The organism is Streptomyces sp. AV19, from assembly GCF_015999245.1.
Lineage (GTDB): Bacteria > Actinomycetota > Actinomycetes > Streptomycetales > Streptomycetaceae > Streptomyces.
In genome coordinates, this window is record NZ_JAEAMR010000005.1 from 66,448 (window position 1) to 115,061 (window position 48,614).

The window sequence follows — 48,614 nt, forward strand, 5'->3', positions numbered from 1 at the left end:
CCGACGCCTACGACGGCCTGGAGCAGCGCATCGCCGACCTCCAGGAGAAGGAGGAACTGGACGCGATCCGCCCGGACCTCGACGGCAACGAGATCATGCAGATCCTGGAGATCGGCCCCGGCCCCCAGGTCGGCCAGGCCTACCGGCACATGCTCGAACTCCGCCTGGAGAACGGCCCGATGGAGCAGGACGAGGCCGTCACCGAACTGAAGCACTGGTGGGCAGCCCAGCAGGGCGATGAGGACAGTACGGGTCAAGGGTGAATCTACGAACAGGCCGAGAGGCCGGTTCGTGCCCCAAGGACGGCTACAGCACCGCCGTGCCGGTGCCCGCGCTATACAGGAGTTGGGATCGCGCCACGATGACCGATAGTTTTGATTTCCCCCGCTCCCTCCGTCAGGCGCAGCTCGAACTGCACCAGGTACGCGCCGACCTCGCCGCGCTCGCCCTCACGCTGCCGTGGTCAGCCGAGCCAATGCCCGCCTGGAGCACCCCGTCCGGGCACTGGCGCCCCAGCAGCCGGCCCGAGAGTCCGGGCTGGACCGAGGAAGAACAGCAACAGGTCAATGCCCTTCGAGACCGAGCACGGGAGTTGTCGATCACCATCAGCACGCACCCGTTCTGGGGAACGGTGGAGCCAGGGCGTGTCATCGAGGCCCGGATGGCCCTCAAGCACGAGCACGCCGACAACGATCCGACTGAGCGTCTTTCATCCTGAATAGCCGCAGATCAGGAGGGTGTGGACGGCTTGGGCGATACGGCTGATGCGGTTGGTCGAGCACCGAGCCCGGCGGAGGATACGCCAGGACTTCAGTTGGGCGAAGGCGCGTTCGCCGGGAGCTCGCAGCCTGGCGTGGACACGGTTGAACCGCTGGTAGTGCTCGGGAAGTTCACGGTGTCTGTAGTAAGGGGTGAGGACGGTTGCGCCGGCGCCCTGGTAGGCCCGGTCGGTGAGGACGAGGATCTGCCGGGTGAGGCAGGCCTGGACGATGCCGTGTGCACGGGCCGCGGTCAGGTCGTGGGTCCGGCCCGGCAACGCGCGGGAGAACCACAGCGGTGTCCCGTCCGGACGTGCGATGACCTGCACGTTCATCCCGTGCTGCTTGTGCTTCTGCGAGTAGTACGGCTCGTCCACGGCGATCCGGTCAGTCGGGATCAGCGTCCCGTCAACGATGACGAAGTCGCCCTCGCCCAGGCCCACGAGAGCCTCACGCAGACCAGGTGCCCAGGATGCGAGGATCTCGAGCGTCTCGTCGACGTACCTCCAGGCCGTGGACTCCGAGACTCCGAATCCGGCACCCACCTGCGCGAATGTCTCGTTCTTCCGCAGGTGGGACAGCGCCAGGAGGGCCTGCTTGAAACAACCAAGCCTCCGCCAGGGCGACTTCAGTTCACGTCTGCGGGCGTGGATCAGCCACGAGACATGCTCAACGAGCTCATAGGGGACGTCGAGCATGGAAGGATACGGAACCAAGCGAGGCTCCTCGGACGAAGCGCGGTGCGTGAGAACACCAGCGCAACGACCAGGAGCCTCGCCTCGTTACCCCCTCTGACCAGCCCATTTCACCCTCCTGGAACGGGATGAAAGAGGTTCACTAAGATCCTCGGCGGCACGAGACCGTAGGAGTGCCGCTGCTACTGGCCGAGTCCTCGGGCTGCCAGGCGATGGCGAACGCCGTCTCCCTGAACGTGGCCAGGGCCTGACGCCAAGGCGGAATGTCGTTACGGTGGGCCAAACGCCCCCGCCGGTCTTGCCGCCTCGGATAACGTGCCATATCCGAGGCGACATAAGACATACGATGTGGCGTCACTCCGGGCGCCAGTGACGGAGGGGACCACCATGACGCAGGACGCCGGCACCGTGCCCGACAATGCGCTCACCTACTCGAACGATCTGACCGAAGCCGACGTGATCGCGCTCCGGGACTTCTTGATCGGCCGGCTGGAGGACGTCGCAGGCCGCCACCCGGAGGGCAGCGACGAACACGCGGCCGCGGTCGGCTTCTCCCGGCTGGTCGAGATGGACAGCCTCCATCTGCGGGACTACGTGAACGCCTGGCGGGACGTCGAGCACCGGCACGAGTACCCGGTGCCGGCCCGTCTGCTCCAGCAGGAGATCCACTTCGGCTGGAAGCACCTCTGCGAGGCCGCCGCCGACTGGCGCGGCCATGAGGAGTTCGACACCGGACGCTGGAACGAGCTGCGCTACCAGCACGCGCAGCCCCAGGAGTTCGTCGACGCGACCGAGACCGACGACGACGGTCGCGAGTGGCGTTCCAAGGCCCACCCGTGACTACCGCACCGACCTGCCGGGACACGGCTGTGAATCGGAAGACCCGGTGAGCACCACTATCGAACCCGCTGACGTCGTCGTGGCCAAGCATGGCCCCTCCGTCATACCGCCGCCCACGGGCCGCGGGGCGACGGGGGTGCCCGACCGGCAGCGACGGTACTCGCCGCCCTCGACCAGGGCGCCGAGGAACACCTGCAGCAGTGGCGACGCCTGAAAATGGTGGGCCCCCGGGGAACACGCCTGCGAGCTGCCGGCTCTGGAGCTTGTTCCGCGGCGGGTAGCCCCAGACGTACGGACGGGCCGACACCTGCTCGTCGGGGAAGAGCAGCTCGACGACGCCGCAGCCGGTCTCGGCCGTCGGGGGCCGTCGCCGACGCCGGGTTCGACACCGAAGACGAGGTTCAGCGGGCCGAGTCCGATCCGCTACGGTGCGGAAGGGATCTCCTTCAAGTCGGCGGGCAGGCCCGGCCCGTCCGGTGTGAGCACGACATCGACGCGGATACCGGTCACGGTCCCGGCGTCGTCGTCCACGAGGAACACGACGTCGGCGGACGCCGCCTGATGCAGGAGCGTGACCGTGCCGCTGTCGCCACCTGGCGCGCTCGCTGCCCCGGGACCGGGGGCCGAAATGGCCCTCCACGGCTCCTTCACAGCCGCCGCCCACGCAAAACGCTCGACTGGGAACCCCTCCGGGCGCCTGCATAACCTGCTCGCGGCCGCGATCAACACAGTCACATGTTGCAATCACCCCTTACAATCCGCCCCGACGTGGCCGGCCCCGCCGGAGGCCGCGCGGACGGCTGTCGCCCGGAGCAACCAGTCCCGGTCGAGACAGCGGCACCATCGAAAATGCGGACCACCGGAAAACCGTCGACAGTGGAACCATGACCTCGGTGGATGACAACGTTCTGTTGATGACCGTCACCGGCCCGGAAGCCGGCCAGAGTGCGCTGGACGCCCTGCGCCAGGCGCATGCCGACGGCTCGGTACGGCTGCACGAAGCCGCAGTGATCACGCGGGGCGAGGACGGTGTACTCGACTTCCCCGACGCGGTCGACAACACCGGCAACGCACGGGCTTTCACCATCGGTGGCCTGATCGGCGGGCTCCTGGGCATCCTCGGCGGCCCCTTGGGCATCCTGATCGGCTTCGGCGCGGGCGGCCTGGTCGGCGGCGCCCACGACGCGAAGCGGGCCACGGCCTCCACGGCCGCGCTGGAGATGCTCGCCGAGGAGATCCCGCCGGGCAGCACAGTCCTCATGGCCGAGATCGGCGAGTACGGCACCGACACGGTGGACCGCACGCTGGCGTCGTACGGGACACCTACACGCTATCCGGCGGAGCAGGTGCGCAAGGACGTGGAAGAGGCCATCGAGCAAGGCGCGAAAAGGGCCTGATCCGCACAGCAGCCGTCGCCGGTACACCGCCCGCAGGGCCTCGGGCGGCCGGCTTGCCGCGACCGGGGGGAGGCCCTGTACGGACGCCCCCGGTCCAAGGCCACCGGCCCGCTCCACGCAGGTGCCGTCGCCGACTGCCGGGCGCGGGCCCGAGCCCTTGCCTAGTTCCCGGCCGTCCAGCCGCGCGCCGTCCGCGTCAGTTCCCGGAAACCCGCCGCACCGAGGCGGGCCAGGTCGTCCGTCTCGTCCGGCGCCGCGTACGTCAGCAGCCGGTCCACCCCGGCCAGGCGCAGCCACTCCGCGACCGTGCCGAGGAGCAGACCGGTCAGCGTGGCGTCGTCGCTGTGCAGGTCGGAGAGGTCGGCCCAGCCGCCGAGGCGGGTGAGGCGTTCGGGTCCGGCGAGGTTGGTGTCGACTTCCGCAGAGTGGAGCCAGGCATGGCGGCGGACCTCCGTGGTCGCGTCGTCAAGGGTCGCGTGGTCAGGAACGGAAGCCGCTACCGATGCGGTACGTCCGGAAGGGTAAGCCATGGCCGCCGTCGGAGCATCCGACGCGGGCGCTCCCCGACAGCCGGCAGATCGCCTGCGCGTGCTCCCGGACGTTCCCGGACAACCGACTTCAAGCAGCACCACCAGGACCACTGGCCGCGCCTGGCTGGATCGCACACCCCACCCGTGGACACGGGAGGCGTTCATGACGTTACGTTCGGCTTGCGGAGGGGCATGGGTCGAGTCGTGAGGATGGTGGCAGACATGCCCGGCATGTTTCAGCGGAAGCGTGGCCGTCTCGCGGGGCGCATAGCCGAGCGGGTGAGGGCCGACGGTGCCGTTGAGGATGCCTGCGCGAGCCGGGTCGCCGAGTCGGCGCTCTTCGCGGAACTTCTGCGAGTACAGGGGGCGTTGCCGGGTGTACGGGACGAAGTGCTCGCGTACCTGCACGAGGCGCGGCCCGGCGACGAAGGCAGCCGGATCCTGCGCGAGGCCGCGCTCGGGCGTCCGGACAGGACCCGGGCGGCGGGCTTCTCCGCGGCCTTCGAGCATGGCACGGGGAGGCGCAAACAGCGGCTGCTGCGCACGGTGTTCGCGCTGTTCGGCCTGATTCCCTTCGACGACGGTCCCGGCGTCGCCTATCAGGAGCAGGCGGTCTGGACCGAAGTGGCCCTGTGCGCGAGCAATATCCTGCACGATCACGCGCACGGCCGGTCCGACCCGGCGGATCAGGCCTTCCTGGTGAGCCGGCTGGCCACCGCGCCGCCCGGCCGGGTCTGGCAGAGCAATGTCTTCGCCCATCTGCTCGCGTTGCACGCGCTGCATACCTTCCAGGTCCACAGCCCGCTCATGGCCGGCGGGTTGACGGGGGTGGCCGCCGCGCGCCGCGCCGATGGCGGAGTCCCCTTCATCACTTCGCAGAGCGTGTTCATCACCGCGATGGCGGGCACCGCGCTCGCGGCGGCCGGGTACGCGCCGGAGGCCGTCGGCCGCATGGCCGACTGGATCGCCAACCGGCAGCATCCCGACGGTGGTTGGGGGTACTGCACCGCGACTTCCCAGACCGACGTGGACGACGCTTCCCGTTGCCTGACGTTCCTGCGTGCCGTGGACGCCGGGCGCTACGCGGGAGCGATCCGGCGCGGGGAGGACTACCTGGCCGGGATGGCCGGGCCGGACGGCGGTTTCCCCACCTACGTAGCAGGCCATCCGCCGGACGTCGACATGACGGCGGGGGCCGTCATCGCCCTGAGCCCGTACTGGGACCGGCACGCCGAGCCGCTCGGCGCCTCGGTGGATTTCCTGCTCGGCAGTGGCCGGGACGACGGGACGTACGAACGGAGCTGGACGCTCAGCGAGTCCAGTGTGATCAACCGGGTCGTGGAGGCCCTCTCCTGTGTGCCCGAGCCCGGGCCCCGGGTCGAGGAGGCGATCCGCGCGAGCGTGTGGCGCCTGTGCACCACCCAGAACGGGGACGGCGGTTGGGGGCAGGAGCCCGGCGCGGACAGCGATGTGCTGTCCACCGCGCAGGCCATCCCGGTCGTCGTCCGCCACGGCCCCCGGCCGGTCGCCGAGCGCGCGGCCCGCTGGCTCCTGGGCCGGCAGCACGACGACGGCGGGTTCACCTCGGTCCCCGACCAGGTCGGTCCACGGCCGCTGCCGTACGACTTCCCGGTCCTGGCCGATGTGCACGCGCTGCTCGCCTTCAATGCCCTCAAGACGCTCGGCCCGAGCGGGCCGAACGGCGCGGGTGGGCGCGGTATCGGGACTGCGGTGCGCCAACTTCCGGCGTTCTACTGCCCGTTCCCGCCCGCCGCCCATCCCTTGGGGGACCGGGCCGACGCCCAGTCCCTCGCATGGATGCACCGGCACCGGCTCTGCGCGGACGACGGCGAGCGCGCCCGTATGGCACACGCCGGGTGCGGGCAGCTCGCGGGCCGGATGACTCCGGCCGCCCGCCCGGACCTGCTGCAGATCTTCTCCGACTTCACCCTGTGGGCCTTCGCCTTCGACGACGAGTACTGCGACGAGGGCCCCCTCGGCGAGCGGCCGGGCGAACTGGCCGACACCGCCGTGCGGTTCCTGCGCTGCGCGGAGGTCCCTGAGCGGCCGGTGTATGGCGACGACCGGTACGGCATCGCCCTGCGGGACATCCGCAGGCGCCTCGATGCCGCGTCGTCCCCGGCGCACGGACGACGGTTCGTCGAGAACATGCGGGGCTACGCCCTGACCGAGGTCCGCAAGGCCGGGTTCGTGGCCCGCGGGCAGCGCCCCGGCCTGGACGACTACACGCTGGTGCGGCTCTACAGCGGCGGTTCGATGGTCTTCGCCGAGCTGGTCGCGGTGGTCAACGGCTGCCCGCCGCCGCCCGGACCGGACGAGGACCGGCGGGTCCGCGCGATCACCGAGGCCGCCGCGCTGCTCGTCGACTGGGCGACCGACATCATGTCGTACGCCAAGGAGAGAGAACGGACCGGGGACGGCTTCAACCTCATCGACGCGGTGCGGCTGGAGTACGGCTGTGACGAGGACGAGGCGTTCGAACGGGCGATGGCCCTGTGGGACCGGGTCATGACGCTGTTCCTGCGGCTGCGGTCCCGGCTCGCCGTCGAGCTGCCCGAGCTCACCGCCTATGTGGCCGGGCTGGCACAGTACATCCGAGGAGTGATCGACTGGTCGCTGGAGACCGACCGTTACGGCTTCTACGACGGCCGCGGCGGCCGCCGTGCGTTCCGGCCGGGCGGCTGGCGCGACACCCCTCGCGACGACTCCCACGAGGCGCTGCCCATCCCCTCGGTCGCCTGGTGGTGGGATCACGACCTCGCCGCCCCTGCCCCCGCCGCTCTCCACCTCACCATCCCCACCGGCCCGTCGGGGCTCGGCACGGCGGCCGCCCGCACCTTCCGGACGACCACGGCGGGGCCGGGGCACGGGGTTTGACCTCGCGCAGGGCGGGGGCGCGTTCGCCGGGCGAAGGCGGGCCGCCCCAGGCTCCTTGTGCCGGTCCGAGCCAACGGCAGCGGTATGCGTCGAACTCGCCGCAGACCTCGCGCCGGTCCACCGCTGCCGCGAGGTCTGCGGGCCAACGGAGTGCGGCACATCTGCGGGTTACTGATGCCGGGTGCCGCGGGCGACCGCCGGTCCGTCGCAGAGACAGCCGGCCCGGACCGGGCCGTGATCAGTTGGCGTGGCTGAACTGCTCACAGAGGTCGCCGACCCGAGCGCCGAAACGGTGGCGAGGCACCAAGGCCGGGCGACTGCGCCCTCCGGCGGCGGGCTTCAGACCACCCCCCTTCCCCCCATCCCATCCGCTTTGACATTGACGCCGCGTCAACTTCTACCGTCACCGGGCATGAAGATCATCGTTCACGACACCGCCTCCGCCATGCTCGACCTCCTCCGCCGCCCCCTCCACCAGCGCCCCGACGCCCTGCGGGACATGCTCGCCCCGATCCAGGACGTCATGTCCCGGGTGGGCATCCCGGACCAGGTCGAGATGCACCGCCAGGGTGCCGGGTTCCGGTTCGATCGGGACGATCCTCGGTACGCGGCGGCCGTGCTGCGGATGCGGGACGCCGGCGTGTGGAGCAGGGTCGAGGAGTCGCTCGGCGCCGCTTGGGAGCGGATCAGCGGGGCCGTACCCGGGGTCGGGCACGCCGAGACCGTTCATGTTGTGCTGGTTCTCGGCGACCCGGATGACCATCACCTGACCGTCCGCAGCAGCGGTTACCTCGGGATGGGCGGGATTCCCGGGGCGATCCATCTGCTGATGTGGCCTACCGAGACGAGCCTGGAGAAGATCGGGCACGCCGCCGCCCACGAGCTGCACCACAACATCCGCTACGCGAACGTCGCCTGGGACCCCATGACCGTCACCGTCGGCGAACAGGTCGTCGCCGAGGGGCTCGCCGAGGCTTTCGTGCGGGAGCTGGGCGGGGACGCGGCCATGGGGCCCTGGGCGACCCGGCTGAGCGGTACCGAACTGGACAGCCCGTACGAGAGGATCGCCGCCGCCGTCGACGTGGCCGGGATGCGGAACCTGCCCCCGTACGTCTACGGCGACGCCACCGCTCGGCTCATGGGGTTCGAACCCGTGGGGCTTCCCGACTTCGCCGGATACGCGGCCGGGCTGCGGATCGCCGACGCCCACCTCGCCGCCTCCGGGCTGACCGCCGCCGCCAGCGTCGCCCTGCCGGCGCGGGAGGTTCTCGCCAACGCGGGGGTGCCCACGAACGCGTGACCGTCCTGTCACCCGTGTGCCGTCGATCACTCGTCATGGACTTACTAGGACGTCCAACTATATCGTCGTGACCAAGGCCCGCGGTGCAGGGAAGCCGGTGCGAATCCGGCGCGGTCCCGCCACTGTGACCGGGGAGCGTACCGCCGTCAACACGCCACTGACGCAAGGCCGTCGGGAAGGCGGGCGGGGCGCGGGGATCCGGGAGTCAGGATACCGGCCGCGGGGTGATCCGTGTTGTCCACGAGGATGGAGCAGACACGCATGGCACCGGTCCGCACCCACGACCGACCCGGGTGATCCGACGGAGCGCACGCGCCCCCGCGCGTCCTCGCAATCACGCTCCCGCGTCCCACGGCCCGCCCCGCCACCGGGAAACCGGTGCGCGGCGGCCCGCCGTGCCATCCCCGCTTCTCATCCGACGAGTCCGACGAGAGCAGGCTCCCCTTGGTCCGCGAACTGACACACTTCATCGGCGGCGAGCGCACCCCCGGAACATCGGGGCTCCACGCCGAGGTGTACGACCCCAACACCGGCTCCGTACAGGCCCACGTCCCCCTCGCCTCCCACGAGGAGACCACCGCGGCCATCGCGGACGCGGCCGCCGCGCAGCCCGGGTGGGCCGACTGGAACCCCCAGCGCCGCGCCCGTGTCCTGCTGCGTTTCCTCCAGCTCGTGGAGGACGAGCGCGACTCCCTGGCCCGGCTGCTGTCCGCCGAGCACGGCAAGACCCTCGCCGACGCCCACGGCGACCTCCAGCGCGGCCTGGAGGTCGTCGAGTTCGCGGCCGGTATCCCGCACCTGCTCAAGGGCGAGTTCACCGACAACGCGGGCAGCGGCATCGACGTCCACTCGCTGCGCGCCCCGCTGGGCGTCGTGGCCGGGATCACGCCGTTCAACTTCCCCGCCATGATCCCGCTGTGGAAGGCCGCGCCGGCCCTCGCCTGCGGCAACGCCTTCGTCCTCAAGCCGTCCGAGCGCGCCCCCTCCGTCCCGCTGCGCCTCGCCGAGCTGTTCCTGGAGGCCGGGCTGCCCGCGGGCGTGTTCAACGTGGTCAACGGCGACAAGACCGCCGTGAACGTCCTGCTGGAGGACCCGCGGGTCCAGGCCGTGGGCTTCGTCGGCTCGACCCCGATCGCGGCGCACGTCTACGCCACCGCCGCCGCCCGGGGCAAGCGCGCCCAGTGCTTCGGCGGCGCCAAGAACCACATGATCGTGATGCCGGACGCCGACCTCGACCAGGTGGTCGACGCCCTCGTCGGCGCCGGCTACGGGGCGGCGGGCGAGCGCTGCATGGCCGTCTCCGTCGCCGTGCCCGTCGGCGAGGAGACCGCCGACCGGCTCGTCGCCCGGCTCAAGGAGCGCATCGGCGCGCTGCGCGTCGGCCGCTCCGACGACCCCGAGGCCGACTTCGGGCCGCTGGTCAGCCGGGACGCCCTGGACCGGGTGCGCCGCTACGTCGACATCGGCGCCACCGAGGGCGCCGAACTCGTCGTGGACGGGCGCGGGTTCACCCTGCCCGGCCATGAGAACGGCTTCTTCGCCGGCCCCACCCTCTTCGACCACGTCTCGACGAACATGCGCGTCTACCGCGAGGAGATCTTCGGCCCCGTGCTGTGCGTGGTGCGCGCCGCCGACTACGCCGAGGCCCTGCGCCTGCCCAGCGAGCACCCCTACGGCAACGGCGTGGCGATCTTCACCCGTGACGGGGACACCGCGCGGGACTTCGCCCGCCGCGTCAACACCGGCATGGTCGGGATCAACGTACCGATCCCGGTGCCCGTCGCCTACCACACCTTCGGCGGCTGGAAGCGCTCCGGCTTCGGCGATCTCAACCAGCACGGCCCCGACGCCATCCGCTTCTACACCCGCACCAAGACCGTCACCTCGCGCTGGCCCTCCGGGGTCAAGGAGGGCGCGAGCTTCTCCATCCCGACGATGGAGTGACGGCCCCATGACAGCCACCTTGTCCAATCTGCTCTCCGACGAGCAAGCCGCCATCGCGGAGACCGCGCGGGACTTCGCCGCCGAGCACCTCGCCCCGCACGCCGTCGCCTGGGACCGCGACAAGCACTTCCCCGCCGACGTCCTGCGCAAGGGCGCCGCCCTCGGGCTCGGCGGCGTCTACGTCCGCGAGGAGCACGGCGGTTCCGGCCTCACCCGCTCCGACGGGGTGCTCGTCTTCGAGGAACTGGCCACCGGCTGCCCGTCGATCGCGGGCTACTTCTCGATCCACAACATGGTCGCCTGGATGATCGACCGCTACGGCGACGACGCCCAGCGCGCCCGCTGGCTGCCCGGCCTGTGCGCGATGGACGACTTCGGCAGCTACTGCCTGACCGAACCCGGGGCCGGCTCGGACGCCTCCGCGCTGAGCACCCGCGCCGTGCGCGACGGCGACCACTACATCCTCACCGGAGTCAAGCAGTTCATCTCCGGCGCCGGCACCTCCCGGATCTACGTCGTCATGGCCCGTACCGGCGAGCCCGGCCCGCGCGGGGTGAGCGCCTTCGTCGTCGAACGGGACGACGCCGGGCTGTCGTTCGGCCCGAACGAGCGGAAGATGGGCTGGAACGCCCAGCCCACCCGGCAGGTGATCCTCGACGGGGTCCGCGTCCCCGCGGGCCGGCGGCTCGGCGCCGAGGGGGACGGCTTCCGCATCGCCATGCACGGCCTCAACGGCGGCCGTCTCGGCATCGCCGCCTGTTCCCTCGGCGGCGCCCGCAGCGCCCTGGCCCGCAGCCTGGCGTACCTCGCCGACCGCGAGGCGTTCGGCGCCCCGCTGCTCGACGCGCAGGCGCTGCGGTTCCGGCTGGCCGACATGGAGACCGAGCTCACCGCCGCCCGCGCCCTGGTCCACCAGGCGGCGCGGGCGCTGGACCAGGGGCTGGACCAGGCCGCGCAGCTGTGCGCGATGGCCAAGCGGTTCGCCACCGACACCGGCTACGCGGTCGCCGACCAGGCCCTGCAACTGCACGGCGGCTACGGCTACCTCAACGAGTACGGAATCGAGAAGATCGTCCGAGATCTTCGCGTGCACCGGATCCTGGAAGGAACGAACGAGATCATGCGCCTCATCGTGGCCCGCGGGCTGACGGGAGCCGGCCGATGACGACGGCCGCCGACGACCGCGTACTCGACGACCATGTACTCCTGCGCACCGAGGGACGCGCGGGCTACCTCACCCTCAACCGCCCCAAGGCCCTCAACGCCCTCACCCATGACATGGTCCGTGCCGTCGACGAGGCCCTGGCCCGGTGGGAGAAGGACCCGGCCGTCGAGACCGTGGTGATCTCCGGGGCGGGCGACCGCGGCCTGTGCGCCGGGGGCGACATCCGCGCCATCCACGACGACGCCCGCACCGGCGGCACCGCGTCGGCGGACTTCTGGCGGGACGAGTACCGGCTCAACGCCCTGATCGCCCACTACCCCAAGCCGTACGTCGCTCTCATGGACGGCATCGTCATGGGCGGCGGCGTCGGCGTCTCCGCCCACGGCAGCGTACGGATCGTCACCGAGCGGTCCAAGGTGGCCATGCCGGAGACCGGTATCGGCTTCGTCCCCGACGTCGGCGGCACCTACCTCCTCGCGCTCGCCCCCGGCGAACTGGGCACCCACCTCGCGCTCACCGGCGCCCCGGTGGGCGCGGCGGACGCTCTGCTGTGCGGGCTCGCCGACCACTTCGTCCCCTCCGGCGAGCTGCCCGCCCTGGCCGCGGAGCTGGCCCACGCCCCCGTCCACGACGTCCTCGCCCGGCACGTCCGCCCGGCCCCGCCCGGCGGACTCGCCGGGCAGCGGGCGTGGATCGACCACTGCTACGCGGCCGGCACCGTCGAGGAGATCGTGGCCCGGCTGCGGGCCCGCGACGAGCCGGCCGCGCGCGAGGCCGCCGCGACGCTGCTGACGAAGTCCCCCACCTCCCTCAAGGTCACCCTGACCGCGTTGCGCCGCGCCCGGGAACTCGGGCCGCTGGAGCGGGTCCTGGAGCAGGAGTACCGCGTCTCGTGCGCGGCCCTGTCCTCCCCCGACCTCGTCGAGGGCATCCGCGCCCAGGTGATCGACAAGGACCGCGACCCCAAGTGGTCCCCCGCGCGGCTCGCCGACGTCGAGGCGGAGGACGTGGCCCGGTTCTTCACCCCGGTCCCGGGACGCGAGCTGCGCCTGGCGTCCTCCGGGTCGCCGCAGGAGGTGCCCTGGTGAGCGAGGTCGTCGCCTTCATAGGGCTGGGCCGGATGGGCGGTCCGATGGCCGCGCGCCTGGTCGCGGCCGGGCACCGGGTGCTCGGGCACGACCTGGTGCCGGAGCTGCTCGCCGCCGCCGTCGGGCGGGGCGTCGAGGCCGCCGCGTCGGCCGCCGGGGCGGCGGCGGAGGCCGACGTGGTCGTCACCATGCTGCCGACCGGCCGCCACGTCCTGGCCCTCTACCGGGACGAGGGCCTGCTCGCCGCGGCCCGGCCCGGCACGCTCTTCCTCGACTGCTCGACCATCGCCGTCGCCGACGCCCGGGCCGCCCACGAGGCCGCCCGGGCCGCCGGCCACCGGGCGCTCGACGCCCCGGTGTCCGGCGGGGTGGTGGGCGCCGAGGCGGGCACGCTGACCTTCATGGCCGGCGGCGGCGCGGAGGAGTTCGCCCGCGCCGAGCCGCTCCTGTCCGCCATGGGGGCGCGGGCCGTGCACTGCGGGGACGCCGGTGCCGGACAGGCCGCCAAGATCTGCAACAACATGATCCTGGGCATCTCGATGATCGCCGTCAGCGAGGCGTTCGTCCTGGGCGAGAGCCTGGGGCTGAGCCACCAGGCGCTCTACGACGTGGCCTCCGCGTCCTCCGGCCAGTGCTGGGCGCTCACCACGAACTGCCCCGTCCCCGGCCCGGTCCCGGCCAGCCCGGCCAACCGCGACTACCGGCCCGGCTTCTCCGCCCCGCTGATGGCCAAGGACCTGCGGCTGGCGGCGGACGCGGCCCGGGCGGGCGGGGTCGCCGCCGAACTCGGTCTGCGCGCCGCACAGTTGTACGCCGAGTTCGCCGAGGGCGAGGGCGCGGAGCAGGACTTCTCCGGCATCGTCCGCGCCCTGCGGCAGCGCCCGGCCCCGCCGGCCGAGACCCCGACCGCCACCGACCAGAACGGAACTCCCACGTGACCGACGCGTACAAAACGATCCTCGTCGAGCGCAAGGGCCGCACCGCGCTGCTGACCCTCAACCGGCCCAAGGCCCTCAACGCGCTCAACCTCCAGGTGATGAACGAGGTCGTCGCGGCGGCCGAGGCGCTCGACCGCGACCCGGACGTGGGCTGCGTCGTCATCACCGGCTCGGCGAAGGCGTTCGCCGCCGGGGCCGACATCAAGGAGATGCAGCCGCGCGGCTACATGGACATGTACCTGGAGGACTGGTTCACCGCCTGGGACCGGCTCGGCCGCGTCCGCACCCCCACGGTCGCCGCGGTCGCCGGCTACGCGCTGGGCGGCGGCTGCGAACTGGCCATGCTCTGCGACATCCTGCTCGCCGCCGACACGGCCGTCTTCGGCCAGCCCGAGATCAAGCTCGGCGTGATCCCCGGCATCGGCGGCTCCCAGCGCCTGACCCGCGCGGTCGGCAAGGCCAAGGCCATGGAGCTCTGTCTCACCGGCCGCACCATGGACGCCACCGAGGCCGAGCGCGCCGGCCTCGTCTCCCGGATCGTCCCGGCCGACGACCTCCTGTCCGAGGCACTGGCCGTCGCCGGGACCGTGGCCGGCATGTCGGCGCCCGTCGCGATGATGGCCAAGGAGGCCGTCAACCGCGCCTTCGAGACCACCCTCGCCGAGGGCGTCCACTTCGAACGGCGCCTGTTCCACGCGGTGTTCGCGACGGCGGACCAGAAGGAGGGCATGTCCGCCTTCGTGGACAAGCGCCCGCCGGAGTTCCGGCACCGCTGACGAATCCGGAGCGGCCCGCCCCGGGCCGGCCGCTCCGGCCGAACCAACCCCCTTCCCTTCACTCTGGGTTACGCTCCGGCGCGCACGCCGGGGGACGCACATGACGCGGGCAAGCGCCCGCCGCACATGACGCGCCGTCGAGCGCACCACGCGCCCCCGTGAAACGGAACTCCCTACGCTGTAGGCGACCTTGACCCCTCACGGACCGCACACCTAGCCTTACAAAGGTGCGCCGAAATCCAATTCGGCCAACACCTGTGCGCGGAGCCGCGGTGAGCCGGGGTCCGAGAGCTCGGCAGAGATACGTGTGACGCTCCGCAACTGATGGCTGTCCCAGGTCGCGGCCCCGTCGGGCCGCCGGACAGCGCCGTCCCCCACCGCCGAAGGAGAAGTGGTATGGCCGCTGAGCCCATCGCGTTAGTAGGGATCGGATGCACACTCCCCGGTAAGGTGCACGGGCTGGACGACATACACACCGTTCTGCGGGAAGGCCGGGACTGCGTCGAGGAGATCCCGCCCAGCAGGTGGGACGTGGACGCGTTCTACGATCCCGATCCCCTGGCCCCCGGCAAGACCTATATCCGCCACGGCGGCTTCGTCGAGGACGTCGACCGCTTCGACGCGGCCTTCTTCGGGATCTCGGACGCCGAGGCGGTCCGCATGGACCCGCAGCACCGCCTCCTCCTGCAGACCGTGTGGCACGCCCTGGAGCACGCCGGGCAGAACCCCGAGGAGCTCAGGGGCAGCAACACCGGCGTTTTCGTCGCCCTGATGAACAGCAACACCTACGGCTTCCTCAAGCACGACACCGAGGGACTCAAGGGTGTCACCGCCTACGACGCGATGAGCGACGCGAACAGCATCAGCGCCGGGCGCATCGCGCACTTCCTGGATCTGAGGGGGCCGTGCTTCGCGGTCGACACCGCCTGCTCCGGGTCGCTGGTCGCCCTGCACCTGGCCCGGCAGTCCATCCTCACGGGTGAGTGCGACTCGGCGATCGTCGCCGGGGTCAACCTGATCCTCGACCCCCATATCCACGTCGCCTTCTGCAAGTTGGGGCTGTTCTCCCCCAGCGGGCAGTGCCGCGCCTTCGACGCCAAGGCGGACGGGTACGTCCGCAGCGAGGGCTGCGTGGCCGCACTGGTACGCCGCCAGTCGCTCGCCGAGGAGCGCGGCGACCCCATCCTGGCGAGCGTGATCGGCACCGCGATCAACCACGACGGGCACACCCCCGCGCTGACCGCCCCCAACGGCCGGACCCAGGAGGAGGTGATCCGCACCGTCCTCTCCCGCACCGGCGTCGACCCCTCCCAGGTCGACTACGTCGAGGCCCACGGCACCGGGACGCCGGTCGGCGATCCCATCGAGATGAGCGCCATCGCCAACGCCTACGGCCGGTTCCACACCGCGGACCGGCCGCTGCACGTCGGCTCGGTGAAGACCAACTTCGGGCACACCGAATCCGCCGCCGGCCTCCTCGGCATCGCCAAGGCCGCCCTCTCCCTGCACCACGGGACCATCTACCCCAGCGTCCACCTGGACCGGCTGAACCCCAAGATCGACCTCGACGGCGCCTCGGTGGAGGTCCCCACCGAGCCCGTGCCCTGGCCGCGCGGCGACACCCCGCGCCTGGCCGCCGTCAACTCCTTCGGCTACAGCGGCACCAACGCCCACGCGATCCTGCGGGAGGCACCGCTGCCGCGGCCCGTCACCGGCGGGGCGAAGCCGCGTCCGGCCGAACTGCTGGTGCTGTCCGCCAAGTCCCCCGAGGCCCTGGACGATCTGGCCGACCGCTGGGCGGAGCACCTCTCCCGGACCGACCGGGAGACCCTGCCGCCGGCCGTCTTCACCGCCGCCGGGCGCGCCGCACTCCGCCACCGCCTCGCGGTGACCGGGCGCAGCGGCATCGAGATGGCCAACGACCTCCGGCTGTGGCGGACCCGGCGCACCCCTCCGTCGGTCGTCGCCGGCCGTCCGGCCAGGCCCGCGAAGACGGCCTTCGTCTTCACCGGCCAGGGCGTGCAGTACCCGGGCATGGCCCGTGAACTGTACGAGAACGAACCGGCGTTCGCCGAGGCCCTCGACCGGTGCGCCGCCGTCCTGGACGCCGAACTTCCCGTTCCGCTGAAGCGGCTGCTCTTCGAGGAGCAGCCCCCGGAGACCCTCGACGACACGCGGCTGGCCCAGCCGGCGCTGTTCGCCGTCGAGTACGCCCTCGCCGAACTGCTGCGTTCCTGGGGGGCGGTACCGGACGCGGTGGTCGGGCACAGCATCGGCGAGATCGTCGCGGCCTGTGTCGCCGGCATGCTCCCCCTGGAGGACGCGGCGCGCTTCAGCGCGGTGCGCGGCCGCCTCATGGGCGAACTGCCGCGCGAAGGCGTGATGCTGGCGATCGGCGCGGACCCGGAGACCGTCCGGGGATGGCTGTCCGGGCGGGAGGCCGACGTCTCCGTGGCCGCTGTCAACGGACCGCGCGCCGTGGTCGTCTCGGGCCGGGCGGAGGCCGTGGACGAGGTGGCGCGCCTCGCCGGGGAGCAGGGCTGCCGGACGACCCGGCTGCGCACGTCCCACGCCTTCCACTCGCCGCTGATGGACCCGATCCTGCCCGAACTGGCCAAGGCGGCCGCCGCGCTCCGCCCGTCCGCCCCGGCGGTCCCGGTGTTCTCCGACGTCACCGGCGAGGCCCTGACCGGCGCGGAGGGGCCCGAGTACTGGAGCCGGCACGCCCGCCGGCCCGTCCGGTTCCACGACGGCCTGCGCGCGGTGTCCGGCCTGGGCTGCACGGTGGTCGTCGAGATCGGCCCGCATCCCGCTCTGCGGACGTACGTCCCCGAGGCGTTCGGCGACGGCGTGACGGTAATCCCCACGCTGCGGCGCGACGGGCGGGACGTGCGCAACCTGCTGGCCGCCGCGGGCGCCCTGTTCACGGCGGGCGCCACCGTCGACCTGCCCGCCCTCTACCGGGGCCCGCGCCACCGCCGTACCTCGTCCGCCCCGCGGTACCCGTTCCGCAAGGACCGGTACTGGGTGACGCCCGAGCCGGACGCCGGCCGCGACGGCACGGCCCAGCCGGCTCCGCGGCGGACCCCGGCGCCCCCCGCGGCCGAGCCGCGGCCGGAGCCCGTCCGGACCGTCCACCGGCACGAACTGCAGCCGGGCACCCCGTGGGCGGACCACCGCGTCCTCGGGTCGACGGTCTTCCCGGCCACCGGCTATCTGGAGCTGGCCGTGGAGGCGTACGCCTCGGCGAACGGCAACGGATCCGCGCCCGTCGAACTGACCGACGTCGACTTCGTCCGGCCGCTCGTCCTGACCCCGGCCAGGCCCACCGGCGTCCGGGTGGACCTGGAGGAGAACGGCGGTCCCACGCGCTTCCGGTTCACCGTGGCCGGGGGCGACGGCGACGGCCCGCCGCGGTACTGCCAGGGGAAGGTCGGCCCGGCCACCGCGCAGAACGGCTCCGGAACGCGCCCGGAGGAACTGCGGGCCGCGATGTCCACCGTGCTGGCACCCGGCAAGCTCTACGGGCTGCTGCGGGAGGACGGCATGGAGTACGGCGCGAGCTTCTCCACCGTCCGCGAGCTGTGGCTCGACGAGGCCGGGGACCAGGCGCTCGGCCGGATCACCGCCGCTCCCGACGGCGCGGCACGGGTCGGTCACCGGCACCAGTTCGCGACCATGCTCGACGGCTGTCTGCACCTGACCGCCGCCGCGGCGCGCGAAGGCGCGGCCAAGGGCGCCTACATCCCGGTCGGGGTGGGCCGGATGGCGCTGCGCGGCCCGCTGCCCGACCAGGTCTGGGGCCATGTCCGCCTGCGGCCGAACGCCGAAGGGACCGCGTTCACGGCACGGTTGCGCGTCCTCGACGAGACCGGCCGGATCCTCGCGGACCTCGACGACGTCGAGTTCCGGCGGATCGCCTCGCTGACCGACCCCTCGGCGGTCCCGGCCGCGCCGGCCGACGGCGACTCCCGGGAGAGCGTTGCCTCGCGGCAGGAACTGCGGGACCGCATCGAGCCACTCGCGGCCGGGGAACGCCGCCAGGCGGTCATCGGCTGGCTCACCGACGAGATCACCGACACCCTCGGGCGGATGTCGGCCGAGCTGGAGATCGACCTCGACCACCTCGATCCCTCCCTGGCCCTGCTGGAGATCGGCCTGGACTCCCTGTCCATCACCGAACTCCAGCGCCGCATCCAGGAGAAGCTCGACTTCCGCTTCAAGGCGATGGAAGCGCTGGAGTACCAGAGCATCGAGGAACTGGCGGAGTACCTCCTCCACCAGGTGATCCTGGCGGACCCGGCCGGCGCCTGAGCCCCGCCCCCACCCCCACACCCGGCAGATCCCACCCAGAGGGGAAGTGCCCGCGACGTGTTGAGCACCGACTTCGTCAACAGCTACCTCGACCACCACCTCGGCGAACGCCAGGTCAACAAGATCCAGCACGGCTTCCCGTCCCCGCGGTACTGGAACGAACTGTCCGTGCCCCTGGACGAGATCGGCGAGGACCGCCGCAGTCTGCGCGAGACCAACGGCAAATCCCCGGTGTTCCTGTACATCGGCGTCCCGTACTGCATCCAGACCGACCCCGGCAAATGCGGCTACTGCCTGTTCCCCGTCGAGGAGTTCCAGGGCAACGCCGCTCTGGAGAACTACTACGGCTACGTGGAACGCGAAGCCGAGATGTACCGGGAGCAGATGGAGGACACCGTCCTCGTCGGGGCGTACTTCGGCGGGGGCACCTCCAACCTCTACAAGGCCCCCGTCTACCACCGGATCATGGACATGACGCGGAGCCTGTTCCCGGAGATCGCGGAGTCGGCGGACCTCACCCTGGAGGGCATCCCCCAGCTCTTCTCCCGGGCGAAGATGGAGGCCATACGCGACTCCGGGATGAACCGGATCAGCATGGGCGTCCAGCAGGTCAACGAACGACTCAACAGCTTCAGCGGGCGCAAGCAGACCACCAAGCACGTCATACAGAGCCTGGAGTGGGCCCGCGAACTCGGCCTGGCCGCCAACGTCGACATCATTTTCGGCTGGCCCCAGCAGACCGTCGACACCATGCTGGAGGACCTGGAGACGCTCGTCTCGTGGGACGTGTACGACATCACCCACTACGAGCTGAACGTCGGCGGCCCGACCGACTTCGCGCTCAACCGCTTCCACGAGCTGCCCAGCACGCTGGCCAACCTGGAGATGTACCGGGCGGGGCGGGACTTCCTGCTCGACAAGGGCTACGAGCAGCTGTCGACGTACAACTTCCGGCGTCCCGGCGACCCCGCGGCCCGGGACTTCCGCGAGGGCTACTCCCGCTTCGGCCACGTGGACACCCTCGGGCTCGGCTACGCGGCGATCACCTTCTTCGGCAGTCCCGCACTGCCGCCCGGCCGTTCCTGGTCGTTCATCAACCACCGCAGCCTGCCGCAGTACAAGGCAGCCGTCGACGCGGGACGGTTCCCCGTCGAGCGGGGTTACCGGCACACGCCCGAGGACTTCCTGCTGATGGGACTGTTCCGCAGCCTCATCAGCAGAGAGGTCGACCGCGTCCAGTACCGTGCCGCCTTCGGCCTCGACATCTACGAGAAGTTCGCCACCATCTGGGACGTGCTGGCCGGGCGGGGCTACGCGGAGATCACCCCGGAGCGGATCGAGCTGGTCGGCGACGGCGCGTTCTACGCCCCGATGTTCTCCGCCCTGTTCGCCGAGGAGCGCTACCGCGAGCTGCGCGAGGAGGCCGCGCGGCGCAAGAAGGAGTCCCGGCCGCCCGCGCCGGCGTCCCGGAGCGGCCAGTGACGGACAACCTTCCCCTGGAGGGCCGCGGCGTCGTCGTCACCGGCGGATCGCGGGGCATCGGCGCCGCGGTCGTGCGGCTGGCCGTGGAACAGGGCGCCGACGTCGTCTTCGGCTACCGCCACGGCGAGGAGCGGGCCCGCGCCCTCGCCAAGGAGCTCAACGACGCCCACCCCGGCCGGCGTTGCGTCCCGCTGTACGCCGACGTGGCCGACGCCGGGGAGGCCGGGCGCTTCGCCACCGAGGCCCTGGCGGCCCTGGACCGGCTGGACGTCCTGGTCAACAACGCCGGGGTCACCCGCGACACCCTGTTCGCGCGGATGACCGCGCAGCAGTGGAACGAGGTCATCGACACCAACCTGGGCAGCATGTACAACGTCACCCGGCCGCTGGTGCTGCCGATGGCGAAACAGGGCCGGGGCGCCATCGTCAACCTCACCTCCTACTCGGGTGTGCACGGCATCCCCGGGCAGACCGCCTACTCCGCCTCCAAGGCCGGCATCGCCGGCTTCACCAAGGCGCTGGCCAAGGAGATCGGCGGCCGGGGCGTCACCGTCAACGCGGTCGCCCCTGGGCTCATCGAGACCGACATGACCGACGCCGTGCCCGGGGACAAGGCCGAGTACCTCAAGTCCCTGATCCCCAGCCGCTCGTTCGGTTCCCCGGAGGACGTGGCGCACCTGGTGTGCTACCTCGCCTCCGACCGGGCCCGCTACATCACCGGCCAGGTGATCGAGATCGCCGGCGGTCTGGTGCTGTAGCAGCCGGTTGAGAGCTCCCGTGCTCCGGGCGCGGGGGCTCTCAACCGGGCTCTCCGAAGCTGTCGTTCAGGCGGATCAGGCCCTCCTGTGCGAGCGTGGCGACCAAAGTGCCGTCCTGGGTGAAGACCCGGCCAAGGACCAGCCCGCGCCCCCGGGAGGCCGCCGGCGTCTCGTGGGCGCACAGCAGCCACTCGTCCGCACGGAAGGGGCGGTGGATCCACACCATGTGGTCGATGCTGCTGCCAGTGACCCGGAGCCAGGAGATGCCGTTCCGGACCAGTACGGTTTCCATCATGGTGACATCGGTGAGATACGCTAGGAGGCAGGCGTGGAGCAGGTGCGCGTCGTCCGCCGTCGCCTCCGCGGGCAGCTCATCCTTGACGCGCACCCAGATCCGCGTCCAAGGGGAGGACAGCGATGGATCCTTCTCCGCGTCGAAGCTCAACGGCCCGACGAAGCGCAGCTCGTAGGGCTTTCCGAGGGACTGGAAGGGCTCGCCGAACGACGCGGTCAGCCGCTCCTCGTAGGTCGGCAGATCCTCCGGTTTCGGGACCTCCGGCATTTCGTCCTGGTGATCGAGCCCCGGCCGACCGCGGTGGAAGGAGGCGGTGAGGGCGAACACCTCCAGGCCACACTGTGCCGCGTAGACGCGCCGTGTGGCGAAGGCGGCGCCGCTGCGCACCCGTTCGACCCGGTAGTCGAAGGGGATGCCCGGCGCAGCGGGCCGGATGAAGGAGCAGTGCACGGAGTGTGCGCGCAGCCCGCCCGCAACCGTGCGGCCGGCGGCGGCCAGCGCCTGGGCGGCCAAGTGCCCTCCGTAGACCGGGGAGGACTGCTCCAGGGCGGGCCGCCCGAGGAAGTGCTCCCCGCAGCCGGGGTCGGGCACCGCGTCGAGGTCAAGCAGCTCCAGCAGCGCATGTTGCTGTTCCATCAGCCCCACTTCGTCTCAAGTCACCGCGTGGGAGCCAGTATCACCGCCCAGCGCCCGGCCCATCAATCGAACAGGCTTGAAACACCGGAGAGTTGCGGTGATGACAGGAAGCGGGTCCGTGCGGTACCCCGGAACGCGACACCCCGAACCATCCGGACCAGGGAGGCCCTTTATGTTCGACCGCGTCATCGCGTCGCTGCACCGGCGGCGCGTGGCCGTGCTGTGGGTGAGCGCGGTCCTCCTCGTCCTGGCCGGGATCGGCGGCCTGGGCGTGGAGCACCGGCTGGCCCACGGGGGGCTCTCCGACCCCGGCGCGCAGTCCTCCCGCGCCGGGCGCCTGGTGTCCGAGCACTTCCCCTCGGCCGACGACGACCTGGTGCTCCTGCTGCGCGGCGCCGGACCGGTCGACTCGGCGACGATGACCTCCCTCGGCACCGAACTGACCCGGCGCGCCGAGCGGGCCCCGGGCGTGCGGGCCGCCACCTCGTACTGGACCGCGGGGCGCGCCACCTCGATGCGTTCCCGCGACGCCTCCATCGGCCTTGTGTCCATCTCCCTGCGCGGCGACGAGGACACACAGGCGAAGACCGCCGAGCGGCTGGTGCCGGACATCCGGCGGCACGCGGAGGGGCTGACGGTCATGGCGGCCGGCCCCGCGCAGGTGCTGGCAGAGGTCGGCAAGCGCACCGCCCACGACCTGCTGCTCGCCGAGGCGATCAGCGCACCGGTCACCCTCGTCCTCCTGCTGCTGTTCTTCGGCAGCGCCGTGGCCGCCGCCCTGCCCCTGGTCATCGCACTGCTGTCGATCCTGGTGGGCCGAGCCGTGGTGAACGCCCTGGCGGGCACCGTGTCGATCTCGGTGTACTCGATAAACTCGACGACCGCGCTCGGACTCGGACTCGCCATCGACTACAGCCTGTTCATCCTCGCACGCTTCCGGGAGGAGCTGAGCACCGGTGCCACGGTGCAGGAGGCCCTGGGCCCGACCATGCGCAGGGCCGGGCGGACGGTCGCGTTCTCCGCGCTCACGGTGGCCCTGTCCCTCGTCGGCCTGCTGGTTTTCCCCCAGTTCTTCCTGCGGTCCTTCGCCTACGGCGGCATCGTGGTGATCTTGTCCGCAGCGGCGGGGGCGGTCCTCGTCCTGCCCGCGCTACTGGCCGTCCTGGGCCATCGGGTCAACCGTTACGACGTCTTCGCCCGGCTGCGCGGCCCGGCGCCGCACACAGCCTCCGAGAGCGGGCGCTGGTACCGGTTCGCCACGGCGGTGATGCGCCGTCCAGTGCTCTACGGCGGTGGTGTGGTGGTGCTGCTGGCCGCCCTCGCGTCCCCGTTCACGGGGATCTCCCCCGGCCTCGTCGACGACCGTACACTGCCCGCCGATGCCCAGGTGCACCGCGCCGCACAGCTGCTGCGCGAGCGGTTCGACGCGGATGCGCTGCACACCGTCCCGGTCGTAGTGGAAGGAGTGGGCCACGACCGGGACCGGCTCCTGGAGTCCTACGCCCGCTCGCTCTCCGCGGTGCGCGATGTCCGGCGAGTGACCACGACGACCGGCACTTATCTGGCCGGGCGCCGGGTCCAGGACCCGGTCCCCGCCGCCGCAACGCTGATGAGCGGTGGGCACACCCTGCTCTTCGTGGTCTCCTCGGTGGAGCAGGACTCGTCCGCCGGAACCCAACTTGTCGGCCAGCTGCGGAAGGTAGCACCGCCCGGCGAGGCGGCACGGGCGTGGGTGGGCGGACGGGCCGCCGAGCTCAAGGACGGCACGGCGGCCGTCTCCCGGGCCGCTCCACTGGCGATCGGCATCGTGGTGGGCTCCTCCCTGGTACTGCTCTTCCTGTTCACCGGGAGCGTGCTGATGCCGGTGAAGGCACTGGCGCTCAACACCCTCAGCCTCACCGCCACGTTCGGGGCGATGGTGTTCGTCTTCCAGGAGGGTCACCTCTCGTTCCTAGTGGGCAGCCCGTTGCACACCGGCATGTTGGACACGACCATCCCGATCCTGACCTTCTGCATGGCGTTCGGGCTTTCCATGGACTACGAGGTGTTCCTGCTCTCCCGGATCCGCGAGCGCTACTTCGCCACCGGCGACAACGCGGAGTCGGTGGCATTCGGTCTCCAGCACACGGGCCGGATCATCACGGCCGCGGCCGTCCTGGTCGCGGCGCTCCTGCTCATCTTCGCCTCCTCGGGCGTGACACTGCTCAAACTGCTGGGCGTCAGCCTCGCGCTGGCGGTGCTCCTGGACGCGACGCTGGTCCGCGCCGTGCTGGTGCCCTCGTTCATGCGCCTGGCCGGCCGGGCCAACTGGTGGGCGCCCGGCCCGCTGCGCCGCCTCCACGACCGGTTCGGGCTGCGCGAGGACGAGCCGGAGCGGGACGCTAGCGGGCCGGCGGAAGGGACCGCCGGGTGACCGGGAAGTTAAAGTACGTGTCCGGGAACGTCTCCGGCTTGTACGTGTAGTGCCACCATTCTTCCGGAAGGTTCTTGAATCCGGCCTTCTCCAGGCCGTCCTTGAGCAGCAGCCGGTTGCTCCGCTGTTCGCCGACGACGCGGGGGTCGAGGGTGTGCGAGAGGGTGTCGAAGCAGTCGAAGCCGGTGCCCATGTCGAGGGAGTTGTCCGGGAACCGGTCGCGCTTGGGCCCGTAGCAGGACTTCAGCGGCTCGCCCGGGATGTACGGGCGGGTGGGCCACGCTGGCAGCCGGACGAGGGTGAGGTCCACCGTACTGCCCCTGCTGTGCCCGGACTTGGCGGCGATGTACCCGTCGTCGAAGAGCCTCGTCTTGTCGACGCGCGGATAGAACTCGGGCTTCATCCGCTGGTCGTCGAGGTCCTTCGCCCACCGGACGAAGTGGTCGACGGCGCGCTGCGGGCGGTAGCAGTCGTAGACCTTGAGGGCGTAGCCCTTCCTGAGGAAGGCCCGTTGGGCCCGGCGCAGGGCGTCGGCCGCGTCCCGGGTCAGGATGCACAGCGGCTGCCGGTAGCCGTCGATCCGCTCGCCGGTGAAGTTGTGCCGGGTGAGGTAGCGCATCTCCTGGAGGACGGTGGGGTCCGTGTCCCGCAGGGCGACGAACTCCGGTGGCGCCTCGGTCTCCGGGCGTGCCTGCGCGGTGGTGGCGGGCACGGCGAGCAGGACGGCGGCCGCGCCGGCGACCAGGCCGCGGAGGATTCTTCGCATCGGCTCCGACTCCTTGGCTCCGAGGGCGTGGTGCAGCCCTCGCAGGCGGCATGGTGGCGGAGCCTCCCCCGTGGCGTCCAGCGCCGTTTCAGGAGCGCCGGGCGTGGAAGATGCCCCACCGGAGCCGCCCGGCGCGGGCCGCGTCGACCCACAGGGGCAGGTTCGCGAGCAGTTGCTCCAGGTAGTCGGCGCTGATGACCTTGCCCAGCTCGGCCTTCCGGGCCCCGGTCTCCTCGGTCAGCCGGACGTAGTGGTGCAGCAGTTGTTCGCTGTGGTCGTCGAATCCGATGGCGTCCGTCCCGAGCCCGGCGAGACCGTCCCGGTAGAAGGAGGGTGTGGCCAGCTCGTCCACCCCGAGCCGGGCGACGACCGGCCGCAGTGTGCCGGCGGGTGTGGCTTCGGCGGCCATGATGTCGGTGAACGCCAGCCGCCCGCCCGGTGCGAGGACCCGCACGGCCTCGCTCAGCGCCCGCCCCCGGTCCGTGCTGTGGCACAGCGCCTCCAGCGAGCAGACCGCGTCGAACTCCCCGTCGCCGTACGGCACATCGTGGAACGACCCGGTGATGACCTCGACGAGTCCGTCCAGTCCCCGCTCCGCGTTGACCCGGCGGTGCCGCTCGTTCTGCGCCTCGCTCAGGTTGAGCGCGACGACGCGGCACCCGAAGCGCCCGGCCAGGTACCGGGCCGTGCCCCCGTAGCCGGACCCCAGGTCCAGCACCCGCGCCCCGGGGCCGATCCCCAGCCGCCCGGCCAGCCGCTCCACGGTCCGCCGCGACGCCTCGGCGACCGGCTCCCCTTCTCTTTCATAAATCCCCGTGTGGATGTCCTCCCCGCCCCAGACGGCGTCGTAGAAGGCGTCCACGTCACTGGACTCGTAGTAGCTCCGCGTCGCGTCGTCCGGCATGCCCACGCTCCTCGTCCATCCCCTTGGTCCCGGTGACCTCACCGAGACCAACGTGTCCGTTGCGGACCGGCGGGAAAAGGGGCGAATCGGCCAGATTTCGGCGGCGCGTCAGCTTTCGTCCTCCATGGCGCTGTCGCAGCTCTCGCAGAGCCGGTCGGCGTACTCCGGCGGATACCAGGGCGCGTCCGGATGCTCCGCGGGCCGCCAGGGAGCCTTCCCCATGGCGAAGGTGTCCTTGCCGCAGAAGGTCCGCGGGCCCGGGGACGACGGTGTCCCCGGGGCGCCGGGCGCCGCGTGCACCCGGCGCACCGGGGCCTCGGCGGCACCGGGCCGGTCGAGCTCGTACACGACGATGATCTCCATGCGCCCCACGGTAGTCCCGCTGCCGGGCGTGCGCGCAGGGACAGAAGGCCCCGGACAGGTCAGGGCCTGACCTGTCCGGGGCTGAGGGTGCTCGCTCAGCCGACCGCAGCGGCCTTCCGCGTGACCAGGTCGTACGTCGCCCGCAACGACGTCGCCTCGGCCAGGTCCGTCTCCGTCAGCTGGACGCCGTACCGCTCCTCCAGGACGATCTGCATCTCCAGGGCCAGCAGGGAGTCGACGCCGAGGTCCTGGACGAAGCGGGCGTCGTCCGTGACCTCCTCCGGGTCGAGTTCGAGGAGCTCGGCGATGGTGCCGCGCAGGTCCTCGAGTTCGATGACGGTGCTGTTGGTGTTCACGCTGACTCCTTTGTGTCGTCGGGCGGTTGGCGGGGATGGACCAGTGTCAGGGCGCAGGATCCGGGAGAGCTGATGGCGGCCAGGAGGCGCGGGGGGCCGGGGCGGGAGAGGGCGCGGGAGAGGTGGAGCATGGGGAGGAGGGTCCCCGCAGGGGCCGGGACGGTGTCGGCGGCGACGCCCACGCGGTGGCGCAGGTGCTCGGCCAGGGCCGAGGCCAGGGGGAACGTGTCGGTGATCAGGAGGGCGGCCTCGGGGGCCGGGGCGTTCTTCAGGAAGCGGGTCAGCAACTCCTCCAGCCGCTGCTCGGCGGCCGGGAGGGAGAAGGTGACCGTGCGGCACGTGCCGTAGTGGGCAGCGGCCCTCGGCCGGGGTTCCAGGACGAACACCACCGCGCCCGCCTCGGAGCCGCTGCGGGCCGGGCGGTGGGCGGGCCTGGCCGCCTCGGTGGAGCCCGCCAGGAGGAGCATGGAGCGGCCGGCCGCGACCGCGCGGGCTCCGGCGAGCAGAGTCTCCAGGCCCGCCGTGCGCGGTGAGGTGAGGGTGAGGTTCCAGCCCTTGACGCCGTGGGCCATGGCGACGCGGCCCGCGAGCGTGTTGATGGAGAAATACGGTGCCGTGGCCGGGCTGAGCCGCTCCGCGCCCGGGCCGGTCACGGTCGCGTCCATGGCGTCGGTGAGGGCGGCGATCCCGCTGTTGGTGCCGAGGGCCATGCCGCGCTCCGCCTCCGGCACCCCGGCCAGCGGGTCGCCCGCGTCGACGACGGCCCGGCGGGTGGCGGCGAGCAGGTAACGACACGACGGCGGAACGTACTTGTAGCCCCGGGGGCCCAGTTCGGCCGCGACATCGAACCACGCGTCGTCGGCCGGGGCGGCGCCCTCCAGGTCGAGAGCGGCCGGGTCGCCGCCCCGGGGCGAGACGACGCCGATGCCGGTCACCACCAGACCGTTCCCGTTCACGACGTCCGCCCTTCCAGGACCAGGGACACGTTGTTCCCTCCGAACGCGAAGGCGTTGACCATGACATGACGCCCCATCAGTGGTGTCGGGCCGTCCTGCGGCAGGTGGACCGGGCACTTGGGGTCCTGGTCCGCGCCGAGCGGCACGTTGGGCGGCATAGTGCGGCGGTCCAGTACCAGAGCTGCCGCGACGGCGCCGAGCGCGCCGGCGGCCCCGGCGGTGTGGCCGATCAGGGCCTTGAGGCTGTACAGCGGCAGCCGGGCCAGCCGCTCGCCGAAGACAGCACCGAGGGCCTCACTCTCGACGACGTCGTTCAGCCGCGTGCCCGTGCCGTGCGGCACGACGCACCCCACCGAGTCCGCCGGCGCCCCCGCTTCCGCGAGCGCGTCCGTCATAGCCCGGCGGATCTGGACGCCGTCCGGGTCGGGGGCGGTCAGATGGTGGGCGTCGCAGCTCCAGCCGGAGCCGGCCAGCGTCGCGTAATGACGGCGCGCACCGCGCCGCCCGGCGTGCTCGGCCGATTCCAGGACGAGGACTGCGGCACCCTCGCCGAAGATGGTGCCCGCGCGGTCGCGGTGGAACGGGCGGCAGGCGTACGGATCGACGGCCCGCATGCGGTTGAAGCAGCCGAGCGCGACCCGGCTGTACGCCTCGGCTCCCCCGGCCACGACGACGTCCGCCTCCCCGGAGCGGATCATATCCACCGCCATCCCGAGGCCGAACCCGCCCGCCGAGCAGGCGTTGCTGACGCACGTCGCTCCGCCGCCCGCACCCAGCGCCGCGGCGACCACCGAGGCGACCGTGAACACCGGGAGGTCCGGCAGGCCGGGGTCCAGTGGCCGTTCCCAGAGGTCGGCGTTCCCGCCGCCGGTTCCCATGACCACCGCGCAGCGCGCCCGGTGGGTGTCCTCGAGCCCGGCGTCGGCGGCCGCCTCCCGCGCCGCCATCAGCGCCAGCCGCGAGGCCCGGCCTTCAGGGCCCTCCTCGGCGGGCGCCAGGTGGATCAGCGGCAGTGGCATCCGGGCGCCGGGGTCGGCGGCCCGCCGCGGCGGGCTCCCGGACGCCGCGCACAGGGCCCGCCACATGGCCTCCACGCCGACGCCGAGGCCGGACACGGCACCCGCACCGGTGATCAGGACCTGCGTCATACCTCTCCCTTCGATACGCCGTCGTACAGTGCCGCGGCGACGAGCAGGACGGCCGACGCCGCGTCGTCCGCGCTCCCGCCGCCGGCCACGGCGAGCGCGGTGAGGGGCACGCCGTCCGGCGGCCCGGCGGCGAACCAGGCGGTGGCGGCCACGCATTGGAACACCCCGAAGGCCCCGGAGGCCGACGGCAGAGTGCGGCCGAGGTCGTGGACGACGGCGGCTGGAGGCGTCGCCCGGGGGCACGGATCCCTGCCCGGCAGGCCGGCAACGTCCGCCTCCCGACGGGGAGTCCGCCCGGCCCCCACCCGGGGCACGGCGGCTCCCGCACGACGGGGGACCCGGCCCGCGCCCGGCCACTCCGATCCGTTCTCCGACGGCGCGGGGCGGAACTGCCTGGTCACGGCGGATCGTCCGGATTCCGCAAGGGTACTTCCGGTCCCGTCCACGGCGGACTCAGGTGGCAGCCACAGCCCAAACCGGGTGCCGGGCGCGGCCACGGCCTTGATCGCCGTCGCCGCGTCCCGTCGCCGCGCGTACCCCTTCAGCACCGCCCGGGCGCGACGGCCGCGCTCCCGGGCGGTCGCCGGGAGCTCCAGGACGAGCGCTGCCGCCCCGTCCAGCATCCGGACACCGCCCATCAGTTGGCACACCACGCCATCGGCGGGCTCCACGCCGACGACGACCATGTACCGGGCCCGCCCCGCAGCCAGCGCCGGCTCCGCCCATCCGACCGCGTCCAGCCCGGATGTGACACCGTTGCAGAGCATCAGGTTGATACCGTGCAGGCCGTAGCGGATGGCCACGTTGGAGGCGGCCGCGTTGCTGCCCGCGTTGGGGAGGTCCACGGTGCGCAGGGCGGTGGGGCCGACCCGGTCGAGGGCACCGGCGACCCGGCAGACCGTGTCCAGCGAGCCCAGGTTGGAGCTCACGACGACACCGACGTCCGCCCCCGGTACCGTGAGGGCGCCGTCGTCGAGCAGTCCCGCGTCCGTCAGCGCGGCCCCGGCCGCGGCGACGGCGAGCCGGGTCGCGCGGTCCTTGAAGCGCAACGCGCGGTCGTGCACGAGCTGTTGGCCGTGGACCGTCGCGGTACCCGTGACGACCGTCACGCCGCCCTCCCCAGGATCGCGACGGCGTTGACTCCCCCGAAGCCGAACGAGTTGACCTGGACGTGCACGGGCTCCGCCCGCTCCCCCCTGCTGAAGCGCAGCCCTTCGGCCGCCGGGATGGGCTTGTCGAGACCGACGACTGGAGGCACCCGGCCGGTGCGCAGGCACTCGACCGCCAGCACCGTGTTGAGCAGCCCCGAGCAACCGGATGTGTGCCCGGTCATCCCTTCCACCGCCGCGATCAGCGGACCCCTGCCCCCCGGCCCGAAGACACGGCTCAATGCCTCCGCCTCGGCGTGGTCGTTGCGCGGCGTGCCCGTGCCCTGGGCGTGGACGAGGTCCACGTCCCCGGCCACGATGCCGGCGCGTTCGTGGGCCCGGCGCTGGGCGGTGACGAGCCCGTCCGCGGACGGCGCGGTGACGTGGCCCGCGTCGCAGTGCAGCCCGACGGAGCGCAGCACCGCGCGCGCCGGGCCCACGCCCGGGCGGCGCAGGACGACGGCGGCGGCTCCATCGCCGATCAGCTGCCCACTGCTGTCGCGGTCGAAGGGGCGGACCTCGCGCGGGGCACCGGGCTGGGCACGGTCCAGCAGGGCGTACATGCCGGCGGTGATGGTGTCGGCCCCGGCGACCACGACCGTGTCCGCGCGCCCGGTGGCGAGCAGGTCGGCGCCGAGGGCGAGCGCGTAGAGGGAGGCGGAGCAGGCGCCGCCGAAGGTGTGGGTGTCGCAGGCCCCGAAGCGCTCGCGCAGGACGCGGCCGAAGTGCGGGTCGGGCGGCGGCCCGGCCGACCAGGCACGTTCGGCCACGCGCAGGTGGCGCAGGCCGCTGCCGACGAGGACGGGCACGTCCGGCAGGTCGTCCGGCAGACCGGCCTGCGCGAGGGCTTCGGCGATCGCCCGGCAGAGCCAGGCCGCCGGCTGCTGCGGCCGGTCGGTGATCTCGTAGGCATGCCGAGTGCGCAGTCGGCTCGTGTCGAAGGCCCGTACCGGGCGCGGTGCGCCGCGGCCGGCGCACAGGGCGGCGAAGACCTCGGCTGTCCCGGAGCCGACAGCGGCAACGGCGCCGGTGCCGGTGATCGGCCAACCGTTCACGGCTTCGTTCATCCCTTCCGCCAGGAGGCGGCCACCTGGTCGGCGAGGCCGCGGAGGGTGGGCGGGTCGTCGAACGAGGAGGTGAGGTCGCGGCCCAGGGCGGTGCCAAGGATCGCGACGATGTCGATGAGGACGAGGGAGTCGGCCCCGAAGCGGCCGAGGTCGTCGTCCACGCCGGGCAGCCGACCATCCTCCGGTTCGAGGAGGCGGGCGGCCTGGTGGCGCAGGAACTCCTGGAGGATTCCGCTGCGTTCGGCCGGGCCGGCCTCCTCGACGCGGCGGCGCAGGTCGTCGGGGGCGTCCGTGGACGTGCGGCGGGACGGCGGCTCGATCCAGTGGCGCCTCGGCTCGTAGGGGTAGGTGGGCAGCGGGACCCGGCGCCGGCGGCCGGGGCCGTACCAGCGTTCCCAGCGGACGTCGGCGCCGTGGGTCCAGGCCCGGGCGAGGGCGGTCAGCAGGACCTCGGCGGCGCTGCCGTCGGAGAGGTCGAGGACGAGGGGGACCAGGCCCTCCTCCTTCAGCAGGGCTTCCGCCCGCGACCGGTCGGCTTCCCGGGTGCCGGGCCGGGTCCAGGTGGCGGGGTCCGCCGCCTCGTCGGGCCGCAGCCAGCGCGCGCCGAGGCTCACGGGGATCCGTGGCGCGGCGCACGCGGGGACGACGGGGCGCCCGGCGCACAGGGCATGCGCGTCGTAGGAGCCGAGCACCCCGGCGAGGCGGCCGGCGACGGTACGCCCGGTTCCCCAGCCGACGACCGCGGCCGGCGCCACGCCCCAGGCGCGGCACACCCGGGCCAGCGCGTAGGGCACGACGAAGGCGGCCGTCGCCCGGTCGGCGAGGAGGGCGGCCGGGCCGGTCCCGGCCGGCTCGGCGCAGGCGTCGACGGCTTCCTTGAAGTCGGCCTGTTCCGCGTAGAGTTCGGCGGCCCCGGGCGTGCCGGCGGTGTCGGGCAGGACGAGGGCGAAGCCGTCCGGGCGCTGGTCGGCGCGGCCGGTCCACACCCGGCCGGGGTCGAGGATGGCGAGGGAGAGCGCCGCGTCGCGGGTGTCGGCGCAGACGACGGCCCGCCGGTGGACGTGGTGGCGGCGGCCGGCGGCCAGGGTGTGGGTCACCGCGTCGAGCTCCAGTCCGGGGCGGCGCCGCAGGTGGCGGGCCAGGTCGCCGGTGGCGCGGGCGAGGGCCTCGGGGGTGCGGGCGGAGACCAGCAGCGGCTCGGCCGGACGCGGGCCGGGGGCGGGCGCGGCGGCGGGCGGTTCCTCCAGGACGACGTGGGCGTTGGTGCCGCCGACGCCGAACGAGCTGACGCCGGCCCGGCGGGGTCCGTCCCCGTCCGGCCAGGGGACGGTCTCGGTGCCGACCCGGAAGGGGCCCGCGGCGAAGTCGATGTCCGGGTTGGGGGTGCGGAAGTGGAGGCTGGGCACGAGGGTGCGGTGCCGGAGCATCAGCGCCGTCTTGATCAGTCCGGCCATGCCGGCGGCGGCGTCGAGGTGCCCGATGTTGGTCTTGACGGAGCCCAGGACCGTGCGGCCCTCGCCGGTGGGGCCGAACGCCCGGTTGAGGGCGGCGACTTCGACGGGGTCGCCGAGCGGGGTCCCGGTGCCGTGCGCCTCGACGTAGCCGATGGTCCCGGGCGGGCAGCCGGCGACGCGCTGGGCCTCGCGGACGGTGGCGGCCTGCCGTTCGACGCCGGGTGCGGTGAACCCGGTCTTGGCGGAGCCGTCGTTGGTCACCGCCGTCCCCTTGACGACGGCGTGCACGGTGTCGCCGTCGGCCAGGGCCTCGTCGAGCCGCTTGAGGAGGACGACGCCGACGCCGCTGCCGAGCACGGTGCCGCGCGCGGCGGCGTCGAAGGCCCGGCAGTGCCCGTCCGGCGAGAAGATCATCCCTTCCTGGTACAGGTGGCCCTCGTCCTGCGGCATCCGCAGGTGGACGGCGCCGGCGAGCGCCATGCCGCACTCCCCCGCGAGCAGGCTCAGGCAGGCCAGGTGGACGGCGACCAGCGAGGTGGAGCAGGCGGTGCCGACGGTGACGCCCGGTCCGCGCAGGTCGAGCTTGTAGCAGACGCGGGTGGCCAGGTAGTCCTTGTCGTTGGCGAGCATGAGGCGGTAGCGGCCGAGGGTGGAGCCGGTGGCGTACCGGTCGGCGAGGTTGCCGGGCAGGTAGGTGTTCATGCCGGCGCCGGCGAAGACGCCGATCTCGCCGGGGTGGGTGCCGGGGTCGTATCCGGCGTCCTCCAGGGCGGCGAGCGCGCACTGGAGGAAGTGCCGGTGCTGGGGGTCGAGGATCTCCGCCTCGTCCTCGGGGATCCCGAAGTGGGCGGCGTCGAACAGCTCGACGCCCTCGATCGTCTGCGCGGCCCGGACGAACCCGGGGCGCGTCTGCCCGGCCGGGTCGGCGCCGGCGGCCGGCAGTTCCCCGTCGGTGAGGAAGCGCACGGTCTCCCGGCCCTCGCGCAGGAGGTCCCAGAAGGCCCCCACGGAGGGGGCGCCGGGGAACCGGCAGGCCATTCCGATGATCGCCACGTCGCAGTCCGTCATGTCTCCGCCCCAGTGCTCCGCAGGGTGATGCCGAGGTCCGCGGCGGTCTTCCGCATGGCGAGGAAGCCGTGCGCGACGAAGCGCGCGGCGTCCTCGGAGGCGTCCAACCGCCGGAAGAGGTCGATGAGTTCGCGTTCCTGCGCGACGGGGTCGCCGCGGTTGCCCGCGATGTCGAGGACGACCCTCCTGAGCCGCTCCTCGATCAGGGGGAGGTCGGCCGCGCGCGGGAAGGTGATGCTGAAGGTGGACCGGGAGTGGTTCTCGTCGCGCCGCACGGACCGCCGGTGGCTGGCCGCGTTGAGCTTGTAGAACATGCAGTCCCAGTTGGCGAAGGAGTAGTAGTTGAGCAGCGGGAAGAGCGTGCAGTGGGTCTCCATCGGCGACGAGGTGTACAGCCCCTTGGCCTTGAGCTCGGCCACCATGCGGTCCGGGTCGTAGGCGTAGCGCATGGCGATGAACGGGAAGACGATCCGGGGCAGTCCGTCCTCGTCGGCGAAGAGCAGCTCCTCGAGCTCGCCGCGGAACAGCTCGTCCGTCAGCCCCCGTCCGAAGGTCCGGTAGAAGCCCCGGACCACCTCGCGCACGTCCGACTCCATGGTGAGGATCTGCTGCGGGTCGGCGCACAGCACGATGTAGGGGATGCGGTGGCGGAAGGCGTACAGGATGGCCCGGATGACGAAGAAGGAGCGGCACGAGACGCAGGGCAGCTTCTCGTCGAGGTACTTGCCGGGTGTGGCGGGGGTCCGGTTGAAGACCTCGCGCATCATGGCCTTGATGTTGTCGTCGTCGGAGTCGACGACGAAGGTGGCCGGGATCTTCTCCCTGGCGAGCCGGATGTTCTCGGCGGCGTGCGCGCTCTCGAAGGGGACGTCGAAGGTGTAGGAGAGGACGCGCTTGCCGTACTCGTGGACGAACTTGTCCAGCATGTAGGTGCTGTCCTTGCCGCCGCTGTACATGAAGAGGCAGTCGTGGTCGCCGTGCGGGTTGGGGCCGCTGCGGGTGAACTCCTCGAAGACCCGGCTGGTGTAGGCGAAGTTCTCCATCAGCTCGCCGGCGAAGTCCAGGGTGCACAGGCTGCAGACGCCGTCGTCCCCGATGGTGACTCCGGGATGGTTCTCCTTGAGGGCGCAGACGGTGCACACGCGCATGGCCGTTCTCCCTTCCCCGTCCTGGTGGCGGTGGTCGTGGGTCAGTCGTGGCGGCGCCGGCGCAGCTCGCCCAGCGCGGAGCGGCCGCCGGTGCGGCGGGCGGGCTCCGGCGGGCCCGGGCGGGGTGCGCCGGGCGGTGCGAGGCGGCGGGCCAGCGCCCGGATGGTGGGGTACATGAACATCTCCACGCGGGTCAGGGGCTCCGGGGTGCGGTCCCTCAGCCGGGCCATGACACGCATCAGCAGCAGGGAGTCCCCGCCGACCTCGAAGAAGTTGTCCTCGACGCCGACCCGGTCCAGACGCAGCACCTCGCGCCAGACGTCGGCGACGAGGCGTTCGGAGCGGTCGGGCGGCCCGGCCGCGGCGGGAGGCCGGGGCGGTACGGGGGCGGGCAGGGCGGCCCGGTCGGTCTTGCCGTTGGCGGTCAGCGGAATGGCCTCCAGCGTCACGAAGACCGAGGGGATCATGTAGCCGGGCAGTCCGGCGGCCAGGTGGGCGCGCAGTTCGCCGGCCGCGGGCGGGGTGCCGCGCGGGACGACGTAGCCGACGAGCCGTTCGTCGCGCACGGCGACCACGGCGCCGTCCACGGCGGGGTGGTCGCGCAGGGCCGCCTCGACCTCGCCGGTCTCGACGCGGTAGCCGCGGATCTTGACCTGGCCGTCGGCCCGTCCGAGGAACTCCAGGTATCCGTCGGGGAGTTGACGGACGAGGTCGCCGGTGCGGTAGACGGTCCCCGGGTCCTGGGGGACGGTCACGAACCGTTCGGCCGTCAGCTCCGGCCGATTCAGGTAGCCGGAGGCCACGCCCGTCCCGCCGATGTACAGCTCGCCGGGCACGCCGGGCGGCAGCGGGCGCCGCTCCGGGTCCAGCACGTGGAAGCGGGTGTTGGCGACCGGCGGCCCGACCAGGGGCTGTTGGCCGGGGAGCACTTCGGTGACGGCGGACCAGATCGTGGTCTCGGTGGGCCCGTAGAGGTTCCACAACCGGCCGCCCCGGGCGAGCAGTTCGCGCGCGAGGTCCCCGGGCAGCGCCTCGCCGCCGCACAGCATCCGCAGCGGCGCGTCCGGCGGCGGTCCCTGCCAGCCCGCGTCGAGCAGCATGCGCCAGGTGGCGGGGGTGGCCTGCAGGACGGTGGGGCGGGAGCGCTCCAGGAGGGCGCGCAGCGCGAAGCCGTCGGCCGCCGTCCCGTCCGGGGCGATCTCGACGTGTCCGCCGGTGGCCGGGGGGACGTGGAGTTCGAGTCCGGCGATGTCGAAGCAGAGGGTGGTGACGGCGAGCAGCCGGTCACCGGTGGTGAAGCCGGGCGCGTCGGCCATCGCGCACACGAAGTTGGCCAGGGCCCGGTGGCCGACGCGCACGCCCTTGGGGCGGCCGGTGGAGCCGGAGGTGAAGATGACGTACGCGTCGCTGCCGGGGTCGACGTCCGCGCCGTCCACGGGCTCGGCGGCGGCCCGTCGCCGGTCCAGTACGACGATGCCGGCGCCGGTCGCGGGCAGCGTGCCGGCCAGGCGTTCCTCGGTGACCAGCAGGGCCGGGGCGGCGTCGTCGAGCATGGCGGCGATGCGGGCGGGCGGGTAGACGGGGTCGAGGGGGACGTAGGCGGCGCCGGACTTCATGATGCCGAGGAGGGCCACCGGCAGGTCGGCGGACCGGTCGAGGTAGACGCCGACCCGTCGCCCGGGGCCCGCGCCGCGGGCGCGCAGGTGACCCGCCAACTCCGAGGAGCGGAAGTCCAGTTCGCCATAGCCGAGGGTCCGTCCGGCACAGGTGACGGCGGGGGCCTCGGGGCGCAGCCGGGCCTGGCGGGCGACCATGCGGTGCACGGTGGTGCCGGGCGGGAGGGCGGCGGCGGTGTCGTTCCACGCCGCCATGGCGCGCCGGGCCCCGTCGGTGCCGAGCGGGACGCGGGCGGGGTCCTCGCGCGTCCGGGCGAGGTCGCCCAGGAAGGCGGCGGCGTACGCGGCGAGCGGGCCGCCGGGGCCGGTCCACCGGCAGGGCTCCCCGGTCCGGCGCGGGATGCGGATCGACAGGGCGGTGCCGGGCGGGGGTCCGACCGGTTGGCCGTCGAGCGCGAAGCAGACGGGGAGCGCCCGGGAGGCCGTGCGCAGCCGGGGGTGGCGGGCCCACAGGTCGTGCGCGAACGGCCCCCGCCCGGTCGCGTCCCGGGCCACCCGGTCGCGCAGCGCCGCCATGCCGTCCCCGTCCAACGGCGGTACGCGCAGCGGGATCCAGTCCGCGTACAGGCCGTCGACGGCCCGGTGGCCGGTGTCCGGGGCGGGCCGGAGCAGTCGTACGTCGGTGCCCGGGGCGACGCCGACGCGTACGAGGAAGGCGAGGAGGGCGGCCAGCAGCCAGTGCGGGTCGTGTACGCCGTCGGGCACGGGCACCTCGGCCTCGACGGTCGCGTCGTCGCTCCGGTGGGGCAGGTCGGCGGGTTCCAGCCGGCTCAGCCGCCGTACCCAGTACGCCTCGTCGGGCAGGGCCGCGGCCTCGGCGCGGCCGGCCGCGTCCAGCAGGCGGGCGTCGGGCACGGGGAGCCGGTCGCCCGGCCGCAGGCCGCCGGCTTCCCCGGCCAGGGTCAGCCGGACGTCGCGCCCGGCGGTGGCGACGACGAGACTGCCGTCGGCGGCGGTCACCGTGCCCGGGGCGCGCCCCGAGCGTCCGGGCAGGACGGTCAACTCGCGGACGACGACAGCCCGTTCACCGATCAGCACCTTCGCCGTGCCGAAGGTGTTGGCGTGCGGCCCGAAGTCGCGGGCGCGCACGGCCGCGTCCAGTTCCGCGTCGGGCCGGCCCCAGCGCAGGAGGCCGCCGCCCGGCGGCCGGTCGTGGCGGCCGTGGTAGGTGCGCCGCGCGAGGTCCTGGGGCCGGCGTCGCACCTGGCCGGAGGTCAGCGCGTCGGCGAGTTCGGCGAAAGCGTCGAGGCCGGCTTCCAGGCACTTCACGTTGAGCGTCGCGCTGGTCTCGCCCGGTGTCACCGGCACCTCGCGGTGCGCCAGGAGGTCGCCGGTGTCGGCCTCCCCGGTCATCACGTGCCAGCTGACGCCGTGGACGGTCTCGCCCTCCAGGAGCGCCCAGGCGGTGGCGTGCACGCCGGCGTGCCGGGGCAGCGGGCCGTCGTGGAAGTTGACGGGCAGGCCGCGCGGCAGGGCGAGGAGGCGCCGGGGCAGCATGCGCAGGTTGGCGACGCTGAAGAGGTGGTCGAACGGCTCGGCGGCGAGCCGGTCCTCCAGGTGCGGGCCGAATCCGAGCGGCGGCAGCCCGGCGCGCCCGGCCCAGTCGCGGACGCCGGGGTCGGCGGAGACGACGCCGAGCACCCGGTGGCCGCGCTCCAGGAGGAGTTCGGCGCAGGAGGCGACCATGGCGTTGCCGCCGACCAGGAAGCAGCTGAAGTGAGTCATCCCAGTCCCAGCCTCGTCATCGTCCGGCGCAGCGCGGTCAGCCGCTCGGTGTGGCGTTCGGGGTCGGCGCCCGGTCGGGGGTCGAGGAGGTCCGCCCGGGCGTGGGCGACCACTTGGAGGTCGGTGTACTGCAACAGGCCGCCGGGGCCGTGCCGGTGGCCGGTGCCGGAGTGGCCGCGGCCGCCCATGGGCGCGGCGTAGGAGACGTAGGCGGTGCGGAAGCCCTCGTTGATGTTGACGGCGCCGGCGGACAGCCGGGCGGCGAGCGCGGCGGCGCGGGCCGGACTGCGGCTCCAGACGCTGGCGTTGAGGCCGTAGGGTCCGTCGTTGGCGAGCGCGACGGCCTGTTCGTCGTCGCGGAAGGGGCGGACGGACACGACGGGCCCGAAGGTCTCCTCGCGGTGCACGGCCATGCCGGGGGCGACGTCGGCGAGGACGGTCGGTTCGTGGAAGAGCGGCCCGATGTCGGGGCGCGGCCGTCCGCCGCACAGCACGCGGGCGCCCTTGTCGAGGGCCTCGCCGATGTGGAAGGCGACGCGGTCGAGCTGGCGGCGGGAGGTGAGCGAGCCCATGTCGGCGCCGAAGTCGAAGGCCGCGGAGAGGCGGAGGGCGGCGACGCGGTCCAGGAAGCGGTCGAGGAACCGGTCGTGGACGGAGGCGTGGACGAGGATCCGCTCGGCGGCCATGCACAGTTGTCCGGCGCTGGTGAAGCAGGCCCGGACGGCTCCGGCGGCGGCCCGTTCGACGTCGGCGTCGGCGAGGACCACCAGGGGGTTCTTGCCGCCGAGTTCGAGCATGCAGCCGATGATCCGGTCGGCGGCCATGCGGCCGAGGACGCGGCCGGCGGCGGTGGAGCCGGTGAAGGCCAGGTGGTCGGCGCCGGCCAGCAGCGCGGGCCCGACGTCGGCGGGTTCGCCGACGACGATCTGCCAGAGCTCCTCGGGGAGTCCGGCCTCGGTGCACAGGGCGCGGGTCCACAGTGTGGTGCAGGCGGTCTGGGTGTCGGGCTTGTGGACGACGGCGTTGCCCGCGAGCAGGGCGGGGACGATGTCGGTGACGGCGAGGCTGAGCGGGTAGTTCCAGGGGGTGATGACGGCGACGACGCCCTTGGGGTGGCGCAGTTCGCGCACGGCCGTCAGCAGCGGCAGCGCGCCGGGGCGGCGGCGCGGGGCGAGGAGCGCGGCGGCGCGGCGCGCGTAGTGGCGGCAGACCCCGGCGGCGTCCACGACCTCCTCGAAGGCGTGGGCGCGGGCCTTGCCGGTCTCCCACTGGAGCAGGTCGAGGGCCTCGCGGCGCCGGTCGAGGAGCAGGTCGTGGACGCGGCCGAGGACGCGGGCCCGGTCGCGTACGTCCCGGGCGGCCCAATCCCGTTGGGCGGCGCGGGCGCGCTCGTGGGCCAGGGCGACGTCGTCGGCGGTGGCGCCGGGCAGGCGGGCGATCACGTCGAGGGTGAACGGCGCCCGGGGGGTGAACTCCGCGCCGCTGCCCGGGAGTTGCCCGGCGAGCCGCGCGGTCGTGACGGCGACCGGCGGGGCGGGCCGGGGGGCGTTCGTCAGGGGCCGCATGGGTCAGTCCTCGAGGGGGGTCAGGCCGCCGCCGGCGTAGAGGGTGTCGATGAGGTCCCGGTAGTGCCGGCCGATGCTCCGGCGGCGCACCTTGAGGGTGGGGGTGACCAGTCCGCTGTGCGGCGTCCAGGCGTCCTCGACGACGGCGAACCGCCGTACGCGTTCCGGCCGGGACAGGTGCCGGTTGCCGCGGGCGACGGCGCGGCGGATCCGTTCGGGGTCCGGGTCGGCGCCGGTGCCGACGCCGAGGGTGATGAGGGCGACGTTGTACGGGCGGCCGTCGCCGATGACGCAGACCTGGTCGATGAGGGGGTCGCCGTGGCCGATGCGGGCCTCGATGCGGGCGGGTGCCATGTTCTTGCCGTAGGCGTTGACGATGAGGTCCTTCTTGCGGCCGGTGATGCGCAGCGCGCCGTCGTCCGCCAGTTCGCCGAGGTCCCCGGTGTGCACCCAGCCCTCCGCGTCGAGCACCTCGGCGGTCTCGCGGGGCCGGCCGCGGTAGCCGCGCAGGGAGCCCGGGCCGCGGACGAGCACTTCGCCGTCGGGGGCGGTGCGCACCTCGACGCCGGGCAGGGGCGGTCCGATCCAGCCGGCCCGGTGCTGTCCGGGGACGGTCACGCAGGCGGCGGCGCACAGTTCGGTCATGCCCCAGATCTCGCCGACGGGCAGGCCGAGGGCGCGCAGGAAGGCCATGGTCGCGGGGGCGACGGGGGCGGCGCCGACGTGGACGAAGCGGGTCTCGTCGAGGCCGAGCAGGTTCCGTACGGGGGCCAGGTGGCCGGGCTCCAGGCGTTCGTACTCCGCGCGGGCGGCCGCGTCCTCGGTGACCGCGAGCGCCTCGCCGAGCTCCAGGGCGCGCAGGGCGCCGTAGCGGAACTCCTCGGGTGCGGCGGCGAGTTCGGCGAGCAGGCGGGTGCGCAGCTTCTCCCACATGCGGGGGACGGAGAACAGCCAGTGCGGGCGGACCGCGGGCAGGACGGAGAAGAGCCGCTCGGGCCCGGCGCAGCAGGTGACGTCGGCGCCCAGGACCATGGGCAGGTAGTGCGAGCAGCAGCGCTCGGCGATGTGGGCCATGGGCAGGTACGACACCAGGCGGCTGCCGGGCGGGAGCGGCACGCGCTCCAGGAAGGCCCGGCCGGCGGCGCGGACGGCGCCGTGGGTGAGCTCGACTCCCTTGGCCGGTCCGGTGGTTCCGGAGGTGTAGACGACGGTGAGGACGTCGTCGGGGCGGGGCCGGTGGCCGTACGGGTCGGTGTCGCCGGCGTCCGTCAGCGGTCCGAGGCCGTCCTCGGTGACGAGGGCCACGTCGCGCAGGCCCGGGCAGTGGCGGCGCAGGTCCTCGGCCCGGGCCGGGTCGTCGGTCACGAGGACGCCCGTGCGCGAGTCGTCGACGAGGTGGCGCAGTTCGTCCTGCGGGGAGGTGGGGTAGAGCGAGCAGGTCGTCACGCCGGTGGTCATCGCGGCGGCGTCGGCGATGTGGAACTCGGGCCGGTTGCCGAGGAGCAGGCCGAGGGTGTCCCCGGGGCGCAGTCCGAGCCGGGCGAGCCCGGCGGCGCAGCGCCGCGCGGCGTCGCGGTAGGCGCCCCAGGTGTACGTCCGTCCGTCGGCCGCGCGCAGGGCGGGCCGGCCGGCGAGGGCCCGGGCGGTGATGTCGAAGGCGTGGGCCAGGGTGGGGCTGTCCAGGGCCTGCCGGAACACGGTGTCGTTCATCGGCCACCGGTCCCGAAGTCGCGTACGGCGCCGGGGGTTTCGGGCAGGAAGCGGTACTCCAGGGTGGCGAGGGCGAGGCGGGCCCGGGGGGGCGACGACGCCGAGGAGTTCGCCGAGGGTGCCGAGCCGGGTGGAGACGCGGGGCCTGCCGGTGACGAGCGCGGTGCAGATCAGGCGGGCGGCCTGGTGGGGGTGGAGGGCGGGCAGCCGGGCGAACGCGGTGGTGGGCGCGCTCATCGGGGTGCGGACCAGCGGCAGGTGGACGGTGCTGACGCGGATGCCCTCGCGGCGCAGCTCGGGGGCGAGGGAGTGGCCGAACGCCTCCAGGGCGGCCTTGGAGGGGTTGTAGGCGGTGAAGCGGCCCATGCCGAGCTGGAGTCCGATGGTGGCGACGTTGACGATGTGGCCGTGGCCGCGTTCGCGCATGCCGGGGAGCAGGCGCAGGGTGAGGTCCACGGCGCCGAAGTAGTTGACGGCCATGGTCCTGCGGTAGTCGTGGGGGCGCTCGACCGCGTGGGCGGCGCCGCGCCGGATGGAGCGTCCGGCGTTGTTGACGAGGATGTCGGCGCCGCCGTACTCGGCGGTGAGCCGGTCGGTGAAGCGGGCGATGTCGGCGGGGACGGTGAGGTCCGCCGTGTGGATGACCGCGGTGCCGGTGCCGCCCGCGGCGCGGCGGGCGGTCTCGGCGAGGGCCTGCCGGTCGCGGCCGAGCAGGACGAGGTCGGCGCCGGCCTGTCCGAGGAGGACGGCGAGCTGCCGGCCGATGGCGCCGGAGGCGCCGGTGACCACCACCCGGCGGCCGCCGACCTTCACGGCCAGGCGGGTGGTGAGCCGGTCGGGCCGGGCGGGCCTTCGCCGGCGCGGGCGGCGGCGCCGGAGTGCGGCGGCCGCCGGCCGTGCCGGGGCCGGTGCGGGCCGCTCCTGGTCGCACGGGGTGCGCATGGTGCCTTCCTCCGATCTCTTCGGCCGGGAGCGGTCCGGGGTCATGCGGGGTTCACATGGGGGCGGGGCGGGAGCCGTCGGTGACGACGGAGACGCCCTGCAGGTGGGAGGTGCGCAGGATCGGGTAGTTCAGCTCGCCGTACGGTCCGCCGGTGCGGCCGGTGCCGCCGTGCGTGCCGAGGTAGGGGACGAAGCCGATGTGGGAGTCGTTGACCTTGAGCAGGCCGGCGTTGGTGATCTGGCGGACGAAGGCGTTGATGACCTTCTCGTCGCCGGACCACAGGGAGTTGCGCAGCCCGTACGCGTTGTCGTTGACGAAGTCGATGACGGTGTCGAGGAGTTCGCGGGTGTCGTCGCGCTCGTCGGGGACGACGACGGGCAGGAGCGGGAAGAAGGTCTCCTCGCGCACGGCCCGCACCCGGCGGGCGTCGCGCAGCCCGTTCACGCGGACGACGGTGGGTTCGAGGAACGTCCCGGCCAGCGACGGTTCGCCGGCGACGTCCACCCGGCGGCCGCCGCACAGGACCGTGCAGCCGTGCTGTTCGGCGTCGGCGAGCACCTCGTGGAAGCCGCCGATCTTCAGCACGGGGCTGAGCAGGACCTCGGGGTCGTCGGGATAGCCGGGGCGCAGGGTGCGGCAGCGGGCGGTGAGCTTCTCCAGCAGGGCGTCGGCGACGTCGGGGTGGACGACGGCGCACTTGGGCACCATGCAGATCTGCCCGGAGCCGTAGAAGCACTCGGTGAGCGCGTCGACGGCGCCGTCCAGGTCGGCGTCGTTCCACACCACCAGGCTGTCGTTGCCGGAGAGTTCGAGGACGGGCTTCTTGCCGTGCGCGACGCACTCGCCGCCGAACTCCAGGCCGGTGTCGCTGTCGCCGAAGAACATGATGTCGTCGACGTGCGGGCTGTTCAGCCACTGGCGGAGCATGGGGCGGGTGGCGCCGGAGACCAGGTTGACGGTGCCGGGCGGGGCGCCGAGTTCGTCGAGGATGGGGGCAACCAGCTCGCGGTAGATGAAGGCGACGCCCAGGGGCGCGGTGCGGGGGGCCTTGACGACGAGGGTGTTGCCGGCGCCGAGGGTGGCCGTGCCCAGGAACGAGTTGGACGCGGCCGCGTTCTGCGGCGGGTTGAGGCACACCACTCCGTCGGGCTTGCGCAGCAGCGCGAGGGAGCGGCCGGGGCTGTCGAAGCGCTGCTCCAGCTGGCTGCGGTAGAAGGAGACGGTCTCCGGGCTGCTGCCCATGAGCATGCCGGCGATCTCCCACTCGGCCAGGCGGCGCGGGTGGCCCTCGGAGACGAGGATGTCGAGGAGTTCGTCGTGGCGGGCCCGGAGGGCGGCGTGCAGCCGGGGGCCGAGTTCCATGCGGGTGTCGAGGTCGGTGCGGGCCCATTCGCGGCGGGCGGCGTGCGCGGCGCGCAGCGCGTCGGCGACGTCGTCCGGGCCGCTGAGCGCGACCCGGCCGGTGATGCCGGCGGTGTCGCCCGCGGCGGTCCCGTCGCCGCGTTCGAGGCGCCGCTTGCGGCCGAAGGCGCCGCGCGGGTCGGCGAGGAAGGCGCCGGCGTCCAGGCAGTAGGTCCAGGAGGTGCCGGGCCGGTCCTGTCCGTCGATGTACTGCGGGTAGGAGTACATCGGTCACCTTCCGGCCGGGACGGCGGGGGCGGGGCCGCCCGCGGCGAGAGTGGTCTCGTAGGGCTCGGCGTCGGCCATCTCCCCGGCGGTGTACGAGCCGTAGGCGCCGAGGTCGAGCAGGCCGTGGCCGCTGTAGCAGAAGACGATGACGGCCCGGCGGCGCCGCTCGCGGCACTCGACGGCGAGGTCCATGGCGGCGCGGATGGCGTGGGCGGTCTCGGGCGCGGGGAGCAGTCCGTGCAGCCGGGCGAAGAGCGCGCCCGCCTCGAAGACGGCCTTCTGGGCGTAGGCCCGCGAGTCGAGGATCCCCTCGTGCCGGGCGAGGCCGACGAGCGGGGCGGCGCCGTGGTAGCGCAGTCCGCCGGAGTGGATGGGCGGCGGGACGAACTCGTGGCCGAGGGTGTAGGTGCGGGCCATCGGGCCCAGTCCGCTGGCGTCCGCGAAGTCGTAGCGGTACGTGCCGCTGGTCAGGGTGGGACAGGCGGCCGGTTCGGCGGCGAGGATGGAGATGTCCGCCCCGGCGAGCTTGTCGCCGACGAACGGGAAGGCGAACCCGCCCATGTTGCTGCCGCAGCCGACGGAGGCGACGAGGAAGTCGGGCTGCTTGCCGAGCTCTTCGAGCTGCTCGCGGGTCTCCAGGCCGACGACGGTCTGGTGCAGCAGGACGTGTCCGGCGAAGGCGCCCATGGAGAAACGGTCGCCCGCGTTCTGCCGGACGGTCTCCAGTGCCTCGCTCACCGCGGTGGCCTCGGAACCGGGGTGGTCGGGGTGTTCCTTGAGCAGGTTGCGGCCGAACTCCGTGTGCGGGCCGGGGCTGGGCAGGACCTCCTGGCCGAAGGTCTCCATGAAGTGCCGCCGGTAGGGCTTGGTCTCGAAGCTGGCGCGGACCATGTAGACGAGCGCCTTGATGCCGAACAGGCTGCACGCCATGGACAGGGCGCTGCCCCACTGGCCGGCCCCGGTGTCGGTGACGAGCCGGTCGCAGCCCTCCAGCTTGGCGTAGTACGCCTGTGCCAGCGCGGAGTTGAGCTTGTGCGAGCCGGAGGGGCTGGCCCCCTCGTACTTGAAGTAGATCTCGGCGGGGGTGTCGAGGTGCCGTTCGAGGGCGTGGGCCCGGTAGAGGGGGGTCGGCCGCCAGAGCCGGTAGGCCGCGCGGACCTCCTCGGGGATGGCGATCCACCGCTCCATGGAGGTCTCCTGGGCGACCAGGGCCTTGGGCAGCAGCCGCTCCATGAACTCCGTCCGGACCGGTTCCCCGGTGCCCGGGTCGAGGAAGTCGTCGGGGGCGCGGGGCAGGTCGGGAAGCACGTTGTACCAGCGCTTGGGGATCCTCGCGACCGGAAGGTCGTGGCGCTCCAGGGAGTTCACCGGGCTCTTCTTCCTTTCGTGCTGTCGTGCGCCCCGGGGTGTCAGGGGGCCAGCAGGCGGCAGTGGTAGGTGAACGAGGCCTCGGCGACGGGTTCGCCCCCGGTGTCGTGCAGGAGGGAGGTGGTCGTGGCCTCGAACCGTTCGCCGGGCGGCAGTTGAGCGACCCTGGCCGGCAGGTCCGTGTCCGGCACCGCGGCCACCGCCCGGATCTCCCCACGGGCCTTCCTGCGGTAGGAGATCGCCGATTCCCGCAGGACGAAGGAGATTTCCGCGATCCGCTCGCGCAGCGCCCCCGCGAGCGCGGCCCCCGAGGCGGCCTCGGCCACCAGGAACAGGGCGGCGGCGTGCCGGGTGCCCACGTGGTTGAGGGTGTCGCCGGAGTCCGGCAGCGTGGCGACGGCACGGCCGGCGGCGATGTCCGTGACCTCGACACCGGCGAACTTCTGGAAGGGCACGAGGTCGTTGACGACCGTGCGGATCTCCTCGAGGGTCGGGCCGGGCGACGGGACCGGTCCGGGCGACGGGGAATTCAGGGCGGGCTCCGATCGGCACAGGGGTGCAACGGATGCAGGGCAGGGAGGCGGACGGGCCGCCCGGGCGGTTCGCCCGATGCGGCCGTCTCGTCACCAACGGTCCCGACTTGGGCGGTACGCCGTCAAGGGAGCCCTGAAAAAACAATGAGTACGCTTATATGCCTACTTGCTTCACAGTTCGTCCTTCCCTACCGTTGTCGCGTTTATGGGATCACCCGGACGGGGGAGAAGCGGAGTCCCATGCTGCAGAACGAGACGGGACACCTGGTGTCCGAGGAGATCGAGGCCGACCCGCGCCGCTGGCGGATCCTGGCCTCCCTGGTGGTCAGCGTGGTGCTGGTGGTGCTCGACACCTCCATCGTCAGCGTCGCGCTGCGCACCCTCGCCCTGCCCGCGCCCGACGGACTGGGCGCCTCCTCCGGCGACCTGCAATGGTCCGTCGACGCCTACACCCTCGTCTTCGCCACCCTGCTCATCACCGCGGGACTCACCGCGGACCGCTTCGGCCGCAAACGGACGCTGCTGGCCGGCCTGTTGCTCTTCGGAATCTTCTCGGCCACGGCCGCCTACGCGCAGGACGCGGCCCAACTCATCGCCTCCCGCGGGGCCATGGGCATCGGCGCCGCCCTCGTGGTGCCCGCCACCCTGGCCATCATCACCCACGCCTTCCCGCCCGCCGAGCGCCCCCGGGCCATCGGTCTGTGGGCCGCCTCGGCCGGACTGGCCATCGCCATCGGGCCGGTGACCGGCGGGCTGCTCCTGGAGCACTACTGGTGGGGCTCCATCTTCCTCGTCAACCTCCCCGTGGTGCTGGTGGGTTCGGTGGCCGTCGCGCTGGTGGTGCCCGAGTCCGCCGATCCGGCGCCCCGCCGCTTCGACCCCGTCGGCGTGCTGCTGTGCGTCGCCGGCCTGGGCCTGCTCGTCCTGGGCATCGTCGAGGGCGGCGAGCTCGGCGCGTGGACCCCGCCCCGGGTGTGGGCGAACGCGCTGGGCGGCACGGCCCTGCTGGGCGCCTTCGTCCTGTGGGAACGCCGCACCAGCCACCCCGCGATGGACCTGCGCTGCTTCCGGGACGCCCGCTTCTCGGCGGCCGCGGCCGTCGTCGGCGTGGTCTTCTTCGGCCTGCTCGGCTCCTCCTTCTACATGATCTTCTATCTCCAGAGCGTGCGCGGCTACTCGTCGTTGCAGGCCGGCTGCTGCCTCCTGCCGCTCGCCGCCGCCCAGCTCGTCGTCTCCCCCGCCAGCGCCTCCGCCGCCCGCCGCTTCGGCGTCCGGGCCGTCTGCGCGGCCGGTCTGACGATGACCGCCCTCACCTTCTTCGGCGTGAGCCTCCTCGACCAGCGCTCGCCGCTCTGGCAGTGCGAGGCGCTGTTCTTCCTCATGGGCAGCGCGATGGGCCTCGCCATGCCCGTCGCGACGGCCTCCGCGATGTCGACGATGCCCCAGCGGACGGCCGGCGCCGGGGCCGCCATGCTCAACTCCCTGCGCCAGGTGGCCGGAGCCCTGGGCGTCGCCGTCCTGGGCTCCCTCCTCTCCTCCCACTACCGCGTCCGCGTCCGCGAGGCCCTGGCCCCCCTGCCGACGACACTGCGCCCCCTGGCGGAGGAGTCGGTGGAGGGCGCCCTCACGGTCGCGGGCCGCCTGGGGGCGACGGCCGGGGGCGACGTGCTCGCGACGCGGGCGGTGGAGGCGTTCGTGTCGGCGATGCGGGTGACGTCGTTGGTGGCGGGTGGGGTGACGTTGGTGGGGGCGGTGGTGGTGTGGGTGTTCCTGCCGCGGAAGGGGTCGTCGGGGGTGTAGGGGGTACGCCGGCGGAGTCGTCGCGCAGTTGAAGTCCCCCGGCCCCGCCCTTTCACCGTTTCCCGGGGAGCCCCCGGGCCCCGACCGCCCTGCGGGCGGTGATGGCGGGGGGCTACGCCCCCTGCACCCCCACCGGGGCTCCGTCCCCGGTCCCGGCGGGGCTCCGCCCCCGGTCCCGGCGGGGCTCCGCCCCTGCGCCCCGTTGGGGGGCTGCGCCCCCTGGGCCCCGCGATGCGGCTCCGTCGTGTGGATCGGGGCTGAACCCGGGGTACGTCCCGGCCCTCTTTTCGGGGCTCCGCCCCTGAACCCCGTTGCGGGGGCTGCGCCTTGATTCGGGACCCGGACCCTGCGATGCGGCTCCGCCGCATTGTCCTCAAGCGCCGGACGCCCGGCCCTCGGATTCCCGGCCCGGGCACACGAATCAGCCCGTCCGGCGCTTGAGGACAGCGCCCGAAGGGCGCTTCAGATGTCCAGGGGGCGAAGCCCCCGGAACGCGGCGAAGCCGCGCTGCGGCCCCTGAGGGCAGAGTCCCGGTGGGAATCGTGGGCAACGCAGCCCTCGGATACGAAGTCCAGGGCGCCCCCGGTGCGGAGGCCAGGGCACGAAGCCCCGGGATACCGCCCGAAGGGCGAGCCGGGCCCCGGTGCGGGGGCGTATCGCGGGGCACAGGATGAAGCCGCGTTGCAGGGAGCCCGGAGTGGAGCCGTACGGCGGGCCTGGGGCGGAGCCCCGGCAAGAGGGCCGGGGCTCCGCCCCCCGGGTACGAGGCCCGGGGCGAGGTGTGCCCACCGGGTACGAGGTCCAGGGGCGCAGCCCCGGTCCACGCGGCGAGCCGCATCGTGGGGGCCCAGGGGGCGGAGCCCCGCCCAGGGCCCGGGGACGGAGCCGGCGTCGTGGGGGCGCAGCCCCCGCCATCACCGCCCGCAGGGCGGTCGGGGCCCCGGGGGCCCCCGGGAAACGGGAAAGGGCGGGGCCCGGGGCGCCCCCCCCCGGAACCCCCCCCGGCCCCCCCCCCGCCCCCCCCGCGCGGGCCCCCCCCCCCCCCCCCCCCCGGACCACC

Annotated in this window: 35 protein-coding genes, 1 pseudogene and 1 riboswitch; of the genes and pseudogenes, 16 read left to right on the forward strand and 20 right to left on the reverse strand. The window is 73.2% G+C overall.

Going from position 1 to position 48,614, the window contains the following annotated elements; all coding sequences use genetic code 11:
- Both I5Q34_RS07590 and I5Q34_RS07595 read left to right on the forward strand, forming a co-directional pair.
- Positions 1 to 263, forward strand: a pseudogene (locus I5Q34_RS07590) (hypothetical protein); the annotation flags it as partial.
- A 98-nt stretch (positions 264 to 361) separates the two neighbouring features.
- Complete coding sequence (locus I5Q34_RS07595) at positions 362 to 718, forward strand: hypothetical protein (protein ID WP_199891409.1); 357 nt, start codon at positions 362 to 364, stop codon at positions 716 to 718.
- On the opposite strand, the gene I5Q34_RS07600 is transcribed toward I5Q34_RS07595, so the two are convergent.
- Positions 710 to 1,456: a transposase family protein gene (locus tag I5Q34_RS07600; protein WP_199891449.1), complete on the reverse strand. Its 747-nt coding sequence runs from the start codon at positions 1,454 to 1,456 to the stop codon at positions 710 to 712. The genes I5Q34_RS07595 and I5Q34_RS07600 overlap by 9 nt on opposite strands.
- 384 nt (positions 1,457 to 1,840) lie before the next feature.
- Here I5Q34_RS07600 and I5Q34_RS07605 point away from each other — a divergent pair, with 384 nt between their 5' ends.
- A complete protein-coding gene (locus tag I5Q34_RS07605) occupies positions 1,841 to 2,293 on the forward strand; it encodes a hypothetical protein (RefSeq protein ID WP_199891410.1) in 453 nt (150 codons plus the stop codon).
- Positions 2,294 to 2,716: 423 nt separating this feature from the next.
- Here I5Q34_RS07605 and I5Q34_RS07610 read toward each other — a convergent pair whose 3' ends face one another.
- The gene (locus I5Q34_RS07610; protein WP_199891411.1) at positions 2,717 to 3,028 is read right to left on the reverse strand and encodes a hypothetical protein; all 312 of its coding nucleotides are present in this window, start codon (positions 3,026 to 3,028) and stop codon (positions 2,717 to 2,719) included.
- Between the two features lie 149 nt (positions 3,029 to 3,177).
- Here I5Q34_RS07610 and I5Q34_RS07615 point away from each other — a divergent pair, with 149 nt between their 5' ends.
- On the forward strand, positions 3,178 to 3,690 hold the full coding sequence (locus I5Q34_RS07615; RefSeq protein WP_199891412.1) for a DUF1269 domain-containing protein: 513 nt from the start codon (positions 3,178 to 3,180) through the stop codon (positions 3,688 to 3,690).
- Between the two features lie 161 nt (positions 3,691 to 3,851).
- Here I5Q34_RS07615 and I5Q34_RS07620 read toward each other — a convergent pair whose 3' ends face one another.
- Entirely contained in the window at positions 3,852 to 4,220 is a 369-nt protein-coding gene (locus tag I5Q34_RS07620) for a hypothetical protein (RefSeq protein WP_199891413.1), read from the reverse strand.
- 222 nt (positions 4,221 to 4,442) lie between these two features.
- On the opposite strand from I5Q34_RS07620, the gene I5Q34_RS07625 reads away from it, so the two are divergent.
- The 10 genes from I5Q34_RS07625 to I5Q34_RS07670 all read left to right on the forward strand — a co-directional run bounded on the left by I5Q34_RS07625 (position 4,443) and on the right by I5Q34_RS07670 (position 20,883).
- A complete protein-coding gene (locus I5Q34_RS07625) occupies positions 4,443 to 7,118 on the forward strand; it encodes a prenyltransferase/squalene oxidase repeat-containing protein (protein WP_199891414.1) in 2,676 nt (891 codons plus the stop codon).
- Between the two features lie 412 nt (positions 7,119 to 7,530).
- A complete protein-coding gene (locus I5Q34_RS07630; protein ID WP_199891415.1) occupies positions 7,531 to 8,418 on the forward strand; it encodes a DUF2268 domain-containing protein in 888 nt (295 codons plus the stop codon).
- 57 nt (positions 8,419 to 8,475) lie between these two features.
- Positions 8,476 to 8,655: riboswitch (cobalamin riboswitch) on the forward strand.
- A gap of 207 nt (positions 8,656 to 8,862) precedes the next feature.
- On the forward strand, positions 8,863 to 10,362 hold the full coding sequence (locus I5Q34_RS07635; protein ID WP_199891416.1) for a CoA-acylating methylmalonate-semialdehyde dehydrogenase: 1,500 nt from the start codon (positions 8,863 to 8,865) through the stop codon (positions 10,360 to 10,362).
- Positions 10,363 to 10,369: 7 nt separating this feature from the next.
- Positions 10,370 to 11,527 carry an acyl-CoA dehydrogenase family protein gene (locus tag I5Q34_RS07640; RefSeq protein WP_199891417.1) on the forward strand — a complete coding sequence of 386 codons (1,158 nt, stop codon included), beginning with the start codon at positions 10,370 to 10,372 and terminating at the stop codon, positions 11,525 to 11,527.
- On the forward strand, positions 11,524 to 12,615 hold the full coding sequence (locus I5Q34_RS07645; RefSeq protein ID WP_199891418.1) for an enoyl-CoA hydratase/isomerase family protein: 1,092 nt from the start codon (positions 11,524 to 11,526) through the stop codon (positions 12,613 to 12,615). Before I5Q34_RS07640 ends, I5Q34_RS07645 begins: the two co-directional genes overlap by 4 nt.
- Complete coding sequence (gene mmsB, locus I5Q34_RS07650; protein ID WP_199891419.1) at positions 12,612 to 13,553, forward strand: 3-hydroxyisobutyrate dehydrogenase; 942 nt, start codon at positions 12,612 to 12,614, stop codon at positions 13,551 to 13,553. The genes I5Q34_RS07645 and mmsB overlap by 4 nt, the downstream gene beginning before the upstream one ends.
- Positions 13,550 to 14,329: an enoyl-CoA hydratase gene (locus I5Q34_RS07655; RefSeq protein ID WP_199891420.1), complete on the forward strand. Its 780-nt coding sequence runs from the start codon at positions 13,550 to 13,552 to the stop codon at positions 14,327 to 14,329. The genes mmsB and I5Q34_RS07655 overlap by 4 nt, the downstream gene beginning before the upstream one ends.
- A 396-nt stretch (positions 14,330 to 14,725) precedes the next feature.
- A complete protein-coding gene (locus tag I5Q34_RS07660) occupies positions 14,726 to 18,643 on the forward strand; it encodes a type I polyketide synthase (protein WP_199891421.1) in 3,918 nt (1,305 codons plus the stop codon).
- 57 nt (positions 18,644 to 18,700) lie between these two features.
- Positions 18,701 to 20,125, forward strand: a complete 1,425-nt coding sequence (locus I5Q34_RS07665; RefSeq protein WP_199891422.1) for a coproporphyrinogen-III oxidase family protein — start codon at positions 18,701 to 18,703, stop codon at positions 20,123 to 20,125.
- The gene (locus tag I5Q34_RS07670) at positions 20,122 to 20,883 is read left to right on the forward strand and encodes an SDR family NAD(P)-dependent oxidoreductase (RefSeq protein ID WP_199891423.1); all 762 of its coding nucleotides are present in this window, start codon (positions 20,122 to 20,124) and stop codon (positions 20,881 to 20,883) included. The genes I5Q34_RS07665 and I5Q34_RS07670 overlap by 4 nt, the downstream gene beginning before the upstream one ends.
- Before the next feature lie 40 nt (positions 20,884 to 20,923).
- Here the strand turns inward: I5Q34_RS07670 and I5Q34_RS07675 are convergent, their stop codons facing one another.
- Complete coding sequence (locus tag I5Q34_RS07675; RefSeq protein WP_199891424.1) at positions 20,924 to 21,814, reverse strand: acyl-CoA thioesterase II; 891 nt, start codon at positions 21,812 to 21,814, stop codon at positions 20,924 to 20,926.
- A gap of 172 nt (positions 21,815 to 21,986) precedes the next feature.
- Here I5Q34_RS07675 and I5Q34_RS07680 point away from each other — a divergent pair, with 172 nt between their 5' ends.
- Complete coding sequence (locus tag I5Q34_RS07680; RefSeq protein WP_199891425.1) at positions 21,987 to 24,227, forward strand: MMPL family transporter; 2,241 nt, start codon at positions 21,987 to 21,989, stop codon at positions 24,225 to 24,227.
- Here I5Q34_RS07680 and I5Q34_RS07685 read toward each other — a convergent pair.
- From I5Q34_RS07685 to I5Q34_RS07760, 16 genes are all read right to left on the reverse strand, one after another.
- On the reverse strand, positions 24,196 to 24,993 hold the full coding sequence (locus I5Q34_RS07685) for a M15 family metallopeptidase (protein ID WP_199891426.1): 798 nt from the start codon (positions 24,991 to 24,993) through the stop codon (positions 24,196 to 24,198). The two genes, I5Q34_RS07680 and I5Q34_RS07685, sit on opposite strands and share 32 nt — an antisense overlap.
- 88 nt (positions 24,994 to 25,081) lie before the next feature.
- The gene (locus I5Q34_RS07690; protein ID WP_199891427.1) at positions 25,082 to 25,897 is read right to left on the reverse strand and encodes a cyclopropane-fatty-acyl-phospholipid synthase family protein; all 816 of its coding nucleotides are present in this window, start codon (positions 25,895 to 25,897) and stop codon (positions 25,082 to 25,084) included.
- 108 nt (positions 25,898 to 26,005) lie between these two features.
- Positions 26,006 to 26,260, reverse strand: coding sequence for a hypothetical protein (locus I5Q34_RS07695; protein WP_199891428.1), 255 nt, complete (start codon positions 26,258 to 26,260; stop codon positions 26,006 to 26,008).
- A gap of 95 nt (positions 26,261 to 26,355) precedes the next feature.
- Positions 26,356 to 26,616, reverse strand: coding sequence for an acyl carrier protein (locus tag I5Q34_RS07700; RefSeq protein ID WP_199891429.1), 261 nt, complete (start codon positions 26,614 to 26,616; stop codon positions 26,356 to 26,358).
- A complete protein-coding gene (locus I5Q34_RS07705; RefSeq protein ID WP_199891430.1) occupies positions 26,613 to 27,572 on the reverse strand; it encodes a beta-ketoacyl synthase N-terminal-like domain-containing protein in 960 nt (319 codons plus the stop codon). Before I5Q34_RS07705 ends, I5Q34_RS07700 begins: the two co-directional genes overlap by 4 nt.
- Positions 27,569 to 28,720, reverse strand: coding sequence for a beta-ketoacyl synthase N-terminal-like domain-containing protein (locus I5Q34_RS07710; protein WP_199891431.1), 1,152 nt, complete (start codon positions 28,718 to 28,720; stop codon positions 27,569 to 27,571). Before I5Q34_RS07710 ends, I5Q34_RS07705 begins: the two co-directional genes overlap by 4 nt.
- Positions 28,717 to 29,829, reverse strand: a complete 1,113-nt coding sequence (locus I5Q34_RS07715) for a beta-ketoacyl synthase N-terminal-like domain-containing protein (protein WP_199891432.1) — start codon at positions 29,827 to 29,829, stop codon at positions 28,717 to 28,719. The genes I5Q34_RS07710 and I5Q34_RS07715 overlap by 4 nt, the downstream gene beginning before the upstream one ends.
- The gene (locus I5Q34_RS07720) at positions 29,826 to 30,923 is read right to left on the reverse strand and encodes a beta-ketoacyl synthase N-terminal-like domain-containing protein (RefSeq protein WP_277965428.1); all 1,098 of its coding nucleotides are present in this window, start codon (positions 30,921 to 30,923) and stop codon (positions 29,826 to 29,828) included. Before I5Q34_RS07720 ends, I5Q34_RS07715 begins: the two co-directional genes overlap by 4 nt.
- A gap of 8 nt (positions 30,924 to 30,931) precedes the next feature.
- Complete coding sequence (locus I5Q34_RS07725) at positions 30,932 to 33,457, reverse strand: type I polyketide synthase (protein WP_199891434.1); 2,526 nt, start codon at positions 33,455 to 33,457, stop codon at positions 30,932 to 30,934.
- Positions 33,454 to 34,605 (reverse strand): OzmP, encoded by a 1,152-nt coding sequence (locus tag I5Q34_RS07730; RefSeq protein WP_199891435.1) that lies wholly within the window; start codon positions 34,603 to 34,605, stop codon positions 33,454 to 33,456. The genes I5Q34_RS07725 and I5Q34_RS07730 overlap by 4 nt, the downstream gene beginning before the upstream one ends.
- 41 nt (positions 34,606 to 34,646) lie before the next feature.
- Positions 34,647 to 38,006 carry an amino acid adenylation domain-containing protein gene (locus tag I5Q34_RS07735; RefSeq protein ID WP_199891436.1) on the reverse strand — a complete coding sequence of 1,120 codons (3,360 nt, stop codon included), beginning with the start codon at positions 38,004 to 38,006 and terminating at the stop codon, positions 34,647 to 34,649.
- The gene (locus tag I5Q34_RS07740; protein ID WP_199891437.1) at positions 38,003 to 39,571 is read right to left on the reverse strand and encodes a succinic semialdehyde dehydrogenase; all 1,569 of its coding nucleotides are present in this window, start codon (positions 39,569 to 39,571) and stop codon (positions 38,003 to 38,005) included. Before I5Q34_RS07740 ends, I5Q34_RS07735 begins: the two co-directional genes overlap by 4 nt.
- A 3-nt stretch (positions 39,572 to 39,574) precedes the next feature.
- A complete protein-coding gene (locus I5Q34_RS07745; protein ID WP_199891438.1) occupies positions 39,575 to 42,223 on the reverse strand; it encodes an SDR family NAD(P)-dependent oxidoreductase in 2,649 nt (882 codons plus the stop codon).
- A 52-nt stretch (positions 42,224 to 42,275) separates the two neighbouring features.
- Positions 42,276 to 43,853, reverse strand: coding sequence for an aldehyde dehydrogenase (locus I5Q34_RS07750; protein WP_199891439.1), 1,578 nt, complete (start codon positions 43,851 to 43,853; stop codon positions 42,276 to 42,278).
- Positions 43,854 to 43,856: 3 nt separating this feature from the next.
- Positions 43,857 to 45,221 (reverse strand): TrpB-like pyridoxal phosphate-dependent enzyme, encoded by a 1,365-nt coding sequence (locus I5Q34_RS07755; protein ID WP_199891440.1) that lies wholly within the window; start codon positions 45,219 to 45,221, stop codon positions 43,857 to 43,859.
- Between the two features lie 41 nt (positions 45,222 to 45,262).
- Positions 45,263 to 45,832: a DUF4442 domain-containing protein gene (locus I5Q34_RS07760; protein WP_307811652.1), complete on the reverse strand. Its 570-nt coding sequence runs from the start codon at positions 45,830 to 45,832 to the stop codon at positions 45,263 to 45,265.
- A 162-nt stretch (positions 45,833 to 45,994) separates the two neighbouring features.
- Between I5Q34_RS07760 and I5Q34_RS07765 the strand changes: the two genes are divergently transcribed.
- Positions 45,995 to 47,554, forward strand: a complete 1,560-nt coding sequence (locus I5Q34_RS07765) for a DHA2 family efflux MFS transporter permease subunit (protein ID WP_199891442.1) — start codon at positions 45,995 to 45,997, stop codon at positions 47,552 to 47,554.
- Positions 47,555 to 48,614: the final 1,060 nt, after the last annotated feature.

Coding starts and splice junctions, on each gene's coding strand:
- I5Q34_RS07645 (WP_199891418.1), top strand. CDS start 11,524: ATGACGACGGCCGCCGACGACCGCGTACTCGACGACCATGTACTCCTG.
- I5Q34_RS07620 (WP_199891413.1), bottom strand. CDS start 4,220: ATGGCTTACCCTTCCGGACGTACCGCATCGGTAGCGGCTTCCGTTCCT.
- I5Q34_RS07690 (WP_199891427.1), bottom strand. CDS start 25,897: ATGCCGGACGACGCGACGCGGAGCTACTACGAGTCCAGTGACGTGGAC.
- I5Q34_RS07605 (WP_199891410.1), top strand. CDS start 1,841: ATGACGCAGGACGCCGGCACCGTGCCCGACAATGCGCTCACCTACTCG.
- I5Q34_RS07745 (WP_199891438.1), bottom strand. CDS start 42,223: ATGCGCACCCCGTGCGACCAGGAGCGGCCCGCACCGGCCCCGGCACGG.
- I5Q34_RS07730 (WP_199891435.1), bottom strand. CDS start 34,605: ATGCGCGTGTGCACCGTCTGCGCCCTCAAGGAGAACCATCCCGGAGTC.
- I5Q34_RS07765 (WP_199891442.1), top strand. CDS start 45,995: ATGCTGCAGAACGAGACGGGACACCTGGTGTCCGAGGAGATCGAGGCC.
- I5Q34_RS07625 (WP_199891414.1), top strand. CDS start 4,443: ATGCCCGGCATGTTTCAGCGGAAGCGTGGCCGTCTCGCGGGGCGCATA.
- I5Q34_RS07595 (WP_199891409.1), top strand. CDS start 362: ATGACCGATAGTTTTGATTTCCCCCGCTCCCTCCGTCAGGCGCAGCTC.
- I5Q34_RS07740 (WP_199891437.1), bottom strand. CDS start 39,571: ATGCGGCCCCTGACGAACGCCCCCCGGCCCGCCCCGCCGGTCGCCGTC.
- I5Q34_RS07680 (WP_199891425.1), top strand. CDS start 21,987: ATGTTCGACCGCGTCATCGCGTCGCTGCACCGGCGGCGCGTGGCCGTG.
- I5Q34_RS07695 (WP_199891428.1), bottom strand. CDS start 26,260: ATGGAGATCATCGTCGTGTACGAGCTCGACCGGCCCGGTGCCGCCGAG.
- I5Q34_RS07600 (WP_199891449.1), bottom strand. CDS start 1,456: ATGCTCGACGTCCCCTATGAGCTCGTTGAGCATGTCTCGTGGCTGATC.
- I5Q34_RS07750 (WP_199891439.1), bottom strand. CDS start 43,853: ATGTACTCCTACCCGCAGTACATCGACGGACAGGACCGGCCCGGCACC.
- I5Q34_RS07640 (WP_199891417.1), top strand. CDS start 10,370: ATGACAGCCACCTTGTCCAATCTGCTCTCCGACGAGCAAGCCGCCATC.
- I5Q34_RS07660 (WP_199891421.1), top strand. CDS start 14,726: ATGGCCGCTGAGCCCATCGCGTTAGTAGGGATCGGATGCACACTCCCC.
- I5Q34_RS07735 (WP_199891436.1), bottom strand. CDS start 38,006: ATGACTCACTTCAGCTGCTTCCTGGTCGGCGGCAACGCCATGGTCGCC.
- I5Q34_RS07630 (WP_199891415.1), top strand. CDS start 7,531: ATGAAGATCATCGTTCACGACACCGCCTCCGCCATGCTCGACCTCCTC.
- I5Q34_RS07615 (WP_199891412.1), top strand. CDS start 3,178: ATGACCTCGGTGGATGACAACGTTCTGTTGATGACCGTCACCGGCCCG.
- I5Q34_RS07685 (WP_199891426.1), bottom strand. CDS start 24,993: ATGCGAAGAATCCTCCGCGGCCTGGTCGCCGGCGCGGCCGCCGTCCTG.
- I5Q34_RS07710 (WP_199891431.1), bottom strand. CDS start 28,720: ATGACGCAGGTCCTGATCACCGGTGCGGGTGCCGTGTCCGGCCTCGGC.
- I5Q34_RS07675 (WP_199891424.1), bottom strand. CDS start 21,814: ATGGAACAGCAACATGCGCTGCTGGAGCTGCTTGACCTCGACGCGGTG.
- I5Q34_RS07725 (WP_199891434.1), bottom strand. CDS start 33,457: ATGACGGACTGCGACGTGGCGATCATCGGAATGGCCTGCCGGTTCCCC.